Annotated in this window: 51 protein-coding genes (1 of these 51 running past the window's edge); 33 read left to right on the forward strand and 18 right to left on the reverse strand. The window is 63.6% G+C overall.

What is annotated here, in order from left to right; genetic code table 11:
- From MESS2_RS15045 to lpxK, 6 genes are all read left to right on the forward strand, one after another.
- Positions 1-602, forward strand: a 602-nt coding sequence (locus MESS2_RS15045; RefSeq protein ID WP_040593172.1) for a metallopeptidase TldD-related protein, incomplete at its 5' end; no start/stop codon positions are given.
- Complete coding sequence (locus tag MESS2_RS15050) at positions 589-1,395, forward strand: 3'(2'),5'-bisphosphate nucleotidase CysQ (RefSeq protein ID WP_008875217.1); 807 nt, start codon at positions 589-591, stop codon at positions 1,393-1,395. The genes MESS2_RS15045 and MESS2_RS15050, both read left to right, overlap by 14 nt.
- 75 nt (positions 1,396-1,470) lie before the next feature.
- The gene (locus tag MESS2_RS15055; RefSeq protein ID WP_008875218.1) at positions 1,471-1,716 is read left to right on the forward strand and encodes a DUF4170 domain-containing protein; all 246 of its coding nucleotides are present in this window, start codon (positions 1,471-1,473) and stop codon (positions 1,714-1,716) included.
- A 5-nt stretch (positions 1,717-1,721) separates the two neighbouring features.
- A complete protein-coding gene (locus MESS2_RS15060; RefSeq protein ID WP_008875219.1) occupies positions 1,722-2,510 on the forward strand; it encodes a lysophospholipid acyltransferase family protein in 789 nt (262 codons plus the stop codon).
- Complete coding sequence (gene waaA, locus MESS2_RS15065) at positions 2,507-3,823, forward strand: lipid IV(A) 3-deoxy-D-manno-octulosonic acid transferase (RefSeq protein ID WP_008875220.1); 1,317 nt, start codon at positions 2,507-2,509, stop codon at positions 3,821-3,823. Before MESS2_RS15060 ends, waaA begins: the two co-directional genes overlap by 4 nt.
- A 17-nt stretch (positions 3,824-3,840) precedes the next feature.
- Positions 3,841-4,869, forward strand: coding sequence for a tetraacyldisaccharide 4'-kinase (gene lpxK, locus MESS2_RS15070; RefSeq protein ID WP_008875221.1), 1,029 nt, complete (start codon positions 3,841-3,843; stop codon positions 4,867-4,869).
- Here lpxK and MESS2_RS15075 read toward each other — a convergent pair whose 3' ends face one another.
- Both MESS2_RS15075 and MESS2_RS15080 read right to left on the reverse strand, forming a co-directional pair.
- Positions 4,870-5,103 (reverse strand): DUF2093 domain-containing protein, encoded by a 234-nt coding sequence (locus MESS2_RS15075; RefSeq protein WP_008875222.1) that lies wholly within the window; start codon positions 5,101-5,103, stop codon positions 4,870-4,872.
- Between the two features lie 135 nt (positions 5,104-5,238).
- A complete protein-coding gene (locus tag MESS2_RS15080; protein ID WP_083918535.1) occupies positions 5,239-6,165 on the reverse strand; it encodes a LysR substrate-binding domain-containing protein in 927 nt (308 codons plus the stop codon).
- Between the two features lie 90 nt (positions 6,166-6,255).
- On the opposite strand from MESS2_RS15080, the gene MESS2_RS15085 reads away from it, so the two are divergent.
- Entirely contained in the window at positions 6,256-7,149 is an 894-nt protein-coding gene (locus MESS2_RS15085; protein ID WP_008875224.1) for a DMT family transporter, read from the forward strand.
- Positions 7,150-7,204: 55 nt separating this feature from the next.
- On the opposite strand, the gene mutL is transcribed toward MESS2_RS15085, so the two are convergent.
- Both mutL and MESS2_RS15095 read right to left on the reverse strand, forming a co-directional pair.
- Positions 7,205-9,067, reverse strand: a complete 1,863-nt coding sequence (gene mutL / locus MESS2_RS15090) for a DNA mismatch repair endonuclease MutL (RefSeq protein ID WP_040593174.1) — start codon at positions 9,065-9,067, stop codon at positions 7,205-7,207.
- 167 nt (positions 9,068-9,234) lie between these two features.
- Positions 9,235-10,143 (reverse strand): LysR substrate-binding domain-containing protein, encoded by a 909-nt coding sequence (locus tag MESS2_RS15095; protein ID WP_008875226.1) that lies wholly within the window; start codon positions 10,141-10,143, stop codon positions 9,235-9,237.
- A gap of 91 nt (positions 10,144-10,234) precedes the next feature.
- On the opposite strand from MESS2_RS15095, the gene MESS2_RS15100 reads away from it, so the two are divergent.
- The 4 genes from MESS2_RS15100 to MESS2_RS15115 all read left to right on the forward strand — a co-directional run bounded on the left by MESS2_RS15100 (position 10,235) and on the right by MESS2_RS15115 (position 15,495).
- Positions 10,235-11,785, forward strand: a complete 1,551-nt coding sequence (locus MESS2_RS15100; RefSeq protein ID WP_008875227.1) for a trimethylamine methyltransferase family protein — start codon at positions 10,235-10,237, stop codon at positions 11,783-11,785.
- Positions 11,786-11,823: 38 nt separating this feature from the next.
- Positions 11,824-13,473 carry an ABC transporter substrate-binding protein gene (locus MESS2_RS15105; protein WP_008875228.1) on the forward strand — a complete coding sequence of 550 codons (1,650 nt, stop codon included), beginning with the start codon at positions 11,824-11,826 and terminating at the stop codon, positions 13,471-13,473.
- Between the two features lie 126 nt (positions 13,474-13,599).
- Positions 13,600-14,079, forward strand: a complete 480-nt coding sequence (locus MESS2_RS15110; protein WP_008875229.1) for a DUF3828 domain-containing protein — start codon at positions 13,600-13,602, stop codon at positions 14,077-14,079.
- Positions 14,080-14,307: 228 nt separating this feature from the next.
- Positions 14,308-15,495: a mandelate racemase/muconate lactonizing enzyme family protein gene (locus tag MESS2_RS15115; RefSeq protein ID WP_008875230.1), complete on the forward strand. Its 1,188-nt coding sequence runs from the start codon at positions 14,308-14,310 to the stop codon at positions 15,493-15,495.
- Between the two features lie 28 nt (positions 15,496-15,523).
- Here the strand turns inward: MESS2_RS15115 and queF are convergent, their stop codons facing one another.
- Positions 15,524-15,985, reverse strand: a complete 462-nt coding sequence (queF, locus tag MESS2_RS15120; RefSeq protein ID WP_008875231.1) for a preQ(1) synthase — start codon at positions 15,983-15,985, stop codon at positions 15,524-15,526.
- Positions 15,986-16,124: 139 nt separating this feature from the next.
- Here queF and MESS2_RS15125 point away from each other — a divergent pair, with 139 nt between their 5' ends.
- On the forward strand, positions 16,125-18,170 hold the full coding sequence (locus MESS2_RS15125; protein ID WP_008875232.1) for an oxidoreductase: 2,046 nt from the start codon (positions 16,125-16,127) through the stop codon (positions 18,168-18,170).
- 138 nt (positions 18,171-18,308) lie between these two features.
- Here the strand turns inward: MESS2_RS15125 and MESS2_RS15130 are convergent, their stop codons facing one another.
- Entirely contained in the window at positions 18,309-18,716 is a 408-nt protein-coding gene (locus tag MESS2_RS15130) for a hypothetical protein (protein ID WP_008875233.1), read from the reverse strand.
- A gap of 109 nt (positions 18,717-18,825) precedes the next feature.
- Between MESS2_RS15130 and MESS2_RS15135 the strand changes: the two genes are divergently transcribed.
- Entirely contained in the window at positions 18,826-19,344 is a 519-nt protein-coding gene (locus tag MESS2_RS15135) for a MarR family winged helix-turn-helix transcriptional regulator (protein WP_008875234.1), read from the forward strand.
- A 5-nt stretch (positions 19,345-19,349) separates the two neighbouring features.
- Here MESS2_RS15135 and MESS2_RS15140 read toward each other — a convergent pair whose 3' ends face one another.
- Together MESS2_RS15140 and MESS2_RS15145 are read right to left on the reverse strand one after the other, a co-directional pair.
- Positions 19,350-20,093 carry a polysaccharide deacetylase family protein gene (locus MESS2_RS15140; protein ID WP_008875235.1) on the reverse strand — a complete coding sequence of 248 codons (744 nt, stop codon included), beginning with the start codon at positions 20,091-20,093 and terminating at the stop codon, positions 19,350-19,352.
- A 66-nt stretch (positions 20,094-20,159) separates the two neighbouring features.
- Positions 20,160-22,232 (reverse strand): putative bifunctional diguanylate cyclase/phosphodiesterase, encoded by a 2,073-nt coding sequence (locus tag MESS2_RS15145; RefSeq protein ID WP_040593177.1) that lies wholly within the window; start codon positions 22,230-22,232, stop codon positions 20,160-20,162.
- Positions 22,233-22,519: 287 nt separating this feature from the next.
- Here MESS2_RS15145 and MESS2_RS15150 point away from each other — a divergent pair, with 287 nt between their 5' ends.
- Together MESS2_RS15150 and tdh are read left to right on the forward strand one after the other, a co-directional pair.
- Positions 22,520-23,707 (forward strand): glycine C-acetyltransferase, encoded by a 1,188-nt coding sequence (locus tag MESS2_RS15150; protein WP_008875237.1) that lies wholly within the window; start codon positions 22,520-22,522, stop codon positions 23,705-23,707.
- A 218-nt stretch (positions 23,708-23,925) separates the two neighbouring features.
- Complete coding sequence (gene tdh, locus MESS2_RS15155; RefSeq protein ID WP_040593186.1) at positions 23,926-24,960, forward strand: L-threonine 3-dehydrogenase; 1,035 nt, start codon at positions 23,926-23,928, stop codon at positions 24,958-24,960.
- Positions 24,961-25,179: 219 nt separating this feature from the next.
- Here tdh and MESS2_RS15160 read toward each other — a convergent pair whose 3' ends face one another.
- Positions 25,180-25,629 carry a MarR family winged helix-turn-helix transcriptional regulator gene (locus tag MESS2_RS15160; RefSeq protein ID WP_008875239.1) on the reverse strand — a complete coding sequence of 150 codons (450 nt, stop codon included), beginning with the start codon at positions 25,627-25,629 and terminating at the stop codon, positions 25,180-25,182.
- A gap of 142 nt (positions 25,630-25,771) precedes the next feature.
- On the opposite strand from MESS2_RS15160, the gene hmgA reads away from it, so the two are divergent.
- From hmgA to MESS2_RS15195, 7 genes are all read left to right on the forward strand, one after another.
- Positions 25,772-27,085, forward strand: a complete 1,314-nt coding sequence (hmgA, locus tag MESS2_RS15165) for a homogentisate 1,2-dioxygenase (RefSeq protein WP_008875240.1) — start codon at positions 25,772-25,774, stop codon at positions 27,083-27,085.
- Positions 27,082-27,996, forward strand: coding sequence for an MBL fold metallo-hydrolase (locus tag MESS2_RS15170; RefSeq protein WP_008875241.1), 915 nt, complete (start codon positions 27,082-27,084; stop codon positions 27,994-27,996). The genes hmgA and MESS2_RS15170 overlap by 4 nt, the downstream gene beginning before the upstream one ends.
- A gap of 41 nt (positions 27,997-28,037) precedes the next feature.
- On the forward strand, positions 28,038-29,051 hold the full coding sequence (locus MESS2_RS15175; protein ID WP_008875242.1) for a fumarylacetoacetate hydrolase family protein: 1,014 nt from the start codon (positions 28,038-28,040) through the stop codon (positions 29,049-29,051).
- A 3-nt stretch (positions 29,052-29,054) separates the two neighbouring features.
- Positions 29,055-29,348 carry a hypothetical protein gene (locus tag MESS2_RS15180; protein WP_008875243.1) on the forward strand — a complete coding sequence of 98 codons (294 nt, stop codon included), beginning with the start codon at positions 29,055-29,057 and terminating at the stop codon, positions 29,346-29,348.
- Positions 29,349-29,352: 4 nt separating this feature from the next.
- Positions 29,353-29,889 carry a DinB family protein gene (locus tag MESS2_RS15185; protein ID WP_008875244.1) on the forward strand — a complete coding sequence of 179 codons (537 nt, stop codon included), beginning with the start codon at positions 29,353-29,355 and terminating at the stop codon, positions 29,887-29,889.
- Positions 29,890-29,954: 65 nt separating this feature from the next.
- Positions 29,955-30,182 carry a BrnT family toxin gene (locus tag MESS2_RS15190; RefSeq protein WP_008875245.1) on the forward strand — a complete coding sequence of 76 codons (228 nt, stop codon included), beginning with the start codon at positions 29,955-29,957 and terminating at the stop codon, positions 30,180-30,182.
- Positions 30,183-30,406: 224 nt separating this feature from the next.
- Complete coding sequence (locus tag MESS2_RS15195) at positions 30,407-30,730, forward strand: BrnA antitoxin family protein (RefSeq protein WP_008875246.1); 324 nt, start codon at positions 30,407-30,409, stop codon at positions 30,728-30,730.
- A gap of 44 nt (positions 30,731-30,774) precedes the next feature.
- Here the strand turns inward: MESS2_RS15195 and MESS2_RS15200 are convergent, their stop codons facing one another.
- The 3 genes from MESS2_RS15200 to hppD form a co-directional block, all read right to left on the reverse strand.
- Entirely contained in the window at positions 30,775-31,149 is a 375-nt protein-coding gene (locus MESS2_RS15200; RefSeq protein ID WP_008875247.1) for a type II toxin-antitoxin system VapC family toxin, read from the reverse strand.
- Positions 31,146-31,370 carry a type II toxin-antitoxin system Phd/YefM family antitoxin gene (locus tag MESS2_RS15205; protein ID WP_008875248.1) on the reverse strand — a complete coding sequence of 75 codons (225 nt, stop codon included), beginning with the start codon at positions 31,368-31,370 and terminating at the stop codon, positions 31,146-31,148. The genes MESS2_RS15200 and MESS2_RS15205 overlap by 4 nt, the downstream gene beginning before the upstream one ends.
- Before the next feature lie 64 nt (positions 31,371-31,434).
- Positions 31,435-32,547: a 4-hydroxyphenylpyruvate dioxygenase gene (hppD, locus tag MESS2_RS15210; protein ID WP_008875249.1), complete on the reverse strand. Its 1,113-nt coding sequence runs from the start codon at positions 32,545-32,547 to the stop codon at positions 31,435-31,437.
- 139 nt (positions 32,548-32,686) lie between these two features.
- On the opposite strand from hppD, the gene MESS2_RS15215 reads away from it, so the two are divergent.
- The gene (locus MESS2_RS15215) at positions 32,687-33,154 is read left to right on the forward strand and encodes an Lrp/AsnC family transcriptional regulator (RefSeq protein WP_008875250.1); all 468 of its coding nucleotides are present in this window, start codon (positions 32,687-32,689) and stop codon (positions 33,152-33,154) included.
- A 4-nt stretch (positions 33,155-33,158) separates the two neighbouring features.
- Here the strand turns inward: MESS2_RS15215 and MESS2_RS15220 are convergent, their stop codons facing one another.
- From MESS2_RS15220 to aztA, 4 genes are all read right to left on the reverse strand, one after another.
- The gene (locus MESS2_RS15220) at positions 33,159-33,497 is read right to left on the reverse strand and encodes a protein tyrosine phosphatase family protein (RefSeq protein WP_008875251.1); all 339 of its coding nucleotides are present in this window, start codon (positions 33,495-33,497) and stop codon (positions 33,159-33,161) included.
- 124 nt (positions 33,498-33,621) lie between these two features.
- A complete protein-coding gene (aztC, locus tag MESS2_RS15225) occupies positions 33,622-34,563 on the reverse strand; it encodes a zinc ABC transporter substrate-binding protein AztC (RefSeq protein ID WP_008875252.1) in 942 nt (313 codons plus the stop codon).
- A 24-nt stretch (positions 34,564-34,587) separates the two neighbouring features.
- Complete coding sequence (aztB, locus tag MESS2_RS15230; RefSeq protein WP_008875253.1) at positions 34,588-35,463, reverse strand: zinc ABC transporter permease AztB; 876 nt, start codon at positions 35,461-35,463, stop codon at positions 34,588-34,590.
- Entirely contained in the window at positions 35,463-36,260 is a 798-nt protein-coding gene (aztA, locus tag MESS2_RS15235) for a zinc ABC transporter ATP-binding protein AztA (protein ID WP_008875254.1), read from the reverse strand. Before aztA ends, aztB begins: the two co-directional genes overlap by 1 nt.
- A 234-nt stretch (positions 36,261-36,494) precedes the next feature.
- Between aztA and MESS2_RS15240 the strand changes: the two genes are divergently transcribed.
- On the forward strand, positions 36,495-36,839 hold the full coding sequence (locus MESS2_RS15240) for a RidA family protein (RefSeq protein WP_008875255.1): 345 nt from the start codon (positions 36,495-36,497) through the stop codon (positions 36,837-36,839).
- A gap of 133 nt (positions 36,840-36,972) precedes the next feature.
- On the opposite strand, the gene hutC is transcribed toward MESS2_RS15240, so the two are convergent.
- Together hutC and MESS2_RS15250 are read right to left on the reverse strand one after the other, a co-directional pair.
- A complete protein-coding gene (hutC, locus tag MESS2_RS15245) occupies positions 36,973-37,734 on the reverse strand; it encodes a histidine utilization repressor (protein ID WP_008875256.1) in 762 nt (253 codons plus the stop codon).
- Positions 37,731-39,083, reverse strand: coding sequence for a formimidoylglutamate deiminase (locus tag MESS2_RS15250; protein WP_008875257.1), 1,353 nt, complete (start codon positions 39,081-39,083; stop codon positions 37,731-37,733). Before MESS2_RS15250 ends, hutC begins: the two co-directional genes overlap by 4 nt.
- A 97-nt stretch (positions 39,084-39,180) precedes the next feature.
- Between MESS2_RS15250 and hutI the strand changes: the two genes are divergently transcribed.
- The 9 genes from hutI to MESS2_RS15295 form a co-directional block, all read left to right on the forward strand.
- Positions 39,181-40,416, forward strand: a complete 1,236-nt coding sequence (hutI, locus tag MESS2_RS15255) for an imidazolonepropionase (protein ID WP_008875258.1) — start codon at positions 39,181-39,183, stop codon at positions 40,414-40,416.
- Positions 40,413-41,954, forward strand: a complete 1,542-nt coding sequence (hutH, locus tag MESS2_RS15260) for a histidine ammonia-lyase (RefSeq protein ID WP_008875259.1) — start codon at positions 40,413-40,415, stop codon at positions 41,952-41,954. The genes hutI and hutH overlap by 4 nt, the downstream gene beginning before the upstream one ends.
- Positions 41,955-42,015: 61 nt before the next feature.
- On the forward strand, positions 42,016-42,831 hold the full coding sequence (hutG, locus tag MESS2_RS15265) for an N-formylglutamate deformylase (RefSeq protein ID WP_008875260.1): 816 nt from the start codon (positions 42,016-42,018) through the stop codon (positions 42,829-42,831).
- A gap of 33 nt (positions 42,832-42,864) precedes the next feature.
- On the forward strand, positions 42,865-44,535 hold the full coding sequence (hutU, locus tag MESS2_RS15270; RefSeq protein ID WP_008875261.1) for a urocanate hydratase: 1,671 nt from the start codon (positions 42,865-42,867) through the stop codon (positions 44,533-44,535).
- 8 nt (positions 44,536-44,543) lie between these two features.
- A complete protein-coding gene (locus tag MESS2_RS15275) occupies positions 44,544-45,131 on the forward strand; it encodes a HutD/Ves family protein (RefSeq protein ID WP_008875262.1) in 588 nt (195 codons plus the stop codon).
- A gap of 264 nt (positions 45,132-45,395) precedes the next feature.
- The gene (locus tag MESS2_RS15280; RefSeq protein ID WP_008875264.1) at positions 45,396-53,984 is read left to right on the forward strand and encodes a glycoside hydrolase family 94 protein; all 8,589 of its coding nucleotides are present in this window, start codon (positions 45,396-45,398) and stop codon (positions 53,982-53,984) included.
- Between the two features lie 355 nt (positions 53,985-54,339).
- Positions 54,340-56,112: a glucan ABC transporter ATP-binding protein/ permease gene (locus MESS2_RS15285; protein ID WP_008875266.1), complete on the forward strand. Its 1,773-nt coding sequence runs from the start codon at positions 54,340-54,342 to the stop codon at positions 56,110-56,112.
- A gap of 166 nt (positions 56,113-56,278) precedes the next feature.
- Positions 56,279-57,040 (forward strand): heme ABC transporter permease, encoded by a 762-nt coding sequence (locus MESS2_RS15290; RefSeq protein ID WP_008875267.1) that lies wholly within the window; start codon positions 56,279-56,281, stop codon positions 57,038-57,040.
- Between the two features lie 254 nt (positions 57,041-57,294).
- Positions 57,295-57,671, forward strand: the 5' portion of a protein-coding gene (locus MESS2_RS15295) for an outer membrane protein (protein WP_244440004.1). It continues 274 nt past the right edge of the window; only the first 377 of its 651 coding nucleotides appear in the window; its start codon is at positions 57,295-57,297; the stop codon falls past the right edge of the window.

Here is a 57,671-nt window from a genome sequence, read left to right on the forward strand (position 1 = left end):
GCCATCTCGCCGGCGCCATCAACGGCGCCGCCGTGGCGCGCAAGACCTCGTTCCTGCGCGACATGATGGGCAAGCAGGTTGCTGCGGCCGCGATCACCGTCACCGACGAGCCGCTGCGCCGCCGTGGCCAGGCGTCGCGTCCGTTCGACGGCGAGGGCGTCGAGGGCGAAAAGCTGTTCATGGTCGAGAAGGGCGTGCTGAACCACTGGTTCCTGTCGACCTCCGCCGCGCGCGAACTTGGCCTCGTCACCAACGGACGCGGCGCGCGCGGCGGCTCCTCCGTCTCGCCGTCGTCGACCAATCTCGCCATCGAGCCGGGCGAGCGTTCGCCGGACGATCTGATCAAGTCGCTCAAATCAGGCTTCTACGTCACCGAAGTGTTCGGCCAGGGCGTCGACATGGTGACCGGCGAGTACAGCCGCGGCGCTTCCGGCTTCTGGATCGAGAATGGCGAGCTTGCCTATCCGGTCGCCGAAGTGACGATCGCCTCGAACCTGAAGACCATGTTCCTCAACATGGTTCCGGCCAGCGATCTCGACCGCAATTTCGGCACCGCGGCACCGACGCTGCTGATCGAAGGAATGACCCTTGCCGGAGCTTGATCCGGTCACTGCAGCCGGGGCCGGCGAGGATCTGCCGCTGCTGCGCGACGCCGCCCGCGAGGCAGGTGTCATCGCCATGCGCTATTTCGGCAAGAATCCGCAAGTGTGGATGAAGGACGGCACCTCGCCGGTGAGCGAGGCCGACCATGCCGCCGACGCCTATCTGCGCGAGACCCTTTTGGCGGCGCGGCCGGACTATGGCTGGCTGTCGGAGGAAACGGCCGACGATCCGGCAAGGCTTGCCGCGCGCCGCACCTTCGTCGTCGATCCGATCGACGGCACGCGCGGCTTCCTCGAAGGCCTTCGCTCCTGGTGCGTCAGCGTCGCCGTCGTCGAGGATGGCCGCACGCTGGCCGGCGTGCTCGAATGTCCGGCCAGGGAAGAGACCTACTGGGCGCTGCCGGGCGGGGGCGCGTTCCGCAACGGCAAGCCCATTGCCGTGCGCCGCCCCACGGCGACGGTCGAGATCGGCGGGCTGAAGCAGCTGATCGACCTCATGCCGGCGCAATGGCAGAGCCGGCTGCAGCGCGCGCCCCATATTCCCTCGCTCGCCTACCGGCTGGCGATGGTCGCCAACGGCACACTCGACGCGACCTTCGTCAAACCCAACGCGCATGACTGGGATATTGCCGCGGCCGATCTCATCCTGCGCGAGGCCGGCGGCGCCTTGCTCGACCAGAACGGTCGCGCGCCGCGCTATGCCGGCGAAGTGATCCGCCACGGCGCGCTGGTCGCCGGTAGCGGCGAACTCCTTGCCGTGCTGGCCGGCGTGATTGCCGGGCTTGACGGTTGAACGAACATCAATGGTTCCAAAGTCGGCGGCTTTGGTCTAGACCTGTCACAAACTCACGATATGTGAAGGACCGACATGACCGCGGAAGACGGAAAGAAGCAGCTTTTGCACCTGGTGTTCGGCGGTGAACTGAAGAAGCTGGGCGGGACCGAATTCCGCGATCTCGACGCGCTCGACATCGTCGGCATCTACCCGGACTATCAATCCGCGCAGACGGCATGGAAAGCCAAGGCGCAAGCCAGCGTGGACAATGCCCATATGCGTTATTTCGTCGTTCACCTGCACCGGCTGCTCGACCCAGATAACAAGCCGGCCGGTTGACATCGATGGAGCATGAGGCAGTGAAAGGGCCGGCCACCAGGTCCGCGGTCAAAAGGCACCCCGGTGGCACGCCCAAGACGTTCTGGCGCAAGATCCGCGAGCCGCTGGCGCAGTCGCGATTCGTCAAGGACGTCATCGCCAGCCTGTTCGCGCAGTTCGTCCGCCTGGTTCGCCTGACCAACCGTGTCGTCGACGGATCGGCGCCGATATCGGGCGGCTCCTACTCTGAGTTCGAACCCGGCATCATTGCGCTGTGGCACGGCCAGCACCTCCTGACCCCGGCTTACTATCCCAAGGGACGGCCGCTGGTCGCCATGGTGTCGCGCAGCGCCGATGCCGAGCTCAATGCGCTGATGCTCGAGAAATTCGACGTCGAGGCGGTGCGCGGCTCCGGCGGACGCGAAAGCTCCAGGCATCTCGACAAGGGCGGCGCCAAAGCGCTCATTGCCCTGAAAAAGTCGCTCGCCGCCGGCAAGAACGTCGCCATGATCGCTGACATCCCCCACGGCACGCCGCGCGACTCGGGGCTTGGCATCGTTCTCCTGGCGCGGCTTTCGGGCCGGCCGATCCTGCCTACAGCCATTACCACCAGCCGGCGCAAGGTGCTGGAGCGAAGCTGGGACAAGACCACCATCAACCTGCCTTTCGGCCGCTCCTCGATCGTCATCGGCGCGCCGGTGTTCGTTCCGGCCGATGCCGACGAGGCCGAAATGGAGCGCAAGCGCCAGGAGGTCACGGCCTCGCTCAATGCCGCGACCGCCAAGGCCTACCGTCTCGTGGATGGCCCGAAATGAGCGAGCGCTGGGCGCGCGCCTTCCTGACGGCGTATCGTTTTGCAGGGGCCGCCGCCTATCCGCTGATCGGACCCTACGTCGCCTGGCGCACGTCCATGGGCAAGGAAGACCGCGTTCGACGGCGCGAGCGCTACGGCATCGCCGGGCGCGCGCGTCCCGATGGGCCGTTGATCTGGATCCATGCGGCAAGTGTCGGCGAGACGCTGGCCGTCATACCGCTGGTCAAGAGCATTCTCGACTATGGCGTCAACATCGTGCTGACGACGGGCACGGTCACCTCGGCGCAGGTTGCCGCTGAGCGGCTCGGCGACCGTATCATCCATCAATATGTGCCGCTCGACCTCAAGCCGGCGGTCAGCCGCTTCCTGGACCATTGGCAGCCGGACCTGGCGATCATCGCCGAATCGGAGATCTGGCCGATGACCATCCTTGAACTCGGCGCGCGCCGTGTGCCGCAGGTGCTGGTCAATGGCAGGCTTTCGGACCGTTCGTTCACATCCTGGAAGAAACGCGCCAACATCGCCGAGGCGCTGTTCGAAAATCTCGCCCATGTCGTCGCCCAGTCAGATGTCGACGGCGAGCGCTTTCTTTCGCTTGGCGCCCGGCCGGTCACCGTATCCGGCAATCTCAAGGTCGACACCACGCCGCCGCCGGCCGATGAAAAGGTATTGTACGCGCTGAAGCGCCAGATCGGCGCCCGCCCGACCTGGGCGGCGATATCGACCCATGACGGCGAGGAGGTGGTGGCCGCCGAGGTCCATGCGATGCTGCACAGACGTCACCGCGGTCTTTTGACGATCATCGTTCCGCGCCATCCCGATCGCGCCGAAGCCCTTGCCGCGCAGATTTCCGGCATGGGCCTGAAGCTCGTGCGCCGCAGCAAGGGCGACAAGATCACCGCGGACACCGATATTCTGCTTGGCGACACGATTGGCGAGATGGGTCTCTATCTCAGGCTGACGGAAATCGCCTTCGTCGGCCGTTCACTTACCTCCGAGGGCGGCCAGAACCCGTTGGAGCCGGCCATGCTCGAGACGGCTGTGCTGGCCGGCCGCAATGTCCAGAATTTTCGTGAAGCCTATCAGCGCCTGCTCGACAGCGGCGGCGCCAAGCTGGTGCGCGACCGCGACATGCTGGCCGGCGCCGTCAACTTCCTTTTGACCAACGAGGCGGCGCGCCACGAGATGATGGCGGCGGGTGCGGCGACCGTCGACGAGATGCGCGGCGCGCTGGCGCATACGCTGAGATCGCTCGAACCCTACATCCAGCCGCTGGTCGTCAAGTCGCGCCTGAAAGGCGCCGACGGGAGGTAGGTCGTGGATCTATCCACATGACCTCGGAAGCACCGCCCTTCTGGTGGGAGGAACCGGACTGGCGGGTGCTGGCGCTGTCGCCGCTGTCGGCGATCTACGCGCTCGTCGCCGGCCGCCGCATGCGGCATGCCGCGCGTGAAAAGGTCGAAGCGCCGGTGCTGTGCGTCGGCAACTTCACCGTCGGCGGCACCGGCAAGACGCCGGTGGCGATCGCACTGGCAAGACAGGCCAGGCGCATGCAGCTCAATCCGGGTTTCCTGTCGCGCGGCCATGGCGGCTCCTTTGCGCAGCCGCATGTCGTCGATCCGCATCACGATGCCGCCAGGCATGTCGGCGACGAGCCGCTGCTTCTTGCCGAGCACGCGCCGGTCGCGGTGACGCCGAACCGCGCTGCCGGCGCCAGGCTCCTGCTGGAAAAGCACGGCTGCGACTTCCTGATCATGGATGACGGCTTCCAGAGCGCGCGCATCCACATCGACTATGCGCTGGTCGTCGTCGACGCGCGCTACGGCGTCGGCAACGGCCGTGTCATTCCAGGCGGGCCGCTGCGGGCAAACATCGTCGACCAGCTGGTCTTCACCAGCGGGCTCCTCAAGATGGGCGAGGGCACCGGGGCCGATGCGGTCGTGCGCCAGGCGGCGCGCGCCGGCCGGCCGATCTTCGAGGCGTATACGAGGCCAAGCCGCAAGACGGGTCTGGCCGGCAAGCGGGTTCTGGCTTTTGCCGGCATCGGCCATCCCGACAAGTTCTTCGACACGGTCCGTGAAGCCGGCGGCGAGGTGGCGTTGACCCGGTCGTTTCCGGACCATCATTTCTATGCCGGGGACGAACTTGCCGAACTGGCGGCGACGGCGCGCCGCGCCGGGCTCGGCCTCATCACCACCGCCAAGGATGCCGCCCGGCTGCGCCACGACGCTGCGTCAGCCGATTTCCTTGGGCAGCTCGACGTGCTGGAGATCGACACCGTGTTCGAACCCGAGCATGCGCCCGAGCGCATCATCGGCGAGACGCTGGATGCCTGGCGGCAGCGCAAGCTGAAGGGCTGATCAGCGCCGGCTGCGCAGTTCCGGATGCGCCTCGATTTCGCGGCGCAGCGAAGCGGTTGCGCTCACATAGGGTTCCTGCCTGGCGACGCTCCAGTATTTGAGTTCGTCCAGAGGAATGCTCTCGCCGGTCACGGCGCAACGCACGAAGGCGCCGGGACTGGTCACCTGGAAGTCGCCGTCGAGATAGCGGATACGCGCTTCCTTGCCGCCGGGGCCTTCGAAACGGTTCATCATGGGGTGGTGCCGAAATTCATGACGATGTCATCGCCATAAATCCAGGCGAGGTCAAGCTTGGAGCGAGGTGAGATCAGCTTTGGTCACGTCAGTTTCGCGAGTGCGCCAGATCTGGCAAGCCGGCAAATGGATGTCTTATCCTTCGGCTACGATGAAATCCTCGATCTTTTCGGCAGAAAGCCCTGCCTCGTTGGCGATGCGGCGAGCGAGGTCTGCTGCGGCGGCGCGCGGCCGTCCCAGCGGCCGGTCGAGCCAGTAGGATATCGGGCTCAGCACGCGGCGTTCGTCGACTGCGACGATGCGACCCGACTTCAACTGATCCACGGTCATCGGCGGTCGCGCCAGCGCGATGCCAAGCCCGTTGGCTGCCGCATCGAGCACCAGATTGTAGTCCTCGAAGCGGCGGTCTTGCGGGCGCGGGCGATAGTCCATGTCGTGCGCGGCAAACCAGGCACGCCAGGCCGAAGCGTCGGAATCGTTGATCAGCGGAAATTTGAGCAGCCGGGCCGGGTCGCCGCGGCCGATCTCCTTGGCGAGGCCCGGCGAGGCGACGGGGAAAACATGTTCCTCGAAAAGCTGCACCGAGACGCGGCCCGGAATGCGGCCGCGCCCGCAGCGGACCGACAGATCGATGCCCTCGTCGGCAAGGTCGGCCTGCCGGTTGTCCACATCGAGCACGATGCGCAACTTGCTGGGGTTGTTCTCAAGCGTGGCCATGCGCGGCATCAGCCACAGGCCGCTGACCGAGGGGATCGAGGCCAGCCGCACCACCGCGGTGCCGCGAGGCTCGATCCAGCGGTCCGAATTGCTTGCTATCAGCGCGAAGGCTTCGGTGGTGCGCAGATGCAGGCGGGTTCCCTCGATGGTGAGTGAGACCCCGCGCGCGCCACGGTCGAACACTTTCAGCCCGAGCCAGTCCTCGAGCTTGGCGATCTGCCGGCTGACGGCGCCATGGGTGAGGTTGAGCTTTTCGGCGGCGGCAGAAAAACTCCCGGTCCGCGCCGCGGCGTCGAAGGCGCGCAAGGTCTCGAGCGGCAGCATCGGCTCTGAGCTGTGATCCATACTCACAGGTGACTCTCGATTTGGTCGTTTGTCAACCGCTCCGAAACGGCGTTTTCTCTCATTATGGCATCAAAGAGCGAGGACAGCGAGATGAGCGTCTATACCGGCACGTTGAATCAGACACAGCGCATGGACACCACGGCGGCAATCGCGGTGGCGCTCACCGTGATCGGCTGGGCCTCCGCTTTCCCAGCCATCCGCGCCGGTCTCGCCGCCTTCGATCCGCTGGAACTCGGCGCGCTGCGCTTTGCCATCGCCGCCGTGCCGGCCGCGATCTTCCTTGCCGTCAAGCGCCCGGCTTTGCCAAGGGTCGACGAATTGTGGCGCTTTGCCTTCGGTGGCGCCATTTTCGTCGCGCTCTACACGGCAATGCTCAATTTCGGCGAGCTGACGGTCTCGGCGGGTGCGGCCGGCTTCATCATCAATGTCAGCCCAATCTTCACCGCCATCATGGCGATGGCGCTGCTCGGCGAACGCTTCTCAACCATGGCCTGGGCAGGTACGGCCATCTCCTTCGCCGGCATCGGCATCATTGCCATGGGCGAGGGGCAGGGCCTGCACTTCAACACCGGTGCGCTGCTGGTGCTGGGCTCGGCTTTGTGCTCGGCCGTCAACACCATCGTCCAGAAGCCGCTGTTTGCCCGCCATCACCCGCTGACCATCGCCGCCTCCAACATGGTGCTCGGCGCGCTCTGCCTGGCGCCCTTCCTGCCAAACGCACTCTCGCAGTCAGCGGTCGCCGACACCGCCGGTCTCGGCGCCGTCATCTTTCTCGGCATCGTGCCGAGCCTGATCGCCTACGCCGCCTGGGCCACCGCCCTGTCGCGCCTGCCTGCCGCCCGCGCCTCGAACTTCCTTTATCTGGTCTCGCCGGTGGCCACCCTGATCGGCTTCTTCTGGCTCGGCGAAGTGCCGACCCTGCTCGGCATAATCGGCGGCGCGCTGGCGCTGGGCGGTGTCATCGTGGTGAATTTGAAGAGGTGAATCAGGGGTTGCATTGTTTTACCTGAATCGCCAGCGGACCTCGTCAGCCGTGACCTTACCGCCGCCCAAACAGCCGCTCGATATCGGCAAGCTTCAGCTCGATATAGGTCGGGCGGCCATGGTTGCAGGTGCCGGAGCCCGGCGTCGCCTCCATCTGGCGCAGCAGCGCATTCATCTCCTCGGCCTTGAGCAGCCGGCCGGAACGCACCGAGCCGTGGCAGGCCATGGTCGCGGCGATCCGGTCCAGCCGCCCCCTTAGCGTCTCGACCGTGTCGTTGTCGGCGATCTCGTCGGCAAGGTCGCGCACCAGTTGCTGGACATTGGTTTCGCCGAGCATTGACGGCGTCTCGCGCACGGCGACGGCACCCGGGCCGAAGCGCTCGATGCCGAGGCCGAAGCGGGCAAGCGTCGCCGAATGCACAGCGAGCCGCTCGGCATCCTCTTCCGGCAGGTCGACGATCTCCGGCAAAAGCAGCATCTGTGACGGCACCGCGCGCGAATGCAGCGCGTTCTTCAGCGCCTCGTAGACCAGCCGCTCATGCGCCGCATGCTGGTCGACGATGACCAGCGAATCCCTGGTCTGCGCGACGATGTAGTTCTCATGCACCTGCGCGCGCGCCGCGCCCAGCGCCGTGCCAAGCAGCGTCTCCGCTGCTTCATTGAGCCCGGCCCGCGCATCGGCGCTGTGTAGCGGTCCGGTATCGAACGCCACTTGATCGTTCTCGCGAAACCCGCCATTTCCGGCGCCGTCAAACCCCATATCGAGCGGCCGCTGCGGCGAGCGGTCGAAACCGGTGAAGCCGGAGGCACGGGAAGCAGCCTCGTAGCTGCGATGGCCGTTGGCCGGTCCAGGATGCGCGTAGCTGGCAGCACCCGGCCGGAACGCCGCCATCAAGCCCGCAGCCGCCGTGGTGGCGGCGCGGATGCCGGCATCGGCCAGCGCCTCGCGGACAGCGCCGACGATCAGCCCGCGCACCAGACCGGGATCGCGGAAGCGGACATCGGCCTTGGCCGGATGGACGTTGACGTCGACGATGGCCGGATCGAGGGTCAGGAACAGCACGGTTACCGCATGGCGGTCGCGCGGCAGCACATCGGCGAAGGCGCCACGGATGGCGCCGGCGATCAGCTTGTCGCGCACCGGCCTGCCATTGACATAGGCATATTGCTGCAGCGCGTTGGCGCGGCTGAAGGATGGGATCGAGACGTGGCCGGCAAGATGCACGCCGTCACGCATCGCATCGATGGCGATCGCATTGTCCGGAAAGTCGGCGCCCATCACTTGCGCCTCGCGGCTGAGCCGGCCCTCGGGCGTATTGTCGGTCGCCGGCAGCTCCAGTGTCGGGCGGTCGGAGCCGGCCAGCGTGAAGCGCACGGCTGGGAAGGCGATGGCGATGCGCTTGACCACGTCGCTGGTCGCCGAGCTTTCGGCGCGCTCGCCCTTCATGAATTTCAGCCGCGCCGGCGTGGCGAAGAACAGGTCGCGCACCTCGACCGTGGTGCCGCGGTTGGCGGCCGCCGGCTTGACGGCGGACACGCGGCCGCCCTCGATGCCGATCTCGGCGGCGCTGTCGCCCGCCGCCGTGCGCGAGCGGATCGACAGCCGCGCCACTGAACCGATCGACGGCAAGGCCTCGCCGCGAAAGCCGAGCGAGCGGATGTCGTGAATGTTGTCGGCGAGCTTCGACGTGCAGTGGCGCGCGATCGCCAGCGCCAGTTCCTTTTCCGGAATGCCGTAGCCGTCGTCGGTGACGCGGATCAGGTTCAGCCCGCCGCCGGCGGTGACGATCTCGACCCTGGTGGCACCCGCGTCGAGCGCATTCTCGACCAGTTCCTTGACCACGCTCGCCGGACGCTCGATGACTTCGCCGGCGGCGATCTGGTTGATCATCGTTTCGGAAAGCTGGCGAATGGGCATGGGAGCACTATAGGCGGATTCGTGGGCGGTGGGAGGGGCAGAATTGCGTTGGTTACTGCTAGGCGATGAAACTGCCTAGTAGCGATCCTTCGCGCCTCCCTCTGTCCGGCAGGACAGAGGGGGCGCTGTCCCGCCGGCGTAGCCACGCCGAGCACTGCCAAGCAACCTCACGCCTGCGCGGCCAGCCAGTCTCGTACCTTGCGGGCATTGTCGCTGAGTTCGCGGTTCTTCGGCCAGATGATGTGGAAACGCGTGCCGGTTCTCATCACATGGCTGGTGGCGCTCACCAGCAGGCCCGATGCCAAGAGCCGCTCGGCAAGATGCCGCCAGCCAAGTGCGATGCCTTGCCCCTCCATCACCGCCTGGATCACCAGCGCGTAGTCGTTGATGCGCAAACCGCGCCCGGCATCCACCTCGCTGAGGCTGGCCCCGGCCGACTGGAACCACTCCTCCCAGCTTGCAGCCTCGCGAAACGGCTCCTCGAGATGGATAAGGCGGTGTGATGCCAGTTCCTTGACGGTCTGCGGCAGGCCGAACTTCGCCACATAGCTGGCGCCGGCGACAGGAAAGATCTCCTCGTCGGCCAGCGGCAGCGAATTATAGTCCGGCCAGTCCAGGGGCTCGCCACCGCGCACAGCGAGTGGAATGCCCTCGGCGATAATGTCGAGGTCGCGGTCGGCGGTCTGGATGCGCAGGTCAACACCCGGCAATTCGTCGCGGAACTGCTGCAGGCGCGGCATCATCCAGAACGAGCCGAAGGCGGTCGACGCGGCAAGCGTCACATGGCCGCCGGTCGCCTGCTGGCGCAGATCCTCCGCCGACTTGCGGATATGCGACAGGCCGAGCGAAACGTCGGCGTGGAAGCGCTCGCCGGCCTCGGTCAGGCAGACCTGGCGGTGGCGTCGCTGGAAGAGTTTGGCGCCGAGCTTTTCCTCCAGCCCGCGCACCGCATAGGAGACGGCGGCCTGCGTCATGCCGAGTTCGCGCCCGGCGGCGGTAAAGCTTGACAGCCGCCCGGCGGCCTCGAAGACGATCAGGCTGCCGGCCGATGGCAACAGGTGGCGCAGGCTTCGCATAAGCAGAGCTTATACAAGAGATCAGGATTTTCCAGCGTCACAGTCATATTTCGTCTCGCTAAGTTGACTGCTTGGGAAGGATGGAGTTGTCATGAACGCACCCGCCGTTGAAGTGAGCGAACACACCAACCGTCGCAGCGGCGGCCGCCTGGGGCGCAAGGCGCTGCGGGGCGCGCCGATAGCGTCGTTTCCGACCCTGGTCCGCCAGATTCCCGTCTATCAGATGGTACCGGACGAAGCGGTGGAATTGATCCACCAGGAGTCGCTGTCGATCCTCGAAGAAGTAGGATGTGAGTTCCGCGACGACGAGGCCATCGCACTGTGGAAGGCGGCGGGGGCCGATGTCTCCGAGACACGTGTCCGCATCGACCGCGCTCTTCTAATGGAACTCATATCGAAGGTCCCGTCGGAGTTCACGCTCAACGCGCGCAACCCCGAGCGTTCCGTGCGCGTCGGCGACAACAACTCCATCTTCGTGCCGATGTACGGCGCACCCTACGTGCGCGACCTCGACAACAACAGGCGCTATGGCACGCTCGCCGACCTCAACAATTTCCACAAGCTCGCCTACATGGCGCCAGCGCTGCACTCATCGAGCTCGATCATCTGCGAGCCGATGGAAATTCCTGTGCCGAAGCGTCACCTACACATCATCCATTCGGCGCTGAAGCACTCCGACAAGCCGTTCATGGGCATTGTCACTTCCAAGGATCGAGCCGAAGACACGATGGCGATGGCAGGCATCGTCTTCGGCGAGGACTATGTCCGCGACAACCCGGTGCTGGTGGCGATCACCAACTGCAATTCGCCGCTGGTGTGGGATGCCACCATGCTCGACGCTATGAAAGTCTATGCGCGCCACAACCAGCCGCTGATCCTCGCACCTTTTGCCCTTTGCGGCGCCTCGACTTCGGCCTCTGCCGTGGGCGCGGTCGCGCAGGTCAATGCGGAAGCGCTGGCGGGTGTCGCGTTCACGCAGCTGCTGCGTCCGGGCTCGCCGCAGATCTACGGACAGTTCATGGTGACGGTCGACATGAAGACCGGTGCGCCCATGGGCGGCACGCCGGAGGCGGCCCAGATGATGTATCTTATGGGGGCATTGGCGCGGAAATACCGGCTGCCATGGCGCACTTCCGGATTCCATGTCGGATCGAAGGTGAACGACGCCCAGGCGGGCTACGAGGCGAACATGCTGATGCATGCCGCCATCCTTGCCGGCGCAAACTACATCTGGCACTCCGCCGGCTGGCTAGAAGCCGGCCTGACCTGTGGTTATTCGAAATTCGCCACCGACTGCGAACAGCTTGTCGGCTGGTACAAATATGCCGGCGGGCTGCCGTTCGACGATTTCAAGGAGGCCATGGCGGCGATCCGCGAGGTCGGACCGCAGGGCCATTTCCTCGGCACCCAGCACACGCTCGACCATTTCGAGTCCGCCTTCTTCATACCGAGCATCATGGACTTCAATTCGTTCGAACAGTGGAAGGCGGAAGGGGCAAAGGACCACGACACACGCGGCCGCGAGAAAGCACGCAACATGCTTGCCGATTATGAGGAGCCGAAGCTCGATGAGGGCATCGCCGAGGGTCTCAAAGATTTGATCGCGCTGCGCGAGGAGAAACTGCCGGACAGCGTTAGTTGATAACGGGCGACCCGATGGGAACCATAAGGGAGGAAAAAATGACACTCTTCAGAAGCAATGGCGATCGCGTGCCGGGCGCCATCGAGGCGATGGCGCAAGAGACGCGCGCGGGTCGTATGGACCGGCGCGAGTTTCTGGCGCTGGCAAGCGCCCTCGGCGCGTCGACGGGCCTTGCCTACGGCATGATCGGCCTTGCCGTGCCGAATCAGGCTTTGGCCGAGGAGCCGAAGAAGGGCGGGACGCTGCATATATCGATGTCGGTTAAGGCGCAGAAGGATCCGCGCACTTATGACTGGGTGGAACTTGCGAACATTTCACGCTGCTGGCTGGAGCCGCTTGTCCGCTACACGCACCAATTCACATTCGAGCCGGTCCTGCTTGAAAGCTGGGAGGTCAATGACGACGCCACCGAATACATGCTGCATGTGCGCAAGGGCATCACCTGGAACAACGGCGACGCTTTCAACGCCGATGACGTGGCCTACAATCTGGCGCGCTGGTGCGAGAAGAACGTTGCCGGCAATTCCATGGCCGCCCGCGTCGGTGCGCTGATCGACGAGAAGACCGGCAAGGCCAGGGATGGGGCGATCACCAAGGTCGATGACAATACCGTCAAGCTGAAGCTGAACGAGCCTGACATCTCGCTGATCCCGAACTTCACCGACTATCCGGCATTGGTTGTCCACCGCAATTTCGATGCCGATGGTGCCGATCCGATCAAAAAGCCGATCGGCACCGGACCCTTCGAACTGGTTTCTTACGATGTCGGCCAGAAAGCGGTCGTCAAGCGTCGTGAGAACGGCAAATGGTGGGGCGGCGAAGCGCCGCTCGACAGGGTCGAATTCATCGACTACGGCACCGACTTCAACGCCACGGTGAACGCATTCGATTCCGGCGAGATCGATCTCAATTTCGAGAGCCCCGCCGACTTCATCGATATATTGGACAGGATGGGCTTGGAAAAATCCGAGGTCGCGACAGCAACGACGCTCGTTGCCCGGACCAACATCACGCACAAACCTTATGACGACCAGCGGGTCCGCAATGCGCTGCAGATGGCGGTCGACAACAAGGCCGTGCTCGAACTTGGCTATGCCGGGCGAGGGACCCCTGGTGAAAACCACCATGTTAGCCCTATCCATCCGGAATACTTCGCGCTGCCCAAGAAGACGCGCGACGCGGCGGGCGCCAAAAAGCTGATGGCCGAGGCCGGGCAGGCCGACTTCGAGCATGAACTGATCACCGTCGAGGACGATTGGCAAAAGAACACCGGCGACGCGATTGCCGGCCAGTTGCGCGATGCCGGCATCAAGGTGAAGCGCACCGTGCTGCCGGGTTCGACCTTCTGGAACGACTGGACGAAATATCCCTATTCCATGACGATCTGGTACATGCGCCCGCTTGGCGTTCAGGTGCTGGCCTTGGGTTATCGAACGGGCGAAGCCTGGAATGAATCGGCATATTCGAATCCCGATTTCGACGCCAAGCTCAAGCAGGCTCTCTCGCTGATCGACGTGGAGAAGCGACGCGAGGTCATGAAGGACGTCGAGCAGATCCTGCAGGATTCGGGCGTAATCATTCAGCCGTTCTGGCAGAAGCTCTACAGCCACATGAACAAGAAGGTGAAGAACTACGCAGTCCACCAGACCTTCGAGATGGATCTCCAGAATGTCTGGCTGGACGCCTGAGTGAGTTGCGAGCGCAAGAACTTCCGCCCGCAGACGAGGCGCTCGGGATTTCATGGGCCGCAAAAAAGCCGGGATACCGGATTCGTGGTATGGACGGTTCCCACCGCGAAACCTGGAGATCATCGGATGAGACTGACTGTGCTTGCAGCCGCCCTCTCGATCGCAACTCCCGTGGCCGCCTTGGCCGGGCCGGCATCCAACGCGGTGAAGTTCTTCTACATGCCCGAGGTCAAGTTCGAGGCCGACGCGAAGTACCGCGACCGTTTCATCGAGCCGGTGACCAGGCTGTTCGACCTCAACGACCAGGCGCGGAAGAACAAGCCGGACGAGGTGCCTTGCATCGACTTCGCCCCCGGTCTCGATGCGCAGGACTATGACGAGAAGACCGTCGCCAAGACGCTCAGGCTGTCGGAAGCGGTGGATGGCGACAGCGCCAACGTGACAGTGACCTTCAACCTCTTCCCTGAAGGCGATGATTCAAAACGCGAAATGGTCTGGTCCCTGAAGAAGATCGACGGCAAATGGAAGGTCGCCGACATTGCCTCCAAATCCAGCGGCTGGACGCTCAGCGCGCTGGAATGCATGCCCGTTCCGGCGGCGGAGTGATGCCGTGCTCCGTCGCCGTTCCCTGGCGCTGTCGACCGTCTCGATGCTGGCCGCGGGGCTGAACGCTGCGCCTGTGCCCAAGGCCTGTTCGGCGCGCCGCCGCCGAACGCGCCTTCCGGCGACGCCGGCAATGCGCCGGCAGACACATCGCCCGCGAACCCGCCGGCAACCTTCTGTCGGTGACCGGCGAATGGGCGCTCAGCCAATATCAGTGCGAATAGGGAAACGATGAAGATCACCAATATCCGCGTCACGCATGTCAATGTCCCGCTGGACGCGCCGTTCTGGTGGACGGCCGGTCTCTATGGCGGCGCTTCGAAGTCGATCATCGAGGTCGAGACCGACGAGGGCGTGGTCGGCCTGGGCGAGGCGCCTTGGTGGCACTTTGGCGAGGTGATCAAGGCCGAGATCGCGCCGGCGCTGATCGGCGCCGATCCACTCGATATCGCCGACTGCGAGGCGCGCTGCGTACCGCCCTGGCAGATCACCGCCAACACCGGCGAGAACGCCGCGTCCGTCGCCTTCGGCGCGGTTGAGCTGGCGCTGTGGGACATCAGGGGCAAAGTGTTCGACATGCCGCTCTACAAGGTCCTTGGCGGCGCGGTGCGCAAGGACATTCCGTTTTCGGAATACTTCTCCTTTCGGGCCGCCGCGCAGGGCGGGGCAGGCGGCGAGATGACGCCCGAAGCGATCGTCGACTATTGCCTGAAGATGCGCGAGGAGCACGGTTCGACGATCTTCGAGGGCAAGCTGATCATGGGCGACCCCGAGCTCGAGATCAGGACCGTGCGCATGCTGCGCGAGGCGCTCGGCGACAAGGCGCAGATCAAGCTCGATTCCAACATGCAATGGTCGTTGACATCAGCGCGCTGGGTGCTGCGCGAGATCGAGCCGTTCAACATCCGCAACTACGAGGATCCGGTCGCCACCTTCGAGGAGATGGCCGCACTTCGCCAGCATTCGCGTATACCGTTTTCGACACATGTGCCGGATCTCAGACGCGCGGTGGCGCTTGGCGCGCCGGACTATTTCGTCTGCAATTTCGCCGCCCTTGGCGGCCTGTCGAAAACGCTGAAGTTCATTGCTGCTTGCGAGGCGATGGGTAAAGGCTTCTGGTGCTATTCGAACGATCTCGGCATCATGACGGCAGCCTATCTGCATGTCGTGGCCGCCACCCCATGGATCATCGAGGCGTCGCAATCGCTGTTTGCCTGGCAGATCGGCGACGTCGTCAAGGACGGTCCGTTCCGGCAGAAGGGCAACACGGTGCGCGTGCCGGAAGGCAATGGTCTCGGCGTCGAACTCGACCCGGCGGCGATGAAACGCTGGGCCGCGCATTTCGCCGAGCACGGGCCGATGCATCATTTCAGCGATCCGAACAATCCCGGCCGCTACCGCCGGCTGCCCCTGAACTGACGCCATGGGCTTGCGCGACGAACCCAGCTCAGCCGCGCCCGCGATAGGGCACTACTCCGGTGTCGGGCAGCCAGACGCCTTCCGGCGGCGCCCCGGTCTGCCAGAACACGTCGATCGGGATGCCGCCGCGTGGATACCAGTAGCCGCCGATGCGCAGCCACAACGGTTTCGTTGCCGCCACAATGCGGCGGCCGATCATGACGGTGCAGTCCTCGTGGAAAGCGCCGTGGTTGCGGAACGAGGTCATGAACAGTTTCAGCGACTTCGATTCCACCAAAAGCGCGTCGGGTGCGTAGTCGATGACGATATGGGCGAAATCCGGCTGTCCGGTGACCGGGCAGAGCGACGTAAATTCCGGGCAAGTGAAGCGCACAATGGCCGGCGGGCCGTCGCCGCGCGCAGACGGCACGGTTTCCAGGACCGCTGCTTCCGGGCTCTGTGGCGTCTCGACATGCGTGCCGAGCTGGGTGAGGTTTTTGGTATCGATCATCGCGGTTTTCCTTGGATTTGCCGCGCTCATTAGCATCGGACCGAAAAGTGCGCAGCGGTTTTCGGATGAATCCGATGCGTAAAATGGAAGCTGGAGCAGCGCACGCTGCTCCGACACAGTTTGATACAGCAGGAAGACGATGACCAGCAACGATCCGCTCCTTCAGCCCTATCAGCTCAAGCACCTGACGCTGAAGAACCGCGTCATGTCGACCAGCCACGAGCCGGCCTATTCCGAGGACGGCATGCCGAAAGAGCGCTACCGGCTCTACCATGCCGAGAAGGCCAAGGGTGGCATGGCGCTGACCATGACCGCCGGTTCGGCGATCGTCTCGCGCGACAGCCCGGCCGCCTTCGGCAATTTGCATGTCTATGACGACCGCATCGTGCCGTGGCTCGCCGAATTGGCCGACGCCTGCCACGAGCATGACTGCAAGGTGATGATCCAGATCACCCATCTCGGCCGCCGCACCGGCTGGAACAAGGCCGACTGGCTGCCGGTGCTGTCTGCTTCGCCGGTGCGCGAACCGGCGCACCGCGCCTTTCCCAAGACCATCGAGGACTGGGACATCGAGCGCATCGTCGCCGATTATGCGGCGGCCGCCCAGCGCTGCCAGGCGGCCGGTCTCGACGGTATCGAGTTCGAGTCCTACGGCCATCTGATGGACGGCTTCTGGTCGCCGGCCACCAATCAGCGCGACGATGAGTATGGCGGTTCGCTCGACAACCGTCTGCGCTTCACCAATATGGTGCTCGATGCGGTGCGGGCTGCGGTCGGCGAAAAGTTCGTCGTCGGCATCCGCATGGTCGCAGACGAGGATTTCGAAAAAGGCCTGTCGAAGGAGGAGGGCATCGAGATCGCCAGGCGGCTCGCCGGCTCCGGCAAGGTCGATTTCCTCAACATCATCCGCGGCTCGATCGAGACAGATGCGGCGCTGACCAGGGTTATCCCGGTGACCGGCATGCGTTCTTCGCCGCATCTCGACTTTGCCGGCGAGGTCAGGGCAGCGACGAAATTCCCGACCTTCCACGCGGCGCGGATCTCCGATGTCGCCACCGCACGCCACGCCATTGCCACCGGCAAGCTCGACATGGTCGGTATGACCCGCGCCCATATCGCCGACCCGCATATCGTGAGAAAGGTGATGGAGGGCCGCGAGCATGAGATCCGCCCTTGCGTCGGTGCCACTTATTGCCTCGACCGCATCTATGAGGGAGGCGAGGCGCTGTGCATCCATAATGCGGCGACCGGCCGCGAGGCCGAGATCCCACATATCATCGTCAGGACCGCAGGCCCGAAGCGCAAGGTGGTGATCGTCGGCGCCGGCGCCGGCGGGCTGGAGGCAGCGCGCGTCGCGGCCGAGCGTGGGCATCAGGTGACGGTGCTCGAAGCCTCGAGCCAGGCCGGCGGCCAAATTCGGCTGGCAACGCAGAATCCGCGCCGCAAGGAATTGATCGGCATCATCGACTGGCGGCTGGCCGAGCTCGACCGGCTCGGCGTCGACATCCGCTATGACACCTGGGCCGAGAAGGACGACGTACTGGCGCTGTCGCCCGACGTGGTGGTGGTCGCTACCGGCGGCCTGCCGCAGAACCCGCCGCTGGCGGCCGGCGACAATCTCGTCACCTCGAGCTGGGACATCATGGCCGGCAGCGTCAAGCCGGCTGAGAACGTGCTGCTCTATGACGACAATGGCGGTCACCAGGGCATGGGCGCGGCCGAGTTGATCGCGATCGCGGGTTCGAAGCTGGAGCTGGTTTCACCCGAGCGCTTCTTTGCGCCTGAAATGGGCGGCATGAACCATGTACCCTATATGCGTGCCTTTCAGGAAAAAAGCGTCACCGTCACCATCAATACGCGGTTGCGGTCGGTACGGCGCGAAGGCAACCAACTGATCGCCGAACTGGCTTCCGACTTCGCCGATGGCTGGCGCGGCGAGCGGCGGGTCGATCAGGTGGTTGTCGAACATGGCACCGCGCCGCTCGATGACCTTTATCTCACACTGAAGCCACTGTCGAAGAATGGCGGCGCGGTCGATTACGAGCGGCTGGTCAGCGGCGGCGACATTTTTCCGGAGCGCAATCGGGAAGGCGGTTTCGTGCTGTTCCGCATCGGCGACGCGGTCGCCTCGCGCAACATCCATGCCGCAATCTATGACGGCATCAGGTTCGGCTTGCGGATCTGAATAGCAGTTCGAAATGATTGGTGGCGCAGCCGAAACCCTCGCAGGGAGAGCCACCTTCCGCTTAAGTCCGGTGCGCGCCGCGCACAGTGCCGGCTTGTCGCCGGGCACCGTACGATCTCGTGAATTGGGCAGCGCCGCTCAAAACATCCTGGCAGTGGCCATGCAGAGTACGGTGATGACCAGCAGCCCGCCGGCGATGCGTTCGCCTCTTGTCATTTTCGCGCGCAACTGGCCTTCCGTTGCCTGGTCAGCGCCGGCCAATTGTCTGCTGGCGGAGCCGACCAACGCCCCCTGGACGCCGGCGGCGATCAAGGCCGCCACGATGCCCAGTGCCAGAACTTTCTCCATCGAGCCGAAAACGCCCTCATGGAAGAAATACCACAGCAGTATGCCGGTAAGGAAAACCAGGCCGGCGGCGCCCATTTGCGGCCGGAAGAACCGTTCCGCCCGTATATCCGGGTCGCGGCCAACCGCGATGGTGGTGCCGGCCCAGAACACGCCCGCCATGACGTGAAGACCGAGGACGACGATGTAGACATATTGCATGATCGCTTTTCCTCTCGTGCCCGCCGCCATAAAGTTAGATATCGAATGATTTGATGTCAATGTGAGGAGTCAAGTTCCGCCGATCCGATTGTTGCTCTAGTGTCGAATCATGACACCCTTTGACCGTCCGCCAGTCGGCATGAACCTCGCCCGCACCGCCAAGGTGATCGGGCAGGCCTTCGACGCTGCTTTGGTCGAGGCAGGCGGTACGCTGCCGGTCTGGCTTACCCTGCTGTCGATCAAGTCGCGCGAGCTTGCCAACCAGCGCGAGCTTGCCGGCATGATCGGCATCCAGGGCGCGACGCTGACCCATCATCTCAACGCGATGGAGGCGCAAGGGTTGCTGACGCGGCGCCGCGATCCTGAGAACCGCCGGGTTCACCAGGTGGCTCTGACCGAAGCTGGCGAAGCGATGTTCGTCAAATTACGGACGGCGGCCCTTGCCTTCGACAAGCGGCTGCGGGCCGGATTGCCGGATGAAAGGCTGGCGGATTTCGCGGAAGTGCTTGCGGCGCTACGCGCCAATGTGGAAGTACCCAGCTTCGGGCGATTGCTGACGGCCTTTCCAGGTGACAATAGCGACATCCCGCCTCGTTCCCGCAAGCCAGCTCGCAACGTCAAATCATAAACAGCTCAGCCGTCATAGCCGGTGATCGCGCCGAAAGCGTAGCGGCGCAGCTTCAGGGCGGTGATGAGGGCCGTCAAATTCGCCTTGCCGTTGAAGACGTCCTGGAACATCTCGTCATGCATCAGCAGGATCAGCTTGCCGGGCTTGACGAATTGGCCGTAGCTGAACAGGTGGTCGATCTCGCTAACCAGACGGTCGACACTCTGCACTGGCTTGCCGCTGTTTTCGTGGACCCATTCATGATCCCAGCCGTAGAGATAGAAGCCGGAAGCGGCGACGAACTCGTAATCAGGGTCCTCGCGACCCTCCTTGGCCAGTCCGAGCGAGTTGTCATCCTTCGACATCGAGGGCAGCCGGAACACATCGCGCCCCGGCAGCCGCGCATGCACCGCCGGCTTCAGACCCAGCACCGCGTTTGCCCGCAGCATGTCGGCGACGACGCCTTCTGTATCCGAATAGAAATGCTGGTAGTGGTTGTAGGCGTGGCTGTAGCTGTGGTTGCCGATCGTCACCAGCGGCATGTTCCTGGCGCGCTGCACAAGTGCCTTGTTGGCCGCGCTCGCCTGCGCATGCATGCCGACCATGAACATGGCGGCCGGAACCTGCTCGGCCTCGAGCACATCGAGGATGTTGCTGGTGCCGGTCAGCGGGCCGTCGTCGAAGGTGAGATAGATGGTGCGATCCGCTGCGGCTGCGGGGAATGCGCAAAACAAAACGACCAGCACGGCAAGGCGAAGCGGCGTCAGCATCCGGAATATCCATGTCCCGATCACAACAGGCCGCCATTTCCGGGCAGGCTTGTCAAGGTTGGCGCCTTACGCCAGGCTTCCCTGCAGCACCGTCAGCCTGGCCTTCCTGGGCGCTCGCGCGACCAGCCATTCGCGCGCCTTTTCCTGCGGCATCGGGAAGGCGATGGAATAGCCCTGCACCTGGTCGCAGCCGATCGCCATCAGCGAATCGAGCTCGGCTTCTGTTTCGGCACCCTCGGCGACGATCGAAATGCCGAGGCCACGCGCGAGTTCCGTGATGGCGCGCACGATCTTGGTGTTGTCGCCGTTTTGGTTGATGTTCTGGACGAAGCGGCGGTCGATCTTCAGCCGGTCGATCTCGTTCGGGTTGACATGGCTGAGCGAGGCATAGCCGGTGCCGAAATCGTCGAGTTCGAGGTGGACGCCGGCCGCACGAATGTGCCGCAGCTTTGCTGCGATCCCGGTCTTCTCGTCGTCGAGAATGACGGATTCGACGATTTCCAGCGACAGTTTTTCCGGCGGCAGCCCGGCTTTTTCCAGTGTGTCGAAGAGGAAGGCATCGAAATCGGGCTCACGCAATTCGGAGCCGGACACGTTGACGGCGAGCCGGCCGAAGGCAATGCCGCTACGCTTCCACTCGGCCGCTTCGTTGATCGCCTTGGCGATGACGATGCGGCCGATCTCGGGCATAAGGCCGCATTTCTCGGCGACGGGAATGAACTCGCCCGGGGCGATCGCACCGCGTTCGACATGTCTCCAGCGCACCAGCGCCTCGACGCCGCTGATCGTGCCGTTCGACAAGGAAACCTGCGGCTGGAAATAGACCTCGAACTCCTTTTCCGAAATGGCGGTCCTTATGTCATGTTCGAGCTGCTTGCGGTGATCGAGCTCGCGCCGCAACTCTTCGGAGAAGAACGAGAAACTGCCACCGCCCTGCTTCTTGGCGGAATAGAGCGCCAGATCGGCATGGACGAGCAGATTCTGCGCATTGTCGGCATCTACGGGATAAACGGCGATGCCGGCGCTGACGCCCGGCAGGACGGTCGCGCCCTGGAAGATGATCGGTTCGTTGATCTGCGTCAGGATGCGCTTGGCGGTCATATTGATGTCCTCGGTGCCGCCGGCGCCGTTGAGGATCATCACGAACTCATCGCCGCCGAGGCGCACGCTGAGATCCGATGCCCGGCAGGCATCGCGCATGCGCTGCGCCGTCACCACGAGCACATAGTCGCCGGCGGCGTGGCCAAGCGTGTCGTTGATCTGCTTGAACCGGTCGAGGTCGAGCTGGACCACCGCAAGCCGTTCGCGCCGGCGTTGCGCGCTCTTGATCAGCGTGTCGAAATGATCCGTCAGGAAGGTGCGGTTGTAGAGCCCGGTGAGGCCGTCATGCACCGCGATGAAGGCCATGGAATTGCGCGCATCCATGAGTTCGCGCGTCTTGCGCAGAATGGCATTCGACATCGGCCTGAAGATGAAAAGCGCCACCAGCACGATGACGCCGATTGTGGCGTAGAACAGCGTGCGATGAAGATTGAGAAGCGTGTCCGACCGCGCGTCGGCCTTGGCACTGATGCGCTGGCCAAGTGCGGCATAGCCCGACAACGTCGCATTGGCGACGGAAGCGTCGAGTTTGACGCGTTCGCTGCCACCTTTGTAGCCGCCGTCAGTGGCCATGCCGAGTTGCGATTCAAATCCTGAGACCAGGCGTTCGCCGTTGGCGATAAGCCCGACTGAGAAATAGTCGAGGTGGAACGGCTTGGCGAAAAGCACGTTCTGGACCGATTCTGGATCGAATCGCTCCGGCGACGTTGGATCGGCGGCGACCAGCTCGAGCAGAAGATCGTAGTTCTTCTCGAACTCTGCCGTCGCCTGTTTGAATGCGGTGACCAGAGCAGGCTGCTGGTCGCGCGTGGCAGCTCCCGCCGCACTGGCAAGGAACACGATGCGTTGCGACAGCGCCTTTTGCGTGCTGACCATGTCTAGCAGCGTTTCGTCGTGCCGTTGGGCGGCCATCATCTGCTGGAGAAGGATGAAGGAAGCCATGACCATTGCGGCAATGATCAGCAGCGCCAGCCAATAGCCGGCCTTGATCAGCAAGATAAGTCTGCTCGAAACGGTTTGCACCGGCTGCTGCGACATTTTCTGGGGCGGCCTCTCGCCGACAGGTTCCTGGGTGCGAAAACCATTGGCTTGTAAGTATTAACAGGATTGGAAATCGAGAGACCGGCAACAGCGCCAGCAGCGGAAAGCTCGCGAAATGGTTATCGCGTTCTTTCGCGGCGCATCCGCATTTGAACATCCGTCATTGGCGGCATTCTGGGGCTGCATTCTGGCCACCGGCCGCGCACCGCCAAAGCGTCGCTTTTGCGATGGATTTTTCGCCCGCGCGGGGCGACAGTCCTCATCAATCTCAACAGGGCCTGATCATGAGCGCGGCATTCCTTTCCCATATCGATAGCGAGCTTCAAGGGCTGAAAGCGGCGGGGCTCTACAAATCCGAGCGGGTGATCACCTCGACGCAGTCGGCCGAGATCGAGGTTGGCGGCGACAAGGTGCTGAATTTCTGCGCCAACAACTATCTCGGCCTCGCCGACAGCGCCGAATTGCGCGAGGCGGCCAAGCAGGCGCTTGACCGCTATGGCTACGGCATGGCATCGGTGCGCTTCATCTGCGGCACACAGGAGGAACACAAGCAGCTCGAGGCGACGATTTCCTCTTTCCTCGGCATGGACGACACCATCCTCTACGGTTCCTGCTTCGACGCCAATGGCGGCCTGTTCGAGACGTTGCTGGGCGAGGAGGATGCGATCATCTCCGATGCGCTGAACCACGCTTCGATCATCGACGGCGTGCGGCTGTCGAAAGCAAAACGCTTCCGCTACGCCAACAACGACATGGCCGATCTGGAGGCGAGATTGAAGGAGGCGAAGGATTGTCGTTTCCGGCTGATCGCCACCGATGGCGTGTTTTCCATGGACGGCATCATCGCCAACCTCAGGGGCGTCTGCGATCTCGCCGAGAAGTATGACGCCATGGTTATGGTCGATGACAGCCATGCGGTCGGCTTCGTCGGTAAGAACGGCCGCGGCTCGGCCGAGCATTGCGGCGTCGAGGGCAGGGTGGACGTCATCACCGGCACGCTTGGCAAGGCGCTCGGTGGCGCTTCCGGCGGCTATACATCGGGCAACAGACAAGTAGTCGACTGGCTGCGCCAGCGCTCGCGCCCCTATCTCTTCTCCAACACGCTGATGCCGGCCATTGCCGGCGCCTCGATCCGGGTGTTCGATCTGATCAGGAACGGCGACGGTTTGCGCAAGCAGCTCTATGACAATGCCGCGCGGTTCCGGTCGCAGATGGGCAAGCTCGGCTTCACGCTGGTAGGCGCCGATCATCCGATCATCCCGGTGATGCTGGGCGATGCATCGCTGGCGCAGGAGATGGCGGCGCGCATGCTGAAGCGCGGCATCTATGTCATCGGCTTCTCATTTCCGGTGGTGCCGAAGGGCCAGGCGCGCATCCGCACGCAAATGTCGGCCGCCCATTCCAGCGCCGACATCGACCGCGCCGTGGAGGCCTTCGGTGCGGTTGGCAGGGAACTGGGCGTCATAGGATAATCGGTCATGTTTTTGCTCTACGGCGCCCCCCTCTGTCCTGCCGGACATCTCCCCCTCAAGGGGGGAGATTGGCAGTTTCGACGCGCTGCCCTTTTTGACACTTTGAAGGTTGGTGAAAGCGGAGCCAGCGGCCAATCTCCCCCCTTGAGGGGGAGATGTCCGGCAGGACCGAGGGGCGCGCGAAGGAACGCGACCTGTCAAAGCGGGGGCAGAGCCTGATGTCCAATATGATGCGAGCCCTCGTCAAGGCCAAGGCCGAGCCAGGCATCTGGATGGAAGAGGTGCCGGTGCCGGAGATCGGCCCCAACGACGTGCTGATCAAGGTCAGGAAGACGGCGATCTGCGGCACTGACGTCCACATCTACAATTGGGACCAGTGGGCGCAGAAGACCGTGCCGGTGCCGATGGTGACCGGGCACGAATTCGTCGGCACGGTCGCCGATTTCGGCGCGGCGGTGACCGAGTACAAGGTTGGCCAGCGTGTTTCGGGCGAAGGCCACATCGTCTGCGGCCATTGCCGCAACTGCCGTGCGGGCAGAGGGCATCTCTGCCGCAACACGCTCGGTGTCGGCGTCAACCGGCCCGGCGCCTTCGGCGAATACCTGGCCATCCCGCAGCACAATGTCGTGCCGATCCCCGATGACGTGCCGGACGAGATCGCCGCGATCTTCGATCCCTTAGGCAATGCCGTCCACACGGCATTGTCCTTCGATCTGGTCGGCGAGGACGTGCTGGTCACCGGCGCCGGGCCGATCGGCATCATGGGCGCGCTGGTGGCGCAATGCGTCGGCGCGCGAAAGGTGGTCATCACCGACATCAACCCGGTGCGGCTGGCGCTGGCGAAAAAGCTCGGCGTCCAGCATGTCGTCGATGCGTCGAAGGAAAAGCTGCGCGAAATCATGCCGGCGCTCGGCATGACCGAGGGTTTCGATGTCGGCCTCGAAATGTCGGGTGCGGCACCCGCCTTCCGCGACATGATCGACACCATGAACAATGGCGGCAAGATCGCCATCCTCGGCATAGCACCGACCGGCTTCGAGATCGACTGGAACAAGGTTATCTTCAAGATGCTGCACTTGAAGGGGATCTACGGTCGCGAGATGTTCGAGACCTGGTACAAGATGATCGCCCTGGTGCAGGGGCCACTCGATGTCTCGGGGCTAATCACGCACCGCATCGGCATCGCCGACTATATTTCGGGATTCGAGGCGATGAAGAGCGGTAATTCCGGCAAGGTGGTGATGGACTGGTAGGTCAGCGCTAGCCACTCGACGCTAATGTCGGAGGGACAGCACCCCCTCTGGCCTGCCGACCATCTCCACCGCAAGGGGGGAGATCGGACGTCATTGATGCTTTCGCCAATCTCCAACGTCTCAAGGCTGGCCGGACGCGTGAATTGCCAATCTCCCTCCTTGCGGGGGAGATGTCCGGCAGGCCAGAGGGGGGTGTGAAGGATCGCTATGAAGCAGCTTTCATAGCTCTTTCTTTGATCTGCCCAGCGCCGCTTCCAGCGCGGCCACTCCGTTGACAATCGCCGCGCGCTCGCCGGTGCTCAGCCTCGCCAATAATTCCCGCTCGAAAGCCTTCGCCAACGGCACCATCTCGCGATAGGCGGCAAGGCCGGCTTTGGTCAGCGTCAAATGCTCGACCCGCCGATCCTTTTCATCAGGGGTTCGGATCAGCCAGCGGCACCTTTCCAGCTCCGCCACGGCGCGCGACACCTTGGTCTTGTGCATGGCCGACTGCTCGCCAAGTTCAGTCGCGGTCATCGTGCCGTGTTGCCCCAGCCCGGCCAGCGTGCGCCATTCCGGGCGCGTCAGGCCATGACGATCCTTGTAGACTCTCGAGAATTCGCGGCTGACGGCATCGGCGAGACGGTAGAGCCGGTAGGGCAGGAAGCTTTCCAGTTCCAGGACGTCCATGGCTTCGTATCCCGGCAGACGCTGCGGTTGATAGTTACATTCTCAATGGTTACAAATGAAACCAATTTGGTCAAGCCCAGGCGCCGCACGTCCTCTTTGACGCGCAAAGGATGCTCTGGCAGCGTTAATCGAGGAGGATGCGATGGCCTTTTCCTACATGCCGGGGTTCGGCAACGACTTCGAAACCGAGACGCTGCCCGGCTCGCTGCCGCAAGGACGCAACTCGCCGCAGCGGCCGGCCTACGGCCTTTATGCCGAGCAATTGTCCGGTTCGCCCTTCACCGCGCCGCGCGGCACCAATGAACGCTCCTGGCTTTACCGTATCCGGCCGAGCGTCAGGCACACTAGCCGCTTCAAGGCAGCGAGCTATCCGCTGTGGAAGACCGCCCCCAATGTCGGCGACCATGAACTGGCGCTCGGCCAGTATCGCTGGAACCCGGTGCCGATGCCGAAAGAGCCGACCGATTTCATCGCCGGCATGCGCTCGATCACCACGGCCGGCGACGTGCTCGGGCAGACCGGCATGGCGGCGCATGTCTATGTCGCCAACCGCTCGATGACCGATGACCATTTCTTCAACGCCGACGGCGAACTGCTGATTGTGCCGCAAGTCGGGGCCGTGCGCTTCGTCACCGAAATGGGCGTCATCGAGCTCAGGCCAGGCGAGATCGCGGTCTTGCCGCGCGGCCTCGTCCTCAAGGTCGAGCTGGTCGACAAGGAGGTGCGCGGCTATGTCTGCGAGAACTACGGCGCCAAGCTGACGCTACCGGATCGCGGTCCGATCGGCGCCAATTGCCTGGCCAATCCGCGCGATTTCAAGACGCCTTGCGCCTGGTTCGAGGACAAGGAGACGCCGTGCCGGCTGATCGTCAAATGGTGCGGCAATTTCCATGTCACGGAGATCGGCCATTCGCCGCTCGACGTGGTGGCGTGGCACGGCAACTACGCGCCCTATAAATATGATCTTGCGACGTTTTCACCGGTCGGCGCGCTCCTGTTCGACCACCCCGACCCGTCGATCTTCACCGTGCTGACGGCGCCGAGCGGCGAGGAGGGCACCGCCAACATTGATTTTGTCATCTTCCCGCCACGCTGGCTGGTGGCCGAAAACACATTCCGCCCGCCCTGGTATCATCGCAACATCATGAGCGAGTTCATGGGCCTGATCCACGGCCAGTATGACGCCAAGGAGGAGGGCTTCGTGCCCGGCGGCATAAGCCTGCACAATCTGATGCTGGCCCACGGGCCTGACGCCCCTGGCTTCGAAAAGGCCTCGCGCACCGAGCTGAAACCGGTCAAGCTCGACAATACCATGGCCTTCATGTTCGAGACCCGATTCCCGCAGATGCTGACCCGCTACGGCGCCGAGCTCGAAACCCGGCAGGACAATTACATCGACTGCTGGGCCGATCTGAAGAAGCGTTTCAACGGCACGCCCGAGGGCGACTGGTCTTGAGCGCCAACCGGGTGCGCGATCGGCTGGTGCTTCTGGGCTCGAAGGGCGGCCCGGCGCTGCGGCCGGGTGGGCCATGGCCAAGCTCGTCGCTGCTGGAGCTCGGCGGCCGCACCATCGTCATCGATTGCGGACTGGGTGTGACCCGCGGCCTGGTCGATGCCGGCATCAGCCTGAAGGCGCTCGACCTGATCTTCATCACGCATCTGCATTCCGATCATGTGCTGGAACTCGGGCCGCTGATCCACACTGCCTGGACGGCGGGACTGGCAACGCCGATCACGGTGCTCGGCCCGCCCGGCACCGGCCGCTACTGGCAACATTTCTGCCAGGCGATGGCGTTCGACATCGATATCCGCATCGTCGATGAAGGCCGCCCGGACATTCGTGAGCTTGTGTCGGTGGCCGAATTCGGCGAGGGCGAAGTGTTCGGGGAGAACGGTCTGAGAGTGACGGCGCTGCGCGTCGACCATCCGCCGGTGACCGATTGTTTTGCGCTGCGCTTCGACCATGACGGGAAAAGCGTTGTATTCTCCGCCGACACGGCGTTCTTTCCGCCATTGGCCGATTTTGCCAGCGGCGCCGACATCCTCGTCCATGAAGCCATGCTGGAAGAAGGCATTGAGCGGCTGGTCGCCAGGACCGGCAACGGCGCGCGGCTGAAGGAACATCTGCTCGCCAGTCACTCGTTTGCCGAGGAGGCCGGACGCATCGCCAGCGATGCGGGTGTCAAAAGATTGGTGCTCAACCACCTCATTCCGGCCGATGATGCCGTGATCGGCGAAGCCGACTGGATCGCCGCTGTCAGGAAAACTTGGGCTGGTGACTTGACGATTGCCCACGACGGCCTTGTTGTGGGGCTGGAGCATGATCCCGAAAAGTGGGAACCGGTTTTCGGAAAAGATCATGCGTGAAACAAAGACGGCGCCAAAGCCGCAGTAGGAGAGGAAACCGCATGAAGCTTGCTACATTGAAGGACGGGACGCGCGACGGGAAACTTGTCGTCGTCTCGCGCGACCTGACGCGCTTTACCGATGCCTCGTTCCTGGTGCGCACGCTGCAGGCAGCGCTCGACGACTGGGGCCGCATCGCCCCGCATCTCGCCGCCATGGCGGAATCGCTTGAGAACAATGCGGTACCGTCTGCCCGCTTTCACGAGCATGACGCCCATTCGCCGCTGCCGCGCGCCTATCAGTGGGCCGACGGCTCCGCCTATGTGAACCATGTCGAGCTGGTGCGGAAAGCGCGCGGCGCCGAGATGCCGGCAAGCTTCTGGACCGATCCGCTGATCTACCAGGGTGGCTCGGACGCATTCATTCCGCCGCGCGATCCGATCCGCATGGCCGACGAGCAATTTGGTATCGACATGGAGGCGGAGGTCGCCGTCATCGTCGACGACGTGCCGATGGGCGCAAGCCTTGGCAAGGCGAAGGATGCGATCCGCCTTGTCATGCTCGTCAACGACGTCACGCTACGGTCGCTCACCGGGCCGGAACTCGCCAAGGGTTTCGGCTTCTTCCAGTCGAAACCGTCCTCGGCCTTTTCGCCCGTCGCGGTAACGCCGGATGAACTCGGTGACGCCTGGGATGGCGGCAAGGTCAGCCTGCCTCTGCTCGCCGATCTCAACGGCAAGCCGTTCGGCCGGGCGAACGCCGGCACCGACATGACCTTCGATTTTCCGGCGCTGATCGTCCATGCCGCCAAAACACGGAAGTTGGCTGCAGGCACGATCATCGGCTCGGGCACCGTCTCCAACAAGCAGCGCGGCGGGCCGGGCAAGCCTGTGTCGGCCGGTGGCGCCGGCTATTCCTGCATTGCCGAACTGCGTATGATCGAGACCATCGAGGCCGGTGAACCAAAAACGCCATTCCTGCGCTTTGGCGACACGGTGCGCATCGAGATGAAGGACAGGACCGGGCATTCGATCTTCGGCGCTATTGAGCAGAAGGTCGAGAAATACGAGGGGTAGGGAATGATGGGGGAGGCGTTCTATCTACTGGCTGGTGTCTGGGCGCTCGCCATTCTGGCGGTCTTCATCATGGCGATCCGGCTGAGCTATCGCATCGAGGCGCGTTCGCCGGATCTGACCAATCGCAGCGGCTTTCCGCGCAATGCAATGATGTTCCACACCATCACCAACACGAATGTCGCTCGCGACCAGGAAACTCAAGCCATGCGGCGGCGCATGAACCGGCTGCTGCTGATTGTTCTGGCTGGTTTCGTGCTCATATGGGTGGCCATACGTTGGGTCCGGTCGGCGGCGTGAAGTCATGGAACTTCTCGATCATCTTCGCCGCATGGCCGGCAACAATCTCTGGTCGAACGACCGACTCTATCGTGCCGTGCTTTCGCTCCGGCCCGGTGAATTCGAGGCCGAACGCACCAGCTTCTTTCCCTCGATCAAGGCGACGCTCAACCACATACTGGCGGTCGATCATCTCTATCTCGATTTCCTGGAGGAAGGCGGGGTCGGTGCTGCAGCCCATGACGATTATGTGCCGTTCGATGAACCACAGGCATTGTTCGCCGCGCAGACCGCATCGGACCGGCGGCTCATCGCCTTCTGCGACCGCCTGTCCGAGGCCGATCTCGATCGCCGCGTCGTCACCGACCGGCGCGAGGACGGCATGATCCCCGAGCGCATCGGCGATATCCTCGCCCATGTCTTCCTGCACGACATCCATCATCGCGGTCAGGTGCATGCGATGCTCTCCGGCACTTCGGTTGCGCCGCCGCAACTCGACGAGTTTTTGCTCGACTACGATTTGAAGTTGCGGCAGGCGGAGGTCGAGCGGCTCGGATTGTGATGAGATGGCACGCGTGAATTATTGTAGTTACGAAATTCTTGACTCGATTGTTGTAGGTACATAAATTGAAGCTCGTCTGGGATGAGATCAAGCGGCAGGCGAACGTCTCGAAGCACGGGATGGACTTTGCGGATCTCGAAATGGATTTCTTCTATGCTGCCACTCTTCTGCCGGCGCGGGGCAAGCGCTTCATGGCGATCGGAAACATTAGAGACCGTTTGGAAATTCTACTCTGGCGGCCATCTGATGGCGTTTTCTGCGCTTCCGGCCTTCGCCGGCCGAAGCACTCATGAGCGGTTGTGGTAGCTAAGGCTACGGCCGGCGTAGGCCGGTGCTCACGGACCCAAATGTCCGCTGCGCGCCGGTTCTCGAAACCACCACCATATGACTCGCCTGAGCGAATTTCGAAACAGTCTCTTAGAGAAGTTGCGGTCACCGTCGTTTTCTCCCGCCTTGGAAACGAGGCCATTTCTATCGTTTCCATGCGGCACGCCAGCGAGAAGGAAAGGAACATCCGATGACGGCCAAGAAACTGACCATCACCAAGCCTGACAAGGAGTTCACGCCAGGTAAGGGCTTCACCAAAGCCGATTGGGATGCTGTCGACAGCCCGGAGGCCACGGATGAGCAAATCGCGCAAGCCCGTCCTTTCGCCGAAGTCTTCCCGGACCTTGCCGAGAGCATTCGTCGTTCGCGCGGCCGGCCGGCGCTCGACAATCCGAAGAAGCAGGTTACGCTGCGGCTCGACAGCGATGTGGTGGCCCGATTCCGTGCCGGTGGCCCCGGCTGGCAAAGCCGGATCAATGACATTCTGCGCAAGGCCGCCGGCCTTCGGAAGTAGCGGGCGGTCTGGCAAGCGCGAGGAAGCCTCGACCGATACCGGAATCAGGCCAACGCAACGTCGTAACGAGCGAAATGTGGGTCGGCCGTCAGAATGCTAAGTTTCTCCACTTGCGCCTGTGCAATCAGCAGTCTGTCGAACGGATCACCATGGTGGGGCAGGCCGCCGACGGCGTTGGCATGCTGGAAGGTGACGGCGAGCGGCTGAAATTGCATCTTTGGAAGCAACGTCGTCAGATCGTCCGGCACGTTGAGTTTTCCGATCGAACGTTTGATAGCAATTTCCCAAGCGCTTGCCGCGCTCGCGAACACCACCGCTTCCGAAGCCAGGATAGCGCGGTGGTGCTCGCTCAGACGTCGATCGTCCGAAATCGACCAAAGGATGACATGTGTGTCGGCGAGAAACGGGCCGACCGTCATTTCACGTACTCGTCCCATTCGGGACCGAGTTCGTCAAAATCGTCCGCAATCCAGATCTTGCCCTTCAAGGCGCCGATACGCGGCAGGAGTTCGGCCACTGCCGGAGGTGCGATACGCGCCGCCACCTTGCCGTGGCGTGTGAGCACGATCTCCTCACCGGCTTCCGCGCGGCTGACGAGTTCTGACAGTTTCGCCTTGGCTTCTGCAATGGAGATATTCATGGCTCGATCCCTTATGACTAGAATTTAGGTCATAATTGATTGAGCGCAAGGCGACAGCGTCTGCCTACTCCGCCGCCTGAACCTTGATCACCCCGCGTTTGATCTGGTCCTGCTCGATCGATTCGAACAAGGCGCGGAAATTGCCTTCGCCAAACCCTTCATCGCCTTTCCTTTGGATAAACTCGAAGAAGATCGGCCCGATCACGGTTTTTGAAAAAATCTGCAGCAGGATTTTGGTCGTCCCGCCGTCGACCACGCCTTCGCCGTCGATCAGGATGCCGTGCTTCTTCATTCGGTGGATCGGCTCGTCATGGCCGCTCACCCTGTCATGGGACATGTCGTAATAGGTCTCGGGCGGACCTGGCATGAATTTCAGCCCATTGGCGGCCAGCCTGTCGGTGGCGGCGTAGATCTCGTCGGTGCCAACGGCGATGTGCTGGATGCCTTCGCCATTGTACTTCTTCAGATACTCGGCGATCTGGCTGGTGTCGTCCTTGGATTCGTTGAGCGGAATGCGGATCTTGCCGCAGGGCGAGGTGATCGCACGGCTGACCAGCCCGGTGATCTTGCCGTCGATGTCGAAGAAATGGATCTGCTTGAAGCCGAACAGATCGCGGTAGAAGTCCCACCATTTGTCCATCTGGCCGCGATAGACATTGTGGGTGAGGTGGTCGAGATAATAGAAGCCGACGCCCTCCGGCTTCGGGTCGCGCGCGCCCAGCCACTCGAACTCGGCATCATAGGCCGAGCCCTTCTCGCCGTAGGTCTCGATGAAATAGAGCAGCGAACCGCCGATGCCGACGATGGCCGGCACATCAAGCGCCTTGTCGGCGCCTTCATAGGGGGTGGCGCCTTTGGCGACGGCATGGTCGAAGGCATGCTTGGCGTCGACCACGCGCCACGCCATCGAGGCAGCGCAAGGCCCATGCTTGTCGACGAATTTCATCGCATGCGAGCCGGGCTCGGCATTGACGACGTAGTTGATGTCGCCTTGCCGCCAGACGGTGATGTTCTTGCTGCGGTGTTTTGCAACCGCGACATAGCCCATCCGGTTGAAAAGCTCGGCCAGCTTTTCCGGTTCGGGATGCGCGAACTCGACGAATTCGAACCCGTCGGTGCCGGCAGGGTTGGCCTTGCCGATCTTCGCGGGCGGTGCGTCGTGCGGGAAGGGACCCATGGCAATCCTCCAAAAGCTGACGTGGCCGGGAAGGGCCGTCTCGACGCAATGATAGCGCGGGATGGGTGCATGGTGCTTGCATTCAAACGCTTGAAATGATCAAGTGATGCGCAGATCGTGCATTTATGGAGGAAAAACTGTGGATGATGCGCGCATTGATCAGTTTGACCGCAAGATAATGTCGCTTTTGCAAGGCGATGCGCGGCTCACCAACAACGATTTGTCGGAGCGGGTGAACCTGTCGGCGTCACAGTGCTCGCGCCGCCGCCAGCGCCTGGAGGAGGACGGCTATATCAAGGGCTACCGCGCCGTGCTCGACCGCGACCGGCTGGGTTTCTCGCTGGTCAATGTCATCTCCGTGACGCTCGCCACCCACAACCGCGACAATGCCCGGCGCTTCGGTGAATTGGTGGCGCGGCTGCCCGAAGTGCAGGAGGCACACGCGCTGACCGGCGAGATGGATTATATCCTCAAGGTGGTAACGCCGGACCTGAAGTCGCTGTCGGAATTCGTCAATGGCGTGCTGCTGCCGCACGAATCCGTGCAGCACGTAAAGACGGCGATCGTGCTCGAAACGCTGAAGGAAACCGGCGCGCTGCCGATTTGACAGGTCAACCCCTCTGCTGCTGGATCAGCCCATAAAGATTGGTGCAGCGCGCGCCGGAACGGCAATAGGCGAAGACCGGCCCTTCCAGTTCGTCAAGCGCCTCGGCCTGATCCTCGACATTCTCTTGCGTGATCTGGCCGCTGATCACCGGGATGAAGCGGAAGGCGAGCCCGGCGGCTTCGGCCGCCGCCTTGACGCTGTCGGCCGAAGGCTGCCCGGGCTGCTCGTCGTCCGGCCGGTTGCAGATGACGCTCTTGAAGCCGGCGGCCCTGATGGCGGCGACGTCTTCGGGCTGGATCTGGCCCGAGACCGAATAGTCCTCGCTGATCTCGCGGTATTCCATGGCTCTGTCCTCGCAATCTGATTTGCCGGCAATCTTGCCACTCCCCGGCATGGGCGGCAATCCGCATCGGGGGAATTCTCTGCCAAATAGGCATTGCGAGCCGGAAAATCCAGGCGCGCTCGACTCAGCTGCCGAGGATCGCGCCTTTGATCTGGGCGATGTTGTTGTGCATCATGTCGATATAGGTCGAGGCCGGGCCATCGGGCAGCGACAGCGCATCCGAATAGAGCGTACCGCCCACCTTGATGCCGGTCTCGCTGGCGATCTGCTCGATCAGGCGCGGATTGGTGATGTTCTCGACGAAGATCGCCGCTGCCTTGTCCCGCTTGACTTGGCTGACCAGCTTGGCGACATCGGCGGCCGAGGGCTCGGAGTCGGTCGACACACCTTGCGGGGCAAGGAAAGTCAGGCCGTATGCATGCTCGAAATAGCCGAAGGCGTCATGCGAGGTGATGACGACGCGCTTCTCCTGCGGGATCGACTGGATCGCCGCCTTCACTTCGCCTTCGACCGCGTCAAGCTTCTCGGTATAGGCGGCGGCATTGGCCTTGTAGCTGTCGCAGCCCTGGGCATCGGCGGCGCAGAAAGCATCGGCAATGTTCTTCACATAGATCTTGGCATTGGCGATCGACTGGAAAGCATGCGGATCGGTGACCGTCTTGCCGCTGCCGGTATTGGCGCCTTCGGCAGCGTCGGCATCGGCGAATTCGGGCTTGAAATTGATCGGCGTCACGTCCTTGGTCAGGACGGCGATCGTCGCCTTTGTGGCGCTGGCGTCGACCAGGCGCTGCAGAAAGCCTTCGAAATGCAGGCCGTTGACCAGAACCACATCGGCGCCGGCCATCGCAACGGCATCGGCCGGGCTCGGCTCATAGACATGGGCGTCGCCATCCGGCCCAACGATGGTGGTGATGTTGACCCGGTCGCCACCGACATTTTTGGCGAAATCGGCGATGACGGTGAAACTGGCGACCACTTTCAACGGCTCGGCAAAGGCCGACGATACGCCAAAGGCGCTTAATGTTATAACGCTCAATGTAAGGGCGGCGCGGATCGATTTCAGCATTGGGCAGGTCTCCTTGGTTGGGGATCAGGCGGTTCTATGCCGGTGATGGATGATGCGGGCGCGGAGGACGCCGCGCGTGCCGAACAGGATCGAGGCAAAATAGACGACGCCGGCGGACAGGATGATGGCCGGGCCGGACGGCAGCGACGCATGATAGGACAACAGAAGACCGGCAATGCAGGAGGCAAAGCCGATCAGCACCGCCAGCACGCACATCGGTTCGACGCGAGCGGTCCAGAAGCGGGCGGCCGCTGCCGGCAGCATCATCAGCCCGACCGAAAGCAGCGTGCCAAGCGCCTGGAAGCCACCGACCAGGTTGAGCACGACGAGGCCGAGGAAGATGAAATGCACCGGGCTGCCCAGCCGGCTGACCGAACGCAGGAACAGCGGATCGAGACATTCGGCGACCAGCGCCCGCCAGAAGATGGCAAGACTAATCAGCGTCACAGCGACGATGCCGCCGATCAGCGCCAGCGCCTCGTTGTTGAGCGCCAGGACTGTGCCGAACAGCACATGCATGAGATCGACGCTGGAGCCGCGGATCGACACCATCAGCACGCCGATGGCGAACGAAATCAGGTAGAAGGCCGCCATCGAGGCGTCCTCGCGCTGGATGGTGAAGCGCGAGACAGCACCGGCACCGAGCGCCACGATGATGCCGGCGATCAGGCCGCCAATGGTCATCGGCAGGATTTCCAGTCCGTAGAGCAGGAAGCCGGCGGCGGCACCCGGCAGGATGGCGTGGGCCATGGCATCGCCGGAGAGGCTCATGCGCCTCAGCATCAGGAAGACGCCGACCGGGCAGGCGCCGAGCGACAGCATCAGCGAGCCGATCAGAGCCCGCTGCATGAAGCCGAAATCGGCGAAGGGGGCGATGAAGAGGCCGTAGAACATGTCCATCACGCTGCCCTCGGTCCGGCACCGTGATGGTGATCGCGGTCATGCGCGTGAGTATGGTCATGATTGTCGGGCTCGCACCACGGCGCGTTCTCCTCCCAAGCTTCGTGGAAGCGCCGGGCGCGCAGCAGGTTTTCAGGCTTCAGCGTTTCCCTGGTCTCGCCCCAGGCGACCGGCTGGCGTGCGAGCAGCAGCGTTTCGGGAAAATTCTGCCGCACCAGGTCGAGGTCGTGGACGACGACCATGATAGTGCGTTCCTCGCCATGCCAGCGCTTGATCAACGCAATGAGATCGCCGACCGTTTTTGAATCGACCGCGTTGAACGGCTCGTCGAGCAGGATGAGGCCGGCGTCCTGCAAAAGCACGCGGGCAAAAAGCGTGCGCTGCAACTGGCCGCCGGACAGCGTGTCGATCGGGCGCTTCTCGAAGCCGCCGAGACCGACCGCCATCAGTGCCTGGCTGACCGAATCGCGATCTTCCCTGGCATAGCGGCCGAGCAGCCCGCGCCGTGGCCACAGCCCCAGCGAAACCAGATCGACGACCCGGGCCGGAAAGGAACGGTCGAGCTCCGACTGCTGCGGCAGATAGGCGGCGCGCACGCCGGGCGCCCGGATGACGGCGCCGGCCATCGGCTTGAGAACGCCGACGATCCCCTTCATGAGCGTCGACTTGCCCGAGCCATTGGCACCGACGACAGCGGTCAGCGCACCCTTGCGGATGGTGCCGTTGAGATGATGGATGGCCGGATGGCTGTTGTAGCCCAGCGTCAGGTCGCGGAAGGTCAGGCAGGCATTTGTCATCAGACGATCCGTGGGCGGCGGTCCGCGAAACTAAAGAGGTCGAATCGATATGTAATGTTATTACATAAGTCAACAAGCCAATCCGGCGGAATTACAACGCAGCGGTCAACTCGTTGTGTACACACCCGGTTCGGGCTGGGGATTGTTGGCTCAAGAGCTTTCACCCGGGCGGCCTTGCTCGAAGCGAACCGCGACTCTAAAGAGGCGCAACCGACAAAAGGAAGGAAACGTCAAATGAGCATTCGTCGCATCGATGTTGGCCCGCGCATGAGCCAGATCGTCATTCACGGCAACACCGTCTACCTGGCCGGCCAGGTCGGCGAACCAGGCGGCAACGTCGCGTCCCAGACCAGGGACATTCTGGCGGCCATCGACGAATTTCTGGCCCAAGCCGGCACGGACAAGACCAAGATCCTGCAGGCGATCATCTGGCTGGCCGACATGAGCACATTCTCGGAAATGAACGCGGAATGGGACAAGTGGGTGCCGCAGGGCCACACCCCGGCCCGCGCCTCCGGCGAGGCCAAGCTCGCCGGACCGGAGTATCTTGTCGAGATCATCATCACCGCGGCGATCTGATCGCACCTTTCTACTTCCGCCTTGTGGGAGGTCGGACCGAAGGTCCGGGTGGGGGTAGGCGCCGCACCCCCAACCCGCCGCTTCGCGGCGACCCTCCCCACAAGGGTCCCCTCGAGGGGAGGGTAAGGGCGCACTACCCCTGCGAAGGCGTGAACCGCGCCACCAGCGTGTGGCTCTCCGCCGGATAAATGAAGCGGACATGGGTGACGGGGTGCTCGGCGCTCCATGTCCGCCGCTCGACCACCAGGCACGGCGCGCCGGCCTCGATGTCGAGGGCATCGGCGATATGATCATCGGCGGCAATGGCGCGGATGCGGTGCTCGGCTTCGCTCCACGGCACGCGCCCGATCAGCCATGGCCCAGCTGCGATGTCGAGAAACTCCTCCTCGCCAGCTTCTGCCACCGCAGCCAGGTTGATCAGCCGCTGTTCGTGCGCGAATGGCCGCTGTCCCGCGAAATGCAGGCCCTCCAACGCCAGCACTGGCCCTGAAGCGGCAAGTTCGAGCAGCATGCGGTCCTCGGCGCTGCTGCGTCGCTTCAACCGCTCCAGCCTTTCATAGTGATAGGCAAGCCCAAGCGCCTCGACCTCGATCCTGATATCATGGATCTCCAGCACCGCGGCTTGCGACTGCGGCCGGCGGACAAAGCTGCCTGAACGGCGCCGGCGCTCGATCAGCCCGGCCTTGGCAAGCTGCGACAGCGCCTTGTTCACCGTCATCCGCGAGCACTTGTACTCGGCAGTCAGTTCGTGCTCGAACGGAATGCGGTGGCCGGGAGCCCAGGCGCCGGACAATATTTTCTCGCTGATGTCGGACAGGATGCGCTGGTGCAGCGACACAGCCTCGCTGCCTTCCGCATCCCCACCATTCGCATCCAATGTCTCGATGATATTCATGTCGAAAGCGCCGCCATCACATCGCGAAAGCGCGACGCAATGGCATCGCGCCTTGCATGCCTGCCGCCACTGACCAGTTTTGCGCCATGCACCCAGACGCAATCGACCTTGGTGCCATTGGCGAAGATCCAGGCATCGAGGATCGCGTCCCCGGTCTTGCCGGATAGCGAGGGATGACTTGCGTCGAGCGAGACGAAATCGGCAGGCGCACCGGAGGCTATCCGCGACGGGCCGGCGCCAAGAGCGGCACTGCCACCGTCGAGTGCCGCATCGAACAACGCACGACCGGTCGAGCCGCCGGCAACCGCGAGCACGTTGCGGGCACGATGGGCGAGACGCTGCGAATATTCGAGCTGCCGCAATTCGTCGGGCAGGCCGATCAGCACGTTGGAATCGGAGCCGACACCGAAGCGGCCGCCATGTCCTATAAACAGGGGCGCGGTAAAAGTGCCGTCGCCAAGATTGGCCTCGGTGATCGGGCATAGACCCGCGACGGCACCACTCTTGGCCATCGCGATCGTCTCGGCTTCCGTCGTGTGGGTGGCGTGGATCAGGCACCAGCGCCGGTCGACACTGGCATTGGCGAGCAGCCATTCCACTGGCCGCGCGCCAGACCAGGCAAGGCAGTCCTCAACCTCTTTCACTTGCTCGGCGACGTGAATGTGGATCGGTTCGTCAGGTGCCATCGCGGCAATTGCAGCAAGTTCATCGGGGCTCGCGGCGCGCAGGCTGTGCGGCGCAACGCCGACGACAGGCTTATTCAACGCGCGAACACATTCCCGGCTTTTCTCAAGCAGCAGGGAGAACCGGTTCACATCATTGATGAATCGCCGCTGGCCTTCATTGGGGGCAGCCCCGCCGAAAGAGGAATGCGCATAGAACACCGGCAGAAGCGTCAAACCGATGCCTGTGTCGGCGGCCGCCGCTGCGATGCGCTCGGCCATCTCGGCGATGTTGGCGTAGGGTTTTCCGTTGCGGTCGTGATGGAGATAGTGGAATTCGCCGACGCGTGAAAAACCGGCCTCCAGCATCTCGACGTAGAGCTGTGCTGCGACCGCCTCGACCTGGTCCGGCGTCATCGACAGCGCGAAACGGTACATCACCTCGCGCCAGCTCCAGAAACTGTCGGCCGATGGGCCGCGCAATTCGGCAAGGCCGGCCATGCAGCGCTGGAAGGCATGGCTGTGCAGGTTCGGCATTCCAGGCAAGAGAATGGCGTGGCGCTCGTCGCCGGGCTGGGGCGATGCGCCCGGCTCGGCCGTTGTGATGCGTCCATCGCCAGCGACGATGCGCACCTTGTCATGCCAGCCGTTGGCCAGAAGCGCCTGTTCCGCAAAGATCGCCGTCACGTCTTTCTCCAAATGTCTGATCGCTCGCGATGATAGCGCTTGCGTCGCGTTTCAATATGTATATACATAATAGCCATCAATTGAAACGGAAAAGATGATGGCGGCAGCGAACAAAAGCCGGGCAGGGGGCCTTCACCTTTGGCGCAATGCGCGCCTGGCGACCATGGCCGAAAGCGCGACCGGGCTGGGCATCGTCGAAAAGGGCGCGGTCGCGGCGCGCGACGGCATCATTGTCTATGCCGGCGCGGAAGCGGAAATGCCGGCGGCCGTCGGCCAAGGCGCGGAAATCGTCGACTGCGGCGGCCGTTGGATCACGCCCGGCCTGATCGACTGCCACACCCATCTCATCCATGCCGGCAATCGCGCCAGTGAATTCGAGATGCGGCTGGCCGGCGCCACCTATGAAGAGGTCGCCAGGGCCGGCGGCGGCATCGTCTCCTCGGTCAAGGCGTTGCGGGCTGCCGGCGAGGACGAGCTGGTCGCGCAGTCGCTGCCGCGCCTCGATGCGCTGATTGCCGAAGGCGTCACGTCAGTCGAGATCAAGTCGGGCTACGGCCTCGACCTCGAAAACGAGAAGAAATCGCTGCGCGCCGCCAGGCGCTTGGGCGAAGAGCGGCCGGTGACGGTCAGGACGAGTTTCCTCGGTGCCCATGCGCTGCCGCCCGAGGCGAAAGGCGACAAGGACGCTTTTGTCGATCTGGTCGCGAACGAAATTCTTCCGGCGGTCGCCGCCGAGGGTTTGGCCGATGCCGTCGATGGGTTCTGCGAGAGCATCGCCTTTTCGCCGGAGCAGATTTCGCGCGTTTTCGATGCGGCCAAGGCGGCTGGGCTGCCGGTAAAGCTCCACGCCGATCAATTGTCCAATCTGCACGGCGCCGAACTCGCCGCGCGCTATGGTGCGCTGTCGGCGGACCATCTCGAATACACCGACGAGGCCGGCGCGGCGGCAATGGCCAGGGCTGGCACCGTGGCGACGATCCTACCCGGCGCCTACTACTTCATTCGCGAGACCAAGAAGCCGCCGATTGCCCTGTTCCGCCAGCATGGCGTCGGGATGGCTGTCGCCACCGACAACAATCCCGGCACCTCGCCGCTGACCTCGCTGTTGCTGACCATGAACATGGCGGCGACCTTGTTCGGCCTGACCGTCGACGAATGCCTGGCTGGTGTCACCCGCGAGGCTGCCCGCGCTCTCGGCCTGCTTGGACAGGCCGGCACGATCGAGGCTGGCAAATCGGCCGACCTCGCGATCTGGGACATCGAGCGCCCGGCCGAACTCGTCTATCGCATGGGCTTCAACCCGCTGCATGCTCGCATCTGGAGGGGACAATGACCGAACTCGTACTGAAGCCGGGCAACGCGACCTTGGCCGACTGGCGCGCCGTTTATCGCGGCGCCGTGCCGAAACTCGACAATTCGTGCTGGCCGAAGATCAAGGCCAGCGCCGAGGCCGTGGCGCGTATCGTCGCCAAGGGCGAGCCGGTCTATGGCATCAACACCGGCTTCGGCAAGCTGGCCAGCGTCCGTATCCCCGCCGCCGATCTCGAAACGCTCCAGCGCAACATCGTGCTGTCGCACGCTGCCGGCGTCGGGGAGCCGATGCCCGTTGCGGTGGTCCGGCTGATGATGGCGCTGAAGCTCGCCAGCCTGGCGCAGGGCGCCTCCGGCGTGCGCCTTGAAACCGTCGAATTGCTGGAAGCGATGCTGGCCAACGATGTCATTCCGGTGGTGCCGGCGCAAGGCTCGGTCGGCGCCTCGGGTGATCTTGCGCCGCTGTCGCACATGACGGCGGTGATGATCGGCGTCGGCGAGTGTTTTACGCCGCATGGCCGCTTCCCGGCCAAGGTCGCTTTCGTCTCGCACGGGCTGGAGCCGGTGACGCTCGGAGCCAAGGAAGGTCTGGCGCTGCTCAACGGCACGCAGTTTTCGACCGCCTATGCGCTGGCCGCCTTGTTCGAGGCCGAAGTTCTCTACCAGTCGGCTTTGGTCGCCGGCGCGCTGTCTACCGACGCGGCTAAAGGCTCCGACGCGCCCTTCGACCCGCGCATCCATCTCTTGAGAAAACATCGCGGCCAGATCGAGACGGCGGACGCGCTGCGCAAGCTGATGGCCGGAAGCGCCATCCGTGAATCGCACCGGGTCGGTGACGAGCGCGTGCAGGACCCTTATTGCCTGCGCTGCCAGCCACAGGTGATGGGCGCGGCCCTCGACGTGTTGCGCAAGGCCGCCGACACGCTCGGCACCGAGGCCAATGGCGTTACCGACAATCCGCTGATCTTCGCCGAGGACGATACCGCACTTTCCGGTGGCAATTTCCACGCCGAGCCGGTGGCCTTCGCCGCCGACATGATCGCGCTTGCCGTCTGCGAGATCGGTTCGCTGTCGGAGCGACGCATCGCCATGCTGGTCGACCCGGCGCTCTCGGGCCTGCCGGCCTTCCTGACACCGAAGCCGGGCCTGAACTCCGGCTTCATGATCCCACAGGTGACGGCGGCAGCACTTGTCTCCGAGAACAAGCAGAAGGCCTATCCGGCCAGTGTCGATTCGATCCCGACCTCGGCCAACCAGGAGGACCACGTGTCGATGGCCGCGCATGGCGCGCGCCGTCTCATCGGCATGATCGAGAATGCGACGGCTGTCATCGGCATCGAATTGCTGGCCGCGGCCCAGGGCTGCGATTTTCATGCGCCGCTGGCCTCGAGCGATGCATTGGAGGCGGTGCGCAAGCTGGTGAGGGCAGAAGTGCCGCATCTCGACAATGACCGGCATTTCCATCCCGACATGGAAAGGGCCATCGCCATGGTACGAGATGGGCGGCTGATTGAGGCGGTGGATGGCGTGACGCTGCCCCCGGTGACGGGAGTGCTGTGATGGATTGTTTCGCCTATGGGGCCAGCGTTTCCTGTGATGACGTATTCTATGAGGCGCTGTCGTGACTCCCTCCTGGCTCACGGTTACCCGCGGCACTGCGTCTCTGCTGGTTTCGGTCCCCCATGCCGGCATCGATCTGGCGGGCATCGAGAATCGTCTGGTTTCGCCCTGGCTCGGCCGCCGCGACTGCGACTGGTGGATCGATAAGCTCTATGACTTTGCCGAAGGTCTTGGCGCGACAGTCGTCCACACCGCGATCTCGCGCACCGTCATCGACGTAAACCGCGACCCGTCCGGCGCCTCGCTCTATCCCGGCCAGACGACCACCGGCCTGTGCCCGACCGAGACCTTCGACGGCGATCCGCTCTATCGCGAGGGCGAAGAGCCCGGACCGTCGGAAATCGACGAACGCCGCGAGAAATACTTCATGCCTTATCATGCGGCCTTGCAGGCCGAGATCGACAGGCTGCGCGCCCTGCACGGCCGGATCGTGCTCTACGATTGCCACTCGATCCGCTCGGTGCTGCCACGCCTGTTCGAAGGCACGCTGCCGGTGTTCAACCTCGGCACCAATGACGGCAAGAGCGCCGACCCGGCCTTGCAGGCCATGGTCGGCGGGATCCTGGCCGGGGCCGGCGAGAGTTTTGTCGTCAACGGCCGCTTCAAGGGCGGCTGGATCACCCGCCATTTCGGCCAGCCGCAAGGTGGCGTCCATGCGCTGCAGATGGAGCTCTCCAACCGTGGCTATATGCGCGAGCCCGAAGGCAAGGGCACGCCGGACAATTGGCCGATGCCCTACGATGCCGCGTTCGCAGCGCCCATCCGCGCCACGCTGGAGAATATCCTCAAGACCGCGATTGTCTGGGCGCAGAGCTGACAAGCGCCGCCTACTCCTTCGAAAGGGAACGCTATGAACGATCCTCGCCATAACATCCGCGAAGTCCGCAGCCCGCGCGGCGCCGAGCTCAATGCCCGGACATGGCTGACGGAAGCGCCGCTGCGCATGCTGATGAACAATCTCGATCCCGACGTCGCCGAAAACCCCAATGAACTGGTCGTCTATGGCGGCATCGGCCGGGCGGCGCGCACCTGGAACGATTTCGACCGCATCGTCGCCTCGCTGAAGACGCTGGCCGAGGACGAGACGCTGCTGGTGCAGTCGGGCAAGCCGGTCGGCGTCTTCCGCACCCACGCCGACGCGCCGCGCGTGCTGATCGCCAATTCCAACCTGGTGCCGCACTGGGCGACCTGGGAGAAATTCAACGAGCTCGATAAGAAGGGCCTGATGATGTACGGCCAGATGACGGCCGGCTCGTGGATCTACATCGGCACGCAAGGCATCGTGCAGGGCACCTACGAGACCTTCGTCGAGGCCGGCCGCCAGCACTATGGCGGCAATCTCAGAGGCAGATGGATTCTGACCGGCGGCCTCGGCGGCATGGGCGGCGCCCAGCCGCTCGCCGCTGTCATGGCTGGCGCCTGCTGCCTGGCGATCGAATGCGATCCCGATCGCATCGATTTCCGGCTGCGCACCCGCTATGTCGACGAGCGCGCCGATACGCTGGACGAGGCGCTGGAGAAGATCGAGCGCTGGACCAGGGCCGGCGAGGCGAAGTCGGTCGGCCTGGTCGGCAATACCGCCGACATCGTGCCGGAACTGGTGCGGCGTGGTGTCCGCCCAGACATGGTCACGGACCAGACGTCGGCCCATGATCCGCTGAACGGCTATTTGCCCAAGGGCTGGTCGCTCGCCGAATGGCGCGAGAAGCGCACGTCCGACCCCAGGGCGGTCGAGAGAGCCGCCCGCGCTTCGATGCGCGAGCATGTCGAGGCGATGGTGGCGTTCTGGAATGCCGGCGTGCCGACGCTCGACTACGGCAACAACATTCGACAGGTTGCCAAGGAAGAGGGGTTCGAGAACGCCTTTGCCTTCCCCGGCTTTGTGCCGGCCTATATCCGGCCGCTGTTTTGTCGCGGCATCGGCCCGTTCCGCTGGGCGGCGCTCTCGGGCGATCCGGAAGACATCTACAAGACCGACGCCAAGGTGCGCGAATTGACGCCGGGCAACACCCATCTGCACAACTGGCTGGACATGGCGCGCCAGCGCATCGCTTTTCAGGGCTTGCCGGCGCGCATCTGCTGGGTCGGCCTAGGCGACCGCCACAGGCTCGGCCTTGCCTTCAACGAGATGGTGGCCAGGGGTGAGCTCAAGGCGCCAGTGGTCATCGGCCGTGATCACCTCGATTCCGGCTCCGTCGCCTCGCCGAACCGCGAGACGGAATCGATGAAGGACGGCTCTGATGCGGTCTCCGACTGGCCACTGCTCAACGCGCTGCTCAACACTGCCTCCGGCGCGACCTGGGTGTCGCTGCACCATGGCGGCGGTGTCGGCATGGGCTTTTCGCAGCATGCCGGCATGGTCATCGTCGCCGACGGCACGCGCGAGGCGGCAAAGCGGCTGGAGCGCGTCCTGTGGAATGACCCTGCGACCGGCGTCATGCGCCACGCCGACGCCGGTTACGATATCGCGGTTGATTGCGCCAGGGAGCACCAGCTCAATCTGCCGGGCATTCTCGGCTGAGCCGAACCATGCGTATCCTCAGGGCCGCCGAATACCGCGTCATGCCGTGGAAGAACGGCGGCGGCACGACGACGGAGATCGCCGTCTCGCCTGACGGCGCCGGGCTCGACGATTTCGACTGGCGCGTTTCCATGGCGCGCGTCGAAAGCGGTGGCCCGTTCTCCGGCTTCGCTGGCGTCGACCGCACGCTGGCGGTGCTGGAAGGCGGTGGCGTCGCGCTCGACATCGCCGGCCGTGCTCCGACTGAGCTGACCGGAGCGTCGGCGCCATTTTCCTTTCCGGCCGACGTGCCGACGCAGGCCGCCCTGATCGCCGGCCCCATCACCGATCTCAACGTCATGACCCGCCGCGGGCGAATGACGCACAAGGTCGAGCGCCTGGTCATTTCAACTCCACTGGATATCCGCACGGAGGCGGCAACCACGCTCGTTCTGTGCGTAGACGGCACCGTCACGGCCGGCCTCGCGGGGGCCGCGAGACTGGAGCCCCGCGATACGCTGATGATCGGACCGGATGCCCGGGAAATGCGCCTGGAGCCTGCACGAACGGCGATGCTGTTCATGATCAGCATCGACCGCGTCCCGGCAAACGATTAACGCCTGTCTCCAAACATGATCGCGGCCCGGGCCGAATTTGGCGTAAGCTGCTGCCCGCATCACGAAAAAGCCTGAATCCTTTCTTCGATCAAATCGGATGGAAGAGAGGGGCGCTCGTCCGGAAGTTGTCGAAGGCGACGCCTGTCGTGGTGCGGACATAACTTTCGGCAAATTGTCGTGATGCAACCAATTGCATTTGAACCGGTTTTAGGGACATTGCCGTGGCGGTGACGCCGCAGTGCGTCCCTCCATGCGGAATTTTCAATGAATATCCAGACAAATCCCACCCAGATGGAAAAGACGAGCGCGAGCTTCCCGGCCATTACGGAAGAGCCGATACGCTCCCATTTCCTGCCTGAAGATCGCCTGCGCACGCTGGGCGCGAGCCTCGCCAAGGGCGACCTCAAGGATTTGTTCGGCCTGACCCCGTTCGACTTTCAGGCGCGCATCCGCGACAGCGCCCGCAAGATCCTCGAAGTCTACCGCTCGACCAATGCGGCGCAGGCGAGGGGCGAGACGATCACGCCGGCCGCGCAATGGCTGCTCGACAACAACTATCTGGTCGAGGAGACCATCTTCCAGGTCAAGCGCGACCTGCCGCGCCGTTTCTACCGGCAGTTGCCGACCCTGAAGCTGGCCGACGGCGCCAGCGTGCCCCGTGCGCTGGCGCTGGCCTGGACCTATGTCGCGCATTCCGACAGTTCCGTCTCGGCGACCATGTTCAAGGCGATCGTCGAAGGCTTCCAGTCGGTCGAACCGCTGAAGATCGGCGAGCTCTGGGCGCTGCCGTCGCTGCTGCGCTTCGTTCTGATCGAAAATCTTCGCCGGATCGCGGTCAGGGTCAATCGCACAAGGCAGATGCGCCAGATCGCCAACGAGGTCGCCGACCGCGTGCTGGCGACCGACGACAGCGCCGACCGCCAGGCCATCCTGTCGAACTACGGCGCCCATGCCCAGGACACCACCTTTGCCACCCAGCTGCTCTATCGTCTGCGCGACGGTTCGCAGAACGCCGGCAGGGCTTTGGAATGGCTGGAAGGCGAGCTCGAAAAGACCGGCTCCGACGCCGAGGAAATCATCATCGGCGAGCATCGCACGCTGTCCAGCGGCAATGTGACCACCGGCAACATCATCCGCGGCCTCAGACTGATCAACGACATCGACTGGACGGTGTGGTTCGAAGGCGTCAGCCGCATCGACACGCTTCTGCGCGAGCGCACCGATTTCGCCGCGCTCGATTTCTTCTCGCGCGACCAGTACCGGACCGCGATCGAGGCGCTGGCGCGCCGCTCCGATCTTTCCGAATTTCGCGTCGCCGAAAAGGCGATCGAACTCGCCGGTCATGCCTCCATCGCCGATGCCCCGGTTTCGAATGCCTCTGCCACCGAAACCGGTCCGGTCGCTCACGCCGACGTCGGCTTCTTTCTCGTCGGCCCGCGCCGGCTGGAGCTGGAAAAGGCGATCGGCTATCGGCCGACCGTCAGCGTCGCGGTCAAACGGGCGTTCGGCAAGACCGGATGGCTGGGCATTGTCGTGCCGGTGTTCGCCCTGACGGTCCTGCTTCTGGTCCTCTCAGGCAATGCGCTAGTCAATCTCGGGCTGTCCGTGCCTTCCATCGTCTTGATGCTGGCGCTGTTTGCCGTGCCGGCCAGCGAAGGCGCGCTTGCCTTCTTCAACACCGTCGTATCGTTGTTCCTAAAGCCGACGCGTCTCATCGGCTACGATTACAGGCACGGTCTGCCGCCCGAGGCGCGCACGCTGGTGGTGGTTCCGTCGCTGATCGGCTCGCGCGACGACGTCGAGGAAAACATCCGCAACATCGAAGTGCATCATCTCGCCAACACCGAGGACGAAATCTATTTCGCGCTGCTTTCGGACTGGCCGGACTCGAAGACCGAAATCGATGCGGCCGATATCGAGATCCTCCAATATGCGCGTGACGAGATCGCGCGGCTGAACGCCCGCTATCCCAGCGAAGGCGCGCCGCGCTTTTATGTCCTGCACCGCCGGCGGCTCTACAACGAAGCCCAGGGTGTCTGGATGGGCTGGGAGCGCAAGCGCGGCAAGCTGCACGAGTTGGACCTGCTGCTGCGCGGCGACAGCGATACCACCTTCCTGCCGCTGGATGTGCCATTGCCGGAAGACGTCGTCCATGTGATGACGCTGGACGCCGACACGCGCACCACCCGCGATGCCGTCGCCGCCTTGGTCGGCAAGCTGTGCCATCCGCTCAACCGCCCGCATTTCGATGCGGCAAAGCGCGTCGTCACATCAGGCTATACCATCCTGCAGCCGCGCATCACCGCCTCGCTGACCAGCGGCGACGACGCCTCCTTCTTCCAGCGGATCTTTTCCGCCAATCGCGGCCTCGATCCTTACGTCTTTGCCGTGTCGGATATCTACCAGGATGTCTTCGGCGACGGCTCTTTCACCGGCAAGGGCCTCTATCATGTCGACGCCTTCGAGGCGGCGCTGAAGGGCCGCATCGAGGAAAACACCATCCTCAGCCACGATCTGCTCGAAGGCGCGCTGGCGCGCTCGGCATTGATCACCGACGTCGAGCTGGTCGAGGATTATCCGACCCGCTATTCGGTCGACGCCTCGCGCCACCATCGCTGGGCCCGTGGCGACTGGCAGCTTCTGGGCTTCATCCTCGATCCGCGCTCCGGCGTGCCTGCGCTGTCGCGCTGGAAGATGATCGACAATCTGCGCCGCTCGCTGACACCGATCTTCTGGGTGATGGCGGCGATCGCAGGCTGGACGCTGCTGCCCTTCACGCAGGCCGCGCAATGGCAGGCGTTGCTGATCCTCACGCTGTTCATGGCGCCGACCTTCGATATCGTCAATTCGATCCTGCCGAAAAGCGGCGACCAGACGCCACGCGGCCATTTCTCGGCCCTGGCGCACGACGTGGTCTTCGGCACTGCCCTTGTAGCGCTGAAGATCGTGCTGATGGCGCACAATGCCTGGATGATGGGCGACGCCATCATCCGCACCCTTTACCGGCTGTTCGTCAGCCGGCAGAACCTGCTCGAATGGCGCACCGCCTCGCAGGCGCACAAGAACGGCGACAATGATCTCAGCTCCTACTATGGCATGATGTATGGCGCGGTCATCATCGGCGTCGTCGGCCTCGCCATACCGGTACTGGCCGATTCCACCGGGGCCTTCGTCGCCTTCTTCTTCGCGCTGTTCTGGATCGGCTCGCCGGCCGTCGCCTGCTGGATCAGCCGCTCGGCCGAAACCGAGGATCGGCTGCGCATATCGGCGGCCGATATCCACGCGCTGCGTACCGTCGCGCGGCGCACCTGGCATTATTTCGAGACCTTCGTCACCGCCGAGCACCACAATCTGCCGCCCGACAATTTCCAGGAGAGCCCGGCGCCGGTCGTCGCGCCGCGCACCTCGCCGACCAACATCGGCGTCTATCTTCTGTCGGTGGTTTCGGCGCGCGACTTCGGCTGGATCAGCCTGTCCGACGCCATCACCCGTATCGACGCCACCATGACGACCATCGAGAGCATGCCGCGCGACCGCGGCCATCTCTTCAACTGGTACGACACGACGACGCTGAAACCGCTCTATCCGCTCTATATTTCCGCCGTCGACAGCGGCAATCTCGCCGGCCATCTGGTGGCGGTGGCCGCCGCCTGCGCCGAATGGGCGGAAGCGCCTTCCGTTCACCTCCAGGGCGATTTCGAGGGCATCCTCGATACGGTGACGATCCTCGACGAAAGCCTCGAGGAATTGCCTGACGACCGCCGCCAGTTGCGGCCGTTGCGCCAGCGTCTCGCCGATCGCCTCGATGGCATGCGGCGGGCTGTCCTGTCGATCAAGGCGCAGCCCGAGATGGCGTCGATCCGCACCATCAACCTGGCTGTTCTGGCCGGCGAGATCCGCAAGCTCGCCGTGGCCATCCACACCGAGGCCGCGTCGACGCGCAGCGACATCATCGCCGACTGGGCGGCCAGGCTGGAGGCCACCTGCGAGGCGCATGTCCATGACGCTCACAGCGACGACAATGCCGTCGAGGCCTTGCGTGCCAAGCTTCTGGCGCTGCGCGAGCGTACGCGCCGCTTCGCCTTCGAAATGGATTTCTCCTTCCTCATGCGGCAGGAGCGCAAGCTCCTGTCGATCGGCTACCGGGTCGAGGAGCATCAGCTCGACGAAAGCTGCTACGACCTTCTCGCCTCCGAGGCGCGGCTGACAAGCCTGTTCGCCATCGCCAAGGGCGATCTGCCGACCGAACACTGGTTCCGGCTCGGCCGGCCGATCGTCGAGATCGGTTTCCAGGGCGCGCTGATGTCCTGGTCCGGCTCGATGTTCGAGTATCTGATGCCGCCGCTGGTGATGAAGGAGCCGCAAGGCTCGATCCTCAATCAGACCAGCAAGCTGATCATCAAGCGCCAGATCCAGTATGCCCGCTCGAAGAACGTGCCCTGGGGCATTTCGGAAGCGGCCTACAACGCCCGCGACCGCGAACTGACCTACCAGTACACCAATTTCGGCGTGCCCGGACTTGGCCTGAAGCGCGGCCTTGGCCAGAATACCGTGATCGCACCTTACGCGACGATTCTAGCGGCGCAGTTCACCCCGCGCGAATCCGTGCAGAACCTCGCCAGGCTGACGGCCATCGGCGCGCTTGGCCGGCATGGCTATTACGATGCGGTGGATTTCACCCCGCAGCGCGTGCCCGAAGGCACCGACCATGCCGTCGTGCTGAACTACATGGCCCACCATTCCGGCATGTCGATCGCCGCCGTTGCCGACGCCATCTTCGAAGGGCGTTTGCGCGACCGCTTCCATTCAGATCCGGTGATCGAATCCGCCGAGTTGCTGCTGCAGGAAAGAGCGCCGCGCGACATCCCGACCGCGACCGTCAGGACCGAGGCCGACGAGCGCTCGAAGGACGAAACCGAAGTCGAGAGCCCGGACACGCGCATCGTGCTCGATCCCCTCAGGGCGTTGCGTTCGACCAGCGTCATGTCCAATGGCCGCTACTCGGTCATGGTCTCCGCCACCGGCTCGGGCTACAGCCGCTGGGGCGAGCTTGCCGTCACGCGCTGGCAGCCGGATCCGACCGAGGATCGGCTTGGCTCCTATATCTTCCTGCGCGACGCCGGCAGCGGCGACTGGTGGTCGGCAACCGCTGAGCCGAAGCGCGCGACGGACGAACGCGTGCAGACGCTGTTTTCCGACGACAAGGCGAGCTTCGTCAAATCCGTGGGATCCCTGCGCTCGGAGGTCGAATGCATCGTCATTTCCGAAGGCAACGGCGAAGGCCGGCGGGTGACGCTCTACAATGATGGCGCCACCGACCGGCACATCGAAGTGACCTCATTTGCCGAACTGGTGCTGGGATCGGAGGCCTCGGACTACGCACATCCGGCCTTTTCGAAGATGTTCGTGGAAACCGAAATCGCCGCCAACAAAGGTTCGATCTTCGCGACACGGCGCAAACGCGAAACCGACGAGCCTGATGTCACGATGGTGCATTTCGTCACCGATCCGTCTGGACCGGCGCGCGACGCCGAGGCGGAAACCGACCGGCGCGCCTTCATCGGCCGCGGCCGCACCATCACCGAGGCCGCCGCCTTCGATCCAGGCGCCAAGCTCGGCGGCCATTCCGGCTTCACGCTGGACCCGATCGCCTCGCTGCGCCGGCAGGTGCGCGTGCCTGCCAACAAGAAGATCTCGCTGACCTTCTGGACCATCGTCGGCGCCAACCGCGCCGAACTCGACGAAGCCATTGCGCGCCTTGACCATCCGGAAAGCTTCGCCCGCCAGGCGATGCTCGCCTGGACCCGCAGCCAGGTGCAGACCCGTCACCTCGGCCTCAGCCTGACCGACGCCGCCAATGTGCAGAAGCTGGCGCGCTATCTGATCTATCCCGATCCATTCCTGCGCCTTCCCGCGGAATCCATCGCCTCCGGGCTCGGCAAGCAATCCAACCTGTGGCCGACCAGCATATCCGGCGATTTTCCGATCTTCCTGGTTCGGATCGGCGATGTCGCCGATCTGGAAATCGTCGCCCAGGCGCTCCGTTTCCAGGAATATATGCGCGCCCGCGGCATGATGATCGATTTCGTCGTCGTCAATGAACAGGCCTCGTCCTACGTGCAGGACCTGCAGCGGGCTGTCGAGACATTGTGCGAAAACAGCCGCTTGCGCGGCAAGGAACTGGGACCGCGCCAGCACATCTTCGCGGTGCGCCGCGACCTGATGGACGAGGCGACCTACAAGACGCTGCTCGCTGCCGCGCGCATCGTGCTGCATACGCGCAACGGCACCATCTTCGACCAGATCGAGCGCGCCGAGGCCGCCGCGCTTCAGGCGCGGGATGCCTTGCAGCCCGTTGGCACCATGGCTCGCGAGCCGTCCTTGCCGGCGCCGGTCAGCGCGCAGGCACTGGCGGCCCAGTCCTTGATCGAAAGCAGGGCCGATGGCAGCGGGCTCAGTCTCTGGAACGGTTTTGGCGGCTTTGACGGCGACGGACGCCACTACGTCACGCGTCTTGCCGGCCGGCGTACGACGCCGCAGCCCTGGATCAACGTCGTCTCCAACGCGTCGTTCGGCTTCCATGTGTCGGCCGAGGGCGCCGCCTTCACCTGGAGCCGCAACAGCCGGGACTATCAGCTGACGCCATGGTCGAACGACCCGGTTTCGAACCGGCCGGGCGAGGGCATCTATATCCACGATCATGCCAGCGGCAAGGCATTCTCGCCGCTGGCCGCCGTGGTGCGCGATACCGCCATGACCTATGAAACATGGCACGGGCAGGGTTTTTCGACCTTCCGTTCGAAGCGTGGTCCACTGTCGATGGACCTTACCCATGTGGTGGACCCGGTCGATCCGGTGAAGATCTCGAGGCTGCGCATCCAGAATTCGGGGTCGGTACCGGCGCGGCTGCGTGTCTATGCCTATGCGGAATGGGTTCTTGGCAGTCATCGGTCGCGCACGGCGGCGACCATCATTCCGTCCAGGGACGCCGCGACCGGCGCCTTGTTGGCGCAAAACCCCTACGGGCTCGACTTCAGCGAGCGAGTCGCCTTCCTGGCCGCCGACGGCGCGGCACAGTCGGTGACGGCCGACCGCACGGAGTTCCTGGGCAGGCACGGCAGCAGCGAGTTTCCGCATGCGGTGCTGACCGGCGCGGCCCTGTCGGGCCGCGTCGAGGCCGGCGACGATCCGTGTGCCGCGATCGCACACGACGTCGACATCCCCGCCGGTGGCGACGTGACGCTGATCTGGCTGCTCGGCGATGCGGCCTCCGCCGAGGAGGCCAGCGCCCTGGTGCAGCATCATCGTGAGAAGGATTTCGATCAGCGGCTGGCCGACAATGAGCGCGTTTGGCGAGGCTTTCTCGACACCATACAGGTCGAGACGCCGGACAAGGCGCTCGACGCCATGGTCAACCACTGGCTACCCTACCAGAGCCTTGCCTGTCGCATCCGCGCCCGCTCGGCCTTCTACCAGGCGAGCGGCGCCTTCGGCTTCCGCGACCAGTTGCAGGACACGCTGGCGCTGCTGGCCCATGACCCCAAGCTGGCGCACGATCAGATCCTCAATGCGGCGCGGCGGCAATTCCCCGAAGGCGACGTGCAGCATTGGTGGCTGCCGCGCACCGATGCAGGCGTCCGCACCATGATCTCGGACGACGTGGTCTGGCTCGCCCATGCCACGGCACGCTATCTGCTGGTGACCGGCGACGCTGCTATCCTCGGAGAGCAGCTGCCCTTCATCGACGGACAGGCGCTGAGCGAGGGCGAGCACGATGCCTTCTTCACCCCGGAGATATCGAAGAAGACCGCTTCGCTCTATGACCATTGCGCGCGAGCGCTCGATCTTGCCGTCAAGCGCAGCAGCCCGGCCGGGCTGCCGCTGATCCTCGGCGGCGACTGGAACGACGGCATGAACCGCGTCGGCGAGCGCGGCAAGGGCGAGAGTGTCTGGCTGGGCTGGTTCCTGCTGAAGACGCTGGGCGACTTTGCCCCCGTCGCCAAGGCGCAGGGCGACGCCAAGCGCGCGCAGGCCTGGACAAAGCACGCCGATGCGCTGAAGCGGGCACTCGAAAGCACGGCCTGGGACGGGGAATGGTATCGTCGCGGCAGCTTCGACGACGGCACGCCGCTCGGGTCTCGCAATTCCGAGGAGTGCAAGATCGACTCGATCGCGCAGTCGTGGAGCGTGCTGTCGGGCGAGGGCGATCCGGCGCGCTCGACGACGGCGATGCAGCAGGCAATGAAGATGCTCGTCGACGACGAGCTGAAGATCGTCAAGCTGTTCACCCCGCCCTTCTCCCGGACAGAGAAGGATCCGGGCTACATCAAGAGCTATCCGCCGGGCGTCCGCGAGAACGGTGGCCAGTACACTCACGCGGCCACATGGTTTGTCATCGCGCTCGCCGAAATGGGGCGTACCGATGATGCCTACCGCTGTTTTTCCATGCTCAATCCGGTCAACCATGCGCTCGATGAGGCCGCTTCTGAGCATTATCGCGTCGAGCCCTATGTCGTGGCTGCGGACGTCTATGCCGGGCCGGGCAAGGGCGGTCGCGGCGGCTGGACCTGGTATACCGGCTCGGCCGGCTGGCTTTATCGTGCCGCGGTCGAAGGCATCCTCGGCATTGAGCGGCGCGGCAAGCAGATCACGTTCCGGCCGAAGCTGCCCAGCCATTGGGACGGCTACTCGGCAACGCTGAAGATGCTGGGTGCCGAAGTCAAAGTTCGGGTCGTCCGCGACAAAAAGGCCAAATCCATCTCGCTCGAAGTCAACGGAACCAAGACGAAATCTTCTGCCTTCGAGCCGAAAGCCGGCGAAAGGACCGAGGTGGTCGTTAAGATGCCCGCGTAAAATCAATGGCTTGAAGTCATTGTCGCGTGTCTTCCGGGACGCGCGACAAGCCATTGCGTTTATTTGCGTGGGCTCCTGGCGAACTGCCATGGAAGTCTGTCAGCGCGGGGGTATCCAAACTTCCGCTGATTAAAATAGTGGCAGTGCCCGGCTGCTGCCATGATTTTGCCGCAAGGCTGACATTTCACCTTTTATCTCAAACCGTTAGGTGATCACGACAGATTTCGCAACGTCGCCATCTTTTGTTCGCGAAACGGGAACTGAAGATGTACACGGGCATTGTTTTGCGACCCGTTAACCGGTACGTGTCAAGAAATGGTGCAGTGCACAATGAAAGTTTGGCGGAGTAGCTGAAGTGTCACTTCTGCAAATATACTGGAGAGCCCTCGGCTATCTCGCGGCCGACAAGAAACGCGTGTCGTTGATCTGCGGCGCCAACGTTGCTCTCGCCATCATCGCGATCCTAGAGCCGATCATGTTCGGACGGGTGATCGATGCCATTTCGGACCGCGGCTCGGTGTTTTCGACGCTCGGGCTGTGGGCTGGGCTGGGCGCCTTCAACATCATTGCTTTCGTGTTGGTGGCGCGCGGCGCCGACCGCTTTGCCCACGCCCGCCGCAGCGAGGTCCTTTGCGAGTCTTTTGAGCGCGTGATCACCATGCCGCTTGCCTGGCATCATCAGCGCGGCACGTCGAATTCGCTGCACACTTTGCTGCGCGCGGTCGAGACGCTGTTCAGCCTCTGGCTCGAATTCATGCGCCAGCATCTGTCCACCGCTGTCGCCCTGGTCCTGCTGGTGCCCACGGCGCTCAGCATGGATATCCGGATGTCGATGGTGCTGCTGGCGCTCGGCGTGCTTTACGTCGGCATCGGCCGGCTGGTGATGCGGCGCACCAAGGCAGGCCAGGCGGCCGTCGAGCGGCACTATCACAAGGTGTTCGCGCATGTGACCGACTCGGTCAACAATGTCGCCGTGCTGCAGAGCTACAACCGCATCGGCCACGAGACCGACGCGTTGAAGCGTTATGTCAAGAACCTGCTCGATGCCCAGAACCCGGTGCTCGACTGGTGGGCGATGGCCAATGCGCTGCACCGCCTGTCGTCGACCATCTCGATGATGGTCGTTCTCCTGATCGGCGCCTATCTGGTGACGCATGGCCAGTTGCGCATTGGCGACGTCATCGCCTTTACCGGCTTTGCCACGCTGCTGATCGCCCGCCTTGACCAGATGTCGGCTTTCGCCAACCAGATTTCCGAGGCGAGGGCGAAGCTGGAAGAGTTCTACAAGCTGGAAGATTCGGCCGCCGATGCGGCGGAACCGGAAGGCTTGCGCGAACTGGGTAGCGTCACCGGCCATGTCCGCTTCGAGAATGTCGGCTTCGAATTCGCGAATTCCGGACAGGGCGTCGACGACGTGTCGTTCGAGGTCCAGGCCGGCCAGACCGTCGCCATCGTTGGCCCGACCGGCGCGGGCAAGACCACGCTCATCAACCTTCTGCAGCGCGTGTTCACCCCGGCCAGCGGCCGCATCCTGATCGACGGCATCGACATTCGCTCGGTGACCCGCAAGTCGCTGCGCCACTCGATCGCCACCGTGTTCCAGGATGCCGGTCTGCTCAACCGCTCGATCGAGGACAACATCCGCGTCGGCAGGGCCGATGCGACCTATGACGAGGTCCACGCTGCCGCCTACGCCGCCGCCGCGCAGGACTTCATCCTGTCGAAGAGCGAGGGCTACGACACGCTTGTCGGCGAACGTGGCGGCCAGCTTTCGGGCGGCGAGCGTCAGCGTATCGCCATTGCCCGCGCCGTGCTGAAGGACGCGCCTATCCTGGTTCTCGACGAGGCGACCAGCGCGCTCGATGTCGAGACGGAAGACCGCGTCAAGGAGGCCATCGACGAGCTCCGGCGCGACCGCACGACCTTCATCATCGCCCACCGCCTGACCACCGTTCGCGACGCCGATCTGGTCGTGTTCATGGACAAGGGCAAGGTCGTCGAAATGGGTGGCTTCACGGAGCTGTCGCTGCGCAATGGCCGCTTTGCCAGCCTGCTGCGCGCCGGTGGCCTGCTCAACGACGAGGAAGTCCGCCGCCTCAGCCGTACCGTGACGGGCGAAGCCGCCTGAGGCTCGTTCCACCTCCCCCTTGTGGGGAGGTCGGACCGAAAGAACCGGGTGGGGGCACAGCGCCGCCCCCATTGCTTCACCGCCAGCCTCCCTACAAGGGGAGATGGCCGGGCTGCGACACACCACTCGATTGCCCAACAGATGCCGCCGGTCTATGTAAGATCGCATGAGCGATGCGACTTCACGCCAGACGGGTTTGATGGACCTTGCCAACCCGACACGCTTTGTCGGGCTGGCCGACAAGCTCGTGCCATGGCTGGCAGCGATAGCGGCGGTCATCCTTGCCGTTGGGCTTTATATGACTTTCACGGCGCCGGAGGATTTCCAGCAGGGCATCACCGTGCGCATCATGTATATCCACGTGCCTTTCGCCTGGCTGGCCATGATGTGCTACACGCTGATGGCGGTCTCTGCACTTGGCACGCTGGTCTGGCGCCATCCGCTGGCCGACGTCGCGCTGAAGTCGGCGGCCCCGATCGGCGCCGTCTTTACGGCGCTCGCGCTGATCACCGGTTCGATCTGGGGCAAGCCGATGTGGGGCACCTGGTGGGTGTGGGACGCGCGGCTGACCTCGGTCTTCGTTCTGTTCCTGATGTATCTCGGCATCATCGCGCTGACGCGGGCGCTCGACGATGTGGGGCGTGCCGCCTGGGCAGCCGCCATCATCACTTTGGTCGGCTTCATCAACATCCCGATCATCAAATTCTCGGTCGACTGGTGGAACACGCTGCACCAGCCCGCCTCGGTGTTCCGGATGGGCGGCTCGGCCATTGACCCCTCAATGCTGAGGCCGCTGCTGGTGATGGCGCTTGGCTTCACCGTGCTCTTCTTCGCACTGTATCTGACGGCGATGCGCACCGAAATCCGCCGCCGCCGCGTCATCTCCATGCGACGCGTTGCGGCGAGGCAGGCCGATAAGTCCTATTAGAGGGGCGCCTGACCTGGCCGTCATCTCACTCTGGTTCGTCCGACAACCACGTATCCTGCCATCAACATTATTCGTGACCGGCCGAAGCAGGCATGTTGCAATGCTGCAACACCGATCTCCATAACTTCGATCCCGCCCTCGTTTTCAGTGTTGACAGCCAAGCCGTGCACCGGAAGTGATGCATTATATTTGCCTGTTAATTGCCGTGGGGGATTTTGTCGATGAAAGTGCGTCTGCTTGCTGGGGTCTCCGCAATGGCCTTGACGCTGGGCTGGAACTCAGCCAACGCCGCCGACGCGGCGATCGAAGTCCCGGCGGCCCAGGATCTCTGGTACGTCACACTGTTTGGCGGCGCCAGCTTCCCGAATGATGTGAAAACGTTTGGCGTGCCCTACAACCAGGACTTTTCCATGGACTTCGACACCGGCTTCGTGGTCGGCGGCGTCGTTGGCAGGCGGCTCAACGATGTGTTCCGCCTCGAAGGTGAACTGTCCTATGCGCGCTACAAGGCGGATTCGTATGTGGAGGGCCCGAGTGCCTGGCTTCCGGCTGACGGCGATTTGTCCGCTACCTATCTGCTCGCCAACGTCTGGGCCGACGTTGCCCATTTTGGCGATGCCAAGCTTTACGT

Source organism: Mesorhizobium metallidurans STM 2683 (assembly GCF_000350085.1).
Classification (GTDB): domain Bacteria; phylum Pseudomonadota; class Alphaproteobacteria; order Rhizobiales; family Rhizobiaceae; genus Mesorhizobium; species Mesorhizobium metallidurans.

Bases quoted from the DNA above. Each gene is read 5' to 3' on its own strand.
- hmgA (WP_008875240.1), top strand. From the start codon at position 25,772: ATGGCCTTTTCCTACATGCCGGGGTTCGGCAACGACTTCGAAACCGAG.
- MESS2_RS15200 (WP_008875247.1), bottom strand. From the start codon at position 31,149: ATGACGGTCGGCCCGTTTCTCGCCGACACACATGTCATCCTTTGGTCG.
- MESS2_RS15180 (WP_008875243.1), top strand. From the start codon at position 29,055: ATGATGGGGGAGGCGTTCTATCTACTGGCTGGTGTCTGGGCGCTCGCC.
- MESS2_RS15055 (WP_008875218.1), top strand. From the start codon at position 1,471: ATGACCGCGGAAGACGGAAAGAAGCAGCTTTTGCACCTGGTGTTCGGC.
- MESS2_RS15160 (WP_008875239.1), bottom strand. From the start codon at position 25,629: ATGGACGTCCTGGAACTGGAAAGCTTCCTGCCCTACCGGCTCTACCGT.
- MESS2_RS15140 (WP_008875235.1), bottom strand. From the start codon at position 20,093: ATGCTGACGCCGCTTCGCCTTGCCGTGCTGGTCGTTTTGTTTTGCGCA.
- hutC (WP_008875256.1), bottom strand. From the start codon at position 37,734: ATGAATATCATCGAGACATTGGATGCGAATGGTGGGGATGCGGAAGGC.
- MESS2_RS15145 (WP_040593177.1), bottom strand. From the start codon at position 22,232: ATGTCGCAGCAGCCGGTGCAAACCGTTTCGAGCAGACTTATCTTGCTG.
- hutI (WP_008875258.1), top strand. From the start codon at position 39,181: ATGGCGGCAGCGAACAAAAGCCGGGCAGGGGGCCTTCACCTTTGGCGC.
- MESS2_RS15080 (WP_083918535.1), bottom strand. From the start codon at position 6,165: ATGGATCACAGCTCAGAGCCGATGCTGCCGCTCGAGACCTTGCGCGCC.
- MESS2_RS15085 (WP_008875224.1), top strand. From the start codon at position 6,256: ATGAGCGTCTATACCGGCACGTTGAATCAGACACAGCGCATGGACACC.
- MESS2_RS15130 (WP_008875233.1), bottom strand. From the start codon at position 18,716: ATGCAATATGTCTACATCGTCGTCCTCGGTCTTCACGTCATGGCGGGC.
- hppD (WP_008875249.1), bottom strand. From the start codon at position 32,547: ATGGGTCCCTTCCCGCACGACGCACCGCCCGCGAAGATCGGCAAGGCC.
- MESS2_RS15280 (WP_008875264.1), top strand. From the start codon at position 45,396: ATGAATATCCAGACAAATCCCACCCAGATGGAAAAGACGAGCGCGAGC.
- mutL (WP_040593174.1), bottom strand. From the start codon at position 9,067: ATGCCCATTCGCCAGCTTTCCGAAACGATGATCAACCAGATCGCCGCC.
- MESS2_RS15195 (WP_008875246.1), top strand. From the start codon at position 30,407: ATGACGGCCAAGAAACTGACCATCACCAAGCCTGACAAGGAGTTCACG.
- aztA (WP_008875254.1), bottom strand. From the start codon at position 36,260: ATGACAAATGCCTGCCTGACCTTCCGCGACCTGACGCTGGGCTACAAC.
- MESS2_RS15115 (WP_008875230.1), top strand. From the start codon at position 14,308: ATGAAGATCACCAATATCCGCGTCACGCATGTCAATGTCCCGCTGGAC.
- MESS2_RS15075 (WP_008875222.1), bottom strand. From the start codon at position 5,103: ATGATGAACCGTTTCGAAGGCCCCGGCGGCAAGGAAGCGCGTATCCGC.
- MESS2_RS15105 (WP_008875228.1), top strand. From the start codon at position 11,824: ATGACACTCTTCAGAAGCAATGGCGATCGCGTGCCGGGCGCCATCGAG.
- MESS2_RS15175 (WP_008875242.1), top strand. From the start codon at position 28,038: ATGAAGCTTGCTACATTGAAGGACGGGACGCGCGACGGGAAACTTGTC.
- MESS2_RS15240 (WP_008875255.1), top strand. From the start codon at position 36,495: ATGAGCATTCGTCGCATCGATGTTGGCCCGCGCATGAGCCAGATCGTC.
- MESS2_RS15290 (WP_008875267.1), top strand. From the start codon at position 56,279: ATGAGCGATGCGACTTCACGCCAGACGGGTTTGATGGACCTTGCCAAC.
- MESS2_RS15220 (WP_008875251.1), bottom strand. From the start codon at position 33,497: ATGGAATACCGCGAGATCAGCGAGGACTATTCGGTCTCGGGCCAGATC.
- MESS2_RS15095 (WP_008875226.1), bottom strand. From the start codon at position 10,143: ATGCGAAGCCTGCGCCACCTGTTGCCATCGGCCGGCAGCCTGATCGTC.
- aztC (WP_008875252.1), bottom strand. From the start codon at position 34,563: ATGCTGAAATCGATCCGCGCCGCCCTTACATTGAGCGTTATAACATTA.
- MESS2_RS15100 (WP_008875227.1), top strand. From the start codon at position 10,235: ATGAACGCACCCGCCGTTGAAGTGAGCGAACACACCAACCGTCGCAGC.
- waaA (WP_008875220.1), top strand. From the start codon at position 2,507: ATGAGCGAGCGCTGGGCGCGCGCCTTCCTGACGGCGTATCGTTTTGCA.
- hutH (WP_008875259.1), top strand. From the start codon at position 40,413: ATGACCGAACTCGTACTGAAGCCGGGCAACGCGACCTTGGCCGACTGG.
- MESS2_RS15125 (WP_008875232.1), top strand. From the start codon at position 16,125: ATGACCAGCAACGATCCGCTCCTTCAGCCCTATCAGCTCAAGCACCTG.
- lpxK (WP_008875221.1), top strand. From the start codon at position 3,841: ATGACCTCGGAAGCACCGCCCTTCTGGTGGGAGGAACCGGACTGGCGG.
- MESS2_RS15135 (WP_008875234.1), top strand. From the start codon at position 18,826: ATGACACCCTTTGACCGTCCGCCAGTCGGCATGAACCTCGCCCGCACC.
- MESS2_RS15110 (WP_008875229.1), top strand. From the start codon at position 13,600: ATGAGACTGACTGTGCTTGCAGCCGCCCTCTCGATCGCAACTCCCGTG.
- hutU (WP_008875261.1), top strand. From the start codon at position 42,865: ATGAACGATCCTCGCCATAACATCCGCGAAGTCCGCAGCCCGCGCGGC.
- MESS2_RS15185 (WP_008875244.1), top strand. From the start codon at position 29,353: ATGGAACTTCTCGATCATCTTCGCCGCATGGCCGGCAACAATCTCTGG.
- MESS2_RS15205 (WP_008875248.1), bottom strand. From the start codon at position 31,370: ATGAATATCTCCATTGCAGAAGCCAAGGCGAAACTGTCAGAACTCGTC.
- MESS2_RS15150 (WP_008875237.1), top strand. From the start codon at position 22,520: ATGAGCGCGGCATTCCTTTCCCATATCGATAGCGAGCTTCAAGGGCTG.
- MESS2_RS15060 (WP_008875219.1), top strand. From the start codon at position 1,722: ATGGAGCATGAGGCAGTGAAAGGGCCGGCCACCAGGTCCGCGGTCAAA.
- queF (WP_008875231.1), bottom strand. From the start codon at position 15,985: ATGATCGATACCAAAAACCTCACCCAGCTCGGCACGCATGTCGAGACG.
- aztB (WP_008875253.1), bottom strand. From the start codon at position 35,463: ATGGACATGTTCTACGGCCTCTTCATCGCCCCCTTCGCCGATTTCGGC.
- tdh (WP_040593186.1), top strand. From the start codon at position 23,926: ATGTCCAATATGATGCGAGCCCTCGTCAAGGCCAAGGCCGAGCCAGGC.
- MESS2_RS15275 (WP_008875262.1), top strand. From the start codon at position 44,544: ATGCGTATCCTCAGGGCCGCCGAATACCGCGTCATGCCGTGGAAGAAC.